50 protein-coding genes and 3 pseudogenes (2 of these 53 running past the window's edge) are annotated in these 57,671 nt (G+C 48.0%); 3 read left to right on the top strand and 50 right to left on the bottom strand.

Translation table 11 applies throughout. The features are described 5' to 3' along the window. A protein-coding gene (locus ACQ661_RS05360; RefSeq protein WP_431667850.1) for a hypothetical protein crosses the window boundary here: on the bottom strand, positions 1-326 show its 5' portion. 229 nt of this gene lie to the left of the window's left edge; only the first 326 of its 555 coding nucleotides appear in the window; it begins with the start codon at positions 324-326; its stop codon lies beyond the left edge, outside the window. Then, complete coding sequence (locus ACQ661_RS05355; protein WP_431667849.1) at positions 326-964, bottom strand: ComF family protein; 639 nt, start codon at positions 962-964, stop codon at positions 326-328. Before ACQ661_RS05355 ends, ACQ661_RS05360 begins: the two co-directional genes overlap by 1 nt. A gap of 257 nt (positions 965-1,221) precedes the next feature. Between ACQ661_RS05355 and ACQ661_RS05350 the strand changes: the two are divergent. After that, positions 1,222-1,725: pseudogene (locus ACQ661_RS05350) on the top strand (phage integrase N-terminal SAM-like domain-containing protein); the annotation flags it as partial. Between the two features lie 181 nt (positions 1,726-1,906). Here ACQ661_RS05350 and ACQ661_RS05345 read toward each other — a convergent pair. The 37 genes and pseudogenes from ACQ661_RS05345 to gspC all read right to left on the bottom strand — a co-directional run bounded on the left by ACQ661_RS05345 (position 1,907) and on the right by gspC (position 44,424). Beyond that, positions 1,907-3,126, bottom strand: a pseudogene (locus ACQ661_RS05345) (pyridoxal phosphate-dependent aminotransferase). A 105-nt stretch (positions 3,127-3,231) separates the two neighbouring features. After that, positions 3,232-5,127: a polysaccharide biosynthesis protein gene (locus ACQ661_RS05340; protein WP_431667847.1), complete on the bottom strand. Its 1,896-nt coding sequence runs from the start codon at positions 5,125-5,127 to the stop codon at positions 3,232-3,234. Positions 5,128-5,401: 274 nt separating this feature from the next. Next, complete coding sequence (locus tag ACQ661_RS05335) at positions 5,402-5,950, bottom strand: sugar transferase (RefSeq protein WP_431667846.1); 549 nt, start codon at positions 5,948-5,950, stop codon at positions 5,402-5,404. Then, on the bottom strand, positions 5,934-6,881 hold the full coding sequence (locus ACQ661_RS05330; protein WP_431667845.1) for a UDP-glucose 4-epimerase family protein: 948 nt from the start codon (positions 6,879-6,881) through the stop codon (positions 5,934-5,936). Before ACQ661_RS05330 ends, ACQ661_RS05335 begins: the two co-directional genes overlap by 17 nt. A 73-nt stretch (positions 6,882-6,954) precedes the next feature. Continuing rightward, positions 6,955-8,154 (bottom strand): glycosyltransferase family 4 protein, encoded by a 1,200-nt coding sequence (locus ACQ661_RS05325; protein ID WP_431667844.1) that lies wholly within the window; start codon positions 8,152-8,154, stop codon positions 6,955-6,957. Positions 8,155-8,157: 3 nt separating this feature from the next. Continuing rightward, positions 8,158-9,285, bottom strand: a complete 1,128-nt coding sequence (wecB, locus tag ACQ661_RS05320) for a non-hydrolyzing UDP-N-acetylglucosamine 2-epimerase (protein WP_431667842.1) — start codon at positions 9,283-9,285, stop codon at positions 8,158-8,160. Next, positions 9,282-10,160 carry a dTDP-4-dehydrorhamnose reductase family protein gene (locus ACQ661_RS05315; protein ID WP_431667840.1) on the bottom strand — a complete coding sequence of 293 codons (879 nt, stop codon included), beginning with the start codon at positions 10,158-10,160 and terminating at the stop codon, positions 9,282-9,284. Before ACQ661_RS05315 ends, wecB begins: the two co-directional genes overlap by 4 nt. Next, entirely contained in the window at positions 10,153-11,190 is a 1,038-nt protein-coding gene (locus ACQ661_RS05310; protein WP_431667839.1) for a polysaccharide biosynthesis protein, read from the bottom strand. Before ACQ661_RS05310 ends, ACQ661_RS05315 begins: the two co-directional genes overlap by 8 nt. Next, positions 11,180-12,349 (bottom strand): glycosyltransferase, encoded by a 1,170-nt coding sequence (locus ACQ661_RS05305; RefSeq protein WP_431667837.1) that lies wholly within the window; start codon positions 12,347-12,349, stop codon positions 11,180-11,182. The genes ACQ661_RS05310 and ACQ661_RS05305 overlap by 11 nt, the downstream gene beginning before the upstream one ends. 155 nt (positions 12,350-12,504) lie before the next feature. Beyond that, a pseudogene (locus ACQ661_RS05300) lies at positions 12,505-12,654 on the bottom strand (acyltransferase); the annotation flags it as partial. A gap of 403 nt (positions 12,655-13,057) precedes the next feature. Further along, on the bottom strand, positions 13,058-14,164 hold the full coding sequence (locus ACQ661_RS05295; RefSeq protein ID WP_431667836.1) for a glycosyltransferase family 4 protein: 1,107 nt from the start codon (positions 14,162-14,164) through the stop codon (positions 13,058-13,060). Between the two features lie 54 nt (positions 14,165-14,218). Further along, positions 14,219-15,205, bottom strand: coding sequence for a hypothetical protein (locus ACQ661_RS05290; protein WP_431667835.1), 987 nt, complete (start codon positions 15,203-15,205; stop codon positions 14,219-14,221). A 355-nt stretch (positions 15,206-15,560) separates the two neighbouring features. After that, positions 15,561-16,724 (bottom strand): hypothetical protein, encoded by a 1,164-nt coding sequence (locus ACQ661_RS05285; protein WP_431667834.1) that lies wholly within the window; start codon positions 16,722-16,724, stop codon positions 15,561-15,563. Between the two features lie 4 nt (positions 16,725-16,728). Next, positions 16,729-18,102, bottom strand: coding sequence for an oligosaccharide flippase family protein (locus tag ACQ661_RS05280; RefSeq protein ID WP_431667833.1), 1,374 nt, complete (start codon positions 18,100-18,102; stop codon positions 16,729-16,731). A gap of 99 nt (positions 18,103-18,201) precedes the next feature. Further along, complete coding sequence (locus ACQ661_RS05275; RefSeq protein WP_431667832.1) at positions 18,202-19,239, bottom strand: NAD-dependent epimerase/dehydratase family protein; 1,038 nt, start codon at positions 19,237-19,239, stop codon at positions 18,202-18,204. A gap of 65 nt (positions 19,240-19,304) precedes the next feature. After that, entirely contained in the window at positions 19,305-20,579 is a 1,275-nt protein-coding gene (tviB, locus tag ACQ661_RS05270) for a Vi polysaccharide biosynthesis UDP-N-acetylglucosamine C-6 dehydrogenase TviB (RefSeq protein WP_431667831.1), read from the bottom strand. A 79-nt stretch (positions 20,580-20,658) separates the two neighbouring features. Further along, positions 20,659-22,845, bottom strand: coding sequence for a polysaccharide biosynthesis tyrosine autokinase (locus tag ACQ661_RS05265; RefSeq protein ID WP_431667830.1), 2,187 nt, complete (start codon positions 22,843-22,845; stop codon positions 20,659-20,661). A gap of 92 nt (positions 22,846-22,937) precedes the next feature. Next, entirely contained in the window at positions 22,938-23,387 is a 450-nt protein-coding gene (locus ACQ661_RS05260) for a low molecular weight protein-tyrosine-phosphatase (protein WP_431667829.1), read from the bottom strand. Continuing rightward, complete coding sequence (locus ACQ661_RS05255; protein ID WP_431667828.1) at positions 23,387-24,520, bottom strand: polysaccharide export protein; 1,134 nt, start codon at positions 24,518-24,520, stop codon at positions 23,387-23,389. The genes ACQ661_RS05260 and ACQ661_RS05255 overlap by 1 nt, the downstream gene beginning before the upstream one ends. Before the next feature lie 34 nt (positions 24,521-24,554). Further along, positions 24,555-26,690: a YjbH domain-containing protein gene (locus ACQ661_RS05250; protein WP_431667827.1), complete on the bottom strand. Its 2,136-nt coding sequence runs from the start codon at positions 26,688-26,690 to the stop codon at positions 24,555-24,557. Further along, positions 26,690-28,525 (bottom strand): YjbF family lipoprotein, encoded by a 1,836-nt coding sequence (locus tag ACQ661_RS05245; RefSeq protein ID WP_431667826.1) that lies wholly within the window; start codon positions 28,523-28,525, stop codon positions 26,690-26,692. Before ACQ661_RS05245 ends, ACQ661_RS05250 begins: the two co-directional genes overlap by 1 nt. 67 nt (positions 28,526-28,592) lie before the next feature. After that, on the bottom strand, positions 28,593-28,895 hold the full coding sequence (locus ACQ661_RS05240; RefSeq protein WP_431667825.1) for a hypothetical protein: 303 nt from the start codon (positions 28,893-28,895) through the stop codon (positions 28,593-28,595). A gap of 540 nt (positions 28,896-29,435) precedes the next feature. After that, a complete protein-coding gene (gene rfaH, locus ACQ661_RS05235; protein WP_431667824.1) occupies positions 29,436-29,936 on the bottom strand; it encodes a transcription/translation regulatory transformer protein RfaH in 501 nt (166 codons plus the stop codon). A 36-nt stretch (positions 29,937-29,972) separates the two neighbouring features. Further along, positions 29,973-31,469, bottom strand: a complete 1,497-nt coding sequence (gene pgi / locus ACQ661_RS05230; protein ID WP_431667823.1) for a glucose-6-phosphate isomerase — start codon at positions 31,467-31,469, stop codon at positions 29,973-29,975. A gap of 103 nt (positions 31,470-31,572) precedes the next feature. After that, positions 31,573-32,391 carry a mechanosensitive ion channel domain-containing protein gene (locus tag ACQ661_RS05225; protein ID WP_431667822.1) on the bottom strand — a complete coding sequence of 273 codons (819 nt, stop codon included), beginning with the start codon at positions 32,389-32,391 and terminating at the stop codon, positions 31,573-31,575. Positions 32,392-32,445: 54 nt separating this feature from the next. Further along, positions 32,446-33,270 (bottom strand): type II secretion system protein N, encoded by an 825-nt coding sequence (gene gspN / locus ACQ661_RS05220; RefSeq protein WP_431667821.1) that lies wholly within the window; start codon positions 33,268-33,270, stop codon positions 32,446-32,448. A gap of 7 nt (positions 33,271-33,277) precedes the next feature. Then, positions 33,278-33,802: a type II secretion system protein GspM gene (gene gspM / locus ACQ661_RS05215; protein ID WP_431667820.1), complete on the bottom strand. Its 525-nt coding sequence runs from the start codon at positions 33,800-33,802 to the stop codon at positions 33,278-33,280. 19 nt (positions 33,803-33,821) lie between these two features. Beyond that, positions 33,822-35,099 carry a type II secretion system protein GspL gene (gspL, locus tag ACQ661_RS05210; protein WP_431667819.1) on the bottom strand — a complete coding sequence of 426 codons (1,278 nt, stop codon included), beginning with the start codon at positions 35,097-35,099 and terminating at the stop codon, positions 33,822-33,824. Continuing rightward, positions 35,099-36,232, bottom strand: a complete 1,134-nt coding sequence (gene gspK / locus ACQ661_RS05205) for a type II secretion system minor pseudopilin GspK (RefSeq protein WP_431667818.1) — start codon at positions 36,230-36,232, stop codon at positions 35,099-35,101. Before gspK ends, gspL begins: the two co-directional genes overlap by 1 nt. Continuing rightward, positions 36,225-36,902 (bottom strand): type II secretion system minor pseudopilin GspJ, encoded by a 678-nt coding sequence (gene gspJ / locus ACQ661_RS05200; RefSeq protein ID WP_431667817.1) that lies wholly within the window; start codon positions 36,900-36,902, stop codon positions 36,225-36,227. The genes gspK and gspJ overlap by 8 nt, the downstream gene beginning before the upstream one ends. After that, entirely contained in the window at positions 36,890-37,327 is a 438-nt protein-coding gene (gene gspI, locus ACQ661_RS05195) for a type II secretion system minor pseudopilin GspI (protein ID WP_110076526.1), read from the bottom strand. The genes gspJ and gspI overlap by 13 nt, the downstream gene beginning before the upstream one ends. Continuing rightward, entirely contained in the window at positions 37,320-37,994 is a 675-nt protein-coding gene (locus tag ACQ661_RS05190) for a pilus assembly FimT family protein (protein WP_110076525.1), read from the bottom strand. The genes gspI and ACQ661_RS05190 overlap by 8 nt, the downstream gene beginning before the upstream one ends. Before the next feature lie 16 nt (positions 37,995-38,010). Further along, positions 38,011-38,439, bottom strand: coding sequence for a type II secretion system major pseudopilin GspG (gene gspG, locus ACQ661_RS05185; protein WP_369744175.1), 429 nt, complete (start codon positions 38,437-38,439; stop codon positions 38,011-38,013). A gap of 18 nt (positions 38,440-38,457) precedes the next feature. Then, a complete protein-coding gene (gene gspF, locus ACQ661_RS05180) occupies positions 38,458-39,750 on the bottom strand; it encodes a type II secretion system inner membrane protein GspF (protein ID WP_431667816.1) in 1,293 nt (430 codons plus the stop codon). 3 nt (positions 39,751-39,753) lie between these two features. Then, on the bottom strand, positions 39,754-41,316 hold the full coding sequence (gene gspE, locus ACQ661_RS05175; protein WP_431667815.1) for a type II secretion system ATPase GspE: 1,563 nt from the start codon (positions 41,314-41,316) through the stop codon (positions 39,754-39,756). Continuing rightward, positions 41,309-43,474 carry a type II secretion system secretin GspD gene (gene gspD / locus ACQ661_RS05170; RefSeq protein ID WP_431667814.1) on the bottom strand — a complete coding sequence of 722 codons (2,166 nt, stop codon included), beginning with the start codon at positions 43,472-43,474 and terminating at the stop codon, positions 41,309-41,311. The genes gspE and gspD overlap by 8 nt, the downstream gene beginning before the upstream one ends. After that, the gene (gspC, locus tag ACQ661_RS05165; RefSeq protein WP_153826848.1) at positions 43,474-44,424 is read right to left on the bottom strand and encodes a type II secretion system protein GspC; all 951 of its coding nucleotides are present in this window, start codon (positions 44,422-44,424) and stop codon (positions 43,474-43,476) included. The genes gspD and gspC overlap by 1 nt, the downstream gene beginning before the upstream one ends. Positions 44,425-44,575: 151 nt before the next feature. Here gspC and hslO point away from each other — a divergent pair, with 151 nt between their 5' ends. Further along, positions 44,576-45,409, top strand: a complete 834-nt coding sequence (gene hslO / locus ACQ661_RS05160) for an Hsp33 family molecular chaperone HslO (RefSeq protein ID WP_431667813.1) — start codon at positions 44,576-44,578, stop codon at positions 45,407-45,409. A gap of 27 nt (positions 45,410-45,436) precedes the next feature. Here hslO and ACQ661_RS05155 read toward each other — a convergent pair whose 3' ends face one another. The 10 genes from ACQ661_RS05155 to ndk all read right to left on the bottom strand — a co-directional run bounded on the left by ACQ661_RS05155 (position 45,437) and on the right by ndk (position 55,821). After that, entirely contained in the window at positions 45,437-45,808 is a 372-nt protein-coding gene (locus ACQ661_RS05155; RefSeq protein WP_110076519.1) for an RNA-binding S4 domain-containing protein, read from the bottom strand. A gap of 9 nt (positions 45,809-45,817) precedes the next feature. Next, on the bottom strand, positions 45,818-47,413 hold the full coding sequence (gene der / locus ACQ661_RS05150; protein WP_431667812.1) for a ribosome biogenesis GTPase Der: 1,596 nt from the start codon (positions 47,411-47,413) through the stop codon (positions 45,818-45,820). A gap of 6 nt (positions 47,414-47,419) precedes the next feature. Continuing rightward, a complete protein-coding gene (gene bamB, locus ACQ661_RS05145; protein WP_431667811.1) occupies positions 47,420-48,613 on the bottom strand; it encodes an outer membrane protein assembly factor BamB in 1,194 nt (397 codons plus the stop codon). After that, positions 48,610-49,218 carry a YfgM family protein gene (locus ACQ661_RS05140; RefSeq protein WP_431667809.1) on the bottom strand — a complete coding sequence of 203 codons (609 nt, stop codon included), beginning with the start codon at positions 49,216-49,218 and terminating at the stop codon, positions 48,610-48,612. The genes bamB and ACQ661_RS05140 overlap by 4 nt, the downstream gene beginning before the upstream one ends. 2 nt (positions 49,219-49,220) lie before the next feature. Further along, the gene (gene hisS / locus ACQ661_RS05135; protein ID WP_431667808.1) at positions 49,221-50,492 is read right to left on the bottom strand and encodes a histidine--tRNA ligase; all 1,272 of its coding nucleotides are present in this window, start codon (positions 50,490-50,492) and stop codon (positions 49,221-49,223) included. Positions 50,493-50,551: 59 nt separating this feature from the next. Beyond that, positions 50,552-51,673 (bottom strand): flavodoxin-dependent (E)-4-hydroxy-3-methylbut-2-enyl-diphosphate synthase, encoded by a 1,122-nt coding sequence (gene ispG / locus ACQ661_RS05130; RefSeq protein WP_110076514.1) that lies wholly within the window; start codon positions 51,671-51,673, stop codon positions 50,552-50,554. 132 nt (positions 51,674-51,805) lie between these two features. After that, on the bottom strand, positions 51,806-53,239 hold the full coding sequence (locus ACQ661_RS05125) for a RodZ domain-containing protein (protein ID WP_431667807.1): 1,434 nt from the start codon (positions 53,237-53,239) through the stop codon (positions 51,806-51,808). Positions 53,240-53,248: 9 nt separating this feature from the next. Beyond that, positions 53,249-54,028 (bottom strand): type IV pilus biogenesis/stability protein PilW, encoded by a 780-nt coding sequence (gene pilW, locus ACQ661_RS05120; protein WP_431667806.1) that lies wholly within the window; start codon positions 54,026-54,028, stop codon positions 53,249-53,251. 78 nt (positions 54,029-54,106) lie between these two features. Beyond that, complete coding sequence (locus ACQ661_RS05115) at positions 54,107-55,240, bottom strand: bifunctional tRNA (adenosine(37)-C2)-methyltransferase TrmG/ribosomal RNA large subunit methyltransferase RlmN (RefSeq protein ID WP_431667805.1); 1,134 nt, start codon at positions 55,238-55,240, stop codon at positions 54,107-54,109. A gap of 149 nt (positions 55,241-55,389) precedes the next feature. Continuing rightward, the gene (ndk, locus tag ACQ661_RS05110) at positions 55,390-55,821 is read right to left on the bottom strand and encodes a nucleoside-diphosphate kinase (protein ID WP_153826856.1); all 432 of its coding nucleotides are present in this window, start codon (positions 55,819-55,821) and stop codon (positions 55,390-55,392) included. A 396-nt stretch (positions 55,822-56,217) separates the two neighbouring features. Between ndk and ACQ661_RS05105 the strand changes: the two genes are divergently transcribed. Continuing rightward, a complete protein-coding gene (locus ACQ661_RS05105; RefSeq protein WP_431667803.1) occupies positions 56,218-56,835 on the top strand; it encodes a hypothetical protein in 618 nt (205 codons plus the stop codon). A gap of 68 nt (positions 56,836-56,903) precedes the next feature. Here ACQ661_RS05105 and ACQ661_RS05100 read toward each other — a convergent pair whose 3' ends face one another. Then, positions 56,904-57,671: the 3' portion of an ATP-binding protein gene (locus ACQ661_RS05100; protein WP_431667802.1), read on the bottom strand. Its footprint extends 651 nt past the window's final position; 768 of the gene's 1,419 nt are visible here — the last part of the coding sequence; its start codon lies off the right edge, out of view — the gene reads right to left on this strand; its stop codon occupies positions 56,904-56,906.

Raw genomic sequence — 57,671 nt, 5'->3', positions numbered from 1 at the left:
TCCCAAACCATCAACCCATAATCACAATCTTCAGCCATCTTTAAGTCTTTAGCCGTAAAAAATGCTCTGGTTCCTGAAGGTGCATTAGTTTCAATCTTTGATACGGGCCAATGTCCGAGATTATTTCTTGGACTATCACCGGAACAGTACACAAGGACGTATTTCATATTCTTTGAAATCAAATATTCTTGAATAGAACTATCTACGCCGCTAGCGTCACCAACAATTACTTGATAACCAGATTCAACTATGTTGTTGATTCTATTTTGAACATTCTGATCTAGGTTCTTGATTCCCATAGAACCCGATATGAATACTTTATGCATTATCTTTTCCTAGTTACCGTGGCCACATAAATATTTCTTATTTTACTATAACCTCGCAATACAGTTGTAGCGGCCTCCAAAGAAGAGCCTGTATCAAATAGGTCATCAACGATCAGTACATCGAATAGGCCTTCACCTAATACATCGTATGCTTTGAATACTCCTACGAGTGTAGACACCTTTTCATCTCTCGCTTCGATATCTTTCATAGCTGGTGTACTACCAGTTTTAACAAGTAAGTTTTCAACGCAGGGGATACCCATGCGGTTAGCTAGATCTCTTGCTATCTCTGTGACTGGCTGCCTAGTTCTAACTTTCGAAGCTGGCATAGGTATTACTAAACTCGATGATGAAAAAGGCCCACCAAAAGAGTTGTATAATTGCTGACCTATGATTGGCACCTGTGAAAAATCAGATCGATATTTTAGCTGAAACAGAGCTTCGCCAGCTTCTGGGCGTTCTGTGTCAAACTGCATGTGTCCATATTCGTTATATCCAATCGGCGTACTACGAATAGTATGCTTATCCAACGAGTAACCTAAGGTCCAATTCCCTTCAATCTTCTTAATATTTACTTCCATTGCAATTTCTCTCAAATTACTCGAATCGCCTAACATTTGTGTAGTGTGCTGGCACATGTCGTAATCGTTCGTTTAAATTGGTAACTCACCAAAAACAATACAAAAACCATCTAAAAAGTCGCCTTTTACTGTCAGCAAAGTAAGCACGCACACTTTGCTGTTCGACTACGCCTGGTAACACTATTTTTGTTTAAATTATGTAATTGAAAATAGGGCATATTTATCCTACATGCAAGCTTTAAGTGTGCGACTTTGAGCCGTGAAGCGTGCCGATTGATCGATTATGCTTAACTCACGATTATCAAAAATCATGGATGTTAATGATGGCGAGCCCTTTTATTGAAAAACTTCGCGCTGATATGCGATTACGTGGCTATAGCTTAAAAACTGAGAAATCTTATTTAGGTTGGATACGGCAGTTTATCCATCTTCATAAAAAACGACATCCTATTGATATGGGAGCGGAAGAGGTGAAGGCCTTTTTAAGTTGGTTGGCGAATGAGCGCCATGTTGCTGTTAATACGCAAAAAGTTGCTCTAAATGCTTTGGTGTATCTTTATCACAAAGCGCTGAATCAAGAACTAGGTGATCTTAATTTTAGCCTTGCTACTAAACAGCGTCAGTTGCCTGTAGTGCTCACACCTGAGGAAGTTCAGCGCATTTTAAACCAGCTTAGTGGTCGAAATAAGCTGATTATTGAACTCCTATACGGTAGTGGTTTAAGAGTAAGTGAGGCGCTTCGTTTGCGGGTTAAAGATATCAATTCTAGTCATTCTGCACTTACGATTCGTGACGGTAAAGGCAAGAAAGATCGGCAACTTCATCGATAGATTTAGCTGACGCGCGTTCAATAATGATGCGCCGGTATACTGCTGTAAGGTGATAGCTTGGGTCAAAACTCAGCTCCAGAAACGACAAAAGCGGTATCCGGTTAAGATACCGCTTTTGCTGATGAAGCGCTAGCGCTTGAGGAACTTGCAGACCCACCTCCGGACCCTGCTACGTAGCTGGGGCCGCAAGTCTTTCTTTCAAAAACCGGGCAATCCTGCTGATAGCTTCATGTAGGTCATCAATTTGGGTAAGAACACCATGCGGAAGTATTGGTTGCTGGCAAGGTTAAAGCCGCTACCTGGCACTACCAAGACTTTTTCTTGTTGCAGTAATTGCATGACAAAGTCTTGATCGTTTTCTATGGGATAAAGTTCAGGATCTAAATGTACGAATAAGTACATGGCCCCTTGAGGGCTATTTACCGAGACTCCAGGAATCGCATTAAGATGCTCGACCGCAAAATTGCGTTGTTCATATAATCGCCCTTCTGGCGCACATAAAGCCTCTATCGACTGACTACCACCCAAAGCTGTTTGAACGGCAAGCTGCGCTGGAACATTGGCACACAGCCGCATACTTGAAAGCGTCTCTAACGCATTAAAAATGTAACCGGCATGATCTATCGCACCACTGATGATTAACCATCCAGACCGAAACCCGGCTGCTCGATAAGCTTTTGATAAGCCATTAAAGGTAAAACAAAGCACTCGCGGGTTAACTGCAGCTATCGAAACGTGCTCAGTTTCGTCAAATAATACTTTATCGTAAATCTCATCAGAGAACAGAAGTAACTGATGAGTTTCAGCAATGTCTGCGATGGCTGTTAGTAGAGCTTTACTGTAAACAGCACCCGTTGGGTTATTCGGGTTAATCACCAAAATAGCACGTGTCTTTGCCGTAACCTTGCTAGCAATGTCTTTAACGTTTGGGGCCCATTGATTTGCAGGGTCGCATTGATAGTAGACCGGCTTGCCACCAGCTAAGGTTACTGCCGCAGACCAGAGCGGATAGTCTGGCGATGGAATGAGCACTTCATCATCTGGATTCACAATAGCTTGAGTCACCAAACTTATAAGTTCAGAAACGCCATTCCCCATAAAGATATGCTCATGGGTCACCCCTTCAATGCCCTTACGTTGGGCTTCTTGCATGACCGCTTTACGAGCCTGAAATAGGCCCTTGGAATGGCTGTATCCCTGTGCATGAAATAGATTTTCTGCAATGTCGCTAACAATTTCTTGGGGGGCGTATAGCTCGTATGGCGCCAGATTACCAATGTTGAGACGAATAATCGGATGTCCTGCTTTTTCCAAACGTTCAGCTTCTTGCTGCACAGCTCCTCGAATATCGTAACGAATATTCTGCATTCTCGTTGCTGGAGTAACCATGTATCTATCCTTGTTCAGAGAAAAGTGAGGAACTTGCAGACCCACCTCCGGCCCCGGCTCCGTAGCTGGGGCCGCAAGTCTTTCAACTAAGTTTTTCAACTCAAACTAACGATGCAGCCACAACAAATCATTCACCTCACTTTCAGTAGGTGCGTACCCGCAAGGGGCGCTGAGTAGCAGCGCGCGCAGTTCATCAATTTTGAAGTTTTGGCAGGCGTCGTCCAACGCATCCAGCAACGTAGACATTTCATCCCAGGGTAAATAGGCTTCTTGGGCTTGGCAGATGCGTGGGTGGGCGCAGTCGATGACATTGTCGCCGATCAGCAGTTCTTCGTAGAGCTTCTCGCCAGGGCGCAGGCCACTAAAGGCTATCTCGATATCGCCATGGGGGTTACTCGAATCACGCACTTCAAGGCCGGATAAATGAATCATTTTACGAGCTAAATCGACTATTTTCACAGGATCGCCCATATCCAACACAAACACCGAACCGGATGTTCCCATGGTACCAGCTTGGATCACTAGTTGAGCGGCTTCAGGGATGGTCATAAAGTAACGAGTGATCTCTGGATGGGTGACGGTAACAGGGCCACCCTCGGCTATTTGCCGTTTAAATAGAGGTACTACGGAGCCAGAAGAACCTAACACGTTACCAAAGCGTACCATACAGAAGCGAGTCGCTACGTCAGAGCGTGACGCGAGGCCCTGCAAGACTAACTCTGACAAGCGTTTGGTGGTGCCCATCACATTGGTGGGGCGCACCGCTTTATCTGTAGAAATCAGCACAAACTGTTCAACGCCTGAGGCAATCGCTGCTTCCGCAGTATGCCAGGTGCCGAACACGTTATTACGTACGCCTTCTACCATGTTAAATTCAACCAGCGGCACATGTTTATAGGCCGCAGCATGGTAAACCGTTTGCACTTTAAAAGCGCGCATCACGGCTTCAACTCGGTTGCGGCGCTGTACCGTGCCTATCATCGGATAAATCGGTACTGATAAGCCCAAACGCGCGGACATCGCACGGAGTTCGTTATCGATGCTGTAAAGGCCGTACTCGCTAAGTTCGTAGAGTACTAATGCGGCTGGCTTTTGTTGCAAGATCTGACGACACAGCTCAGAACCAATCGAACCGCCGGCCCCCGTAACTAAAACCACTTTGCCACGAATGTGTTGCTGCATCAGCGCCGGCTCTGGGTCTACCGGATCGCGGCCCAATAAATCTTCGATGTGAACATCTTGCAAGGCATCGATGGCCAAATCGCCATTCACCATATCGGCCATACCCGGTACCGTTTGTACCAGGACGTTAAGCGATTCTAATGATTCTAAAATTTGTTTACGCACCGAACGTGGTGCAGACGGCAGCGCCAGTAGAATGCGTTGTACGTGTGAGCAGCGCACAGCTTCAGGCACTCGAGTCGGGTCGATAACAGGGATACCCAGAATCGTTGAGCGCTGCAGGGTTTTGTCATCATCGACAAACACTACCGGATGAAACTGCTCGCCATTGATCAATGCCTGTGCCAACTGGCGTCCGGCCGAGCCAGCACCATAAATCATCACGCGCGTTTTACGACGGCTCACCATGCGATGATACATTTCGCGCATGGCCAACCGGCTACCACCTATCAGCAGTAAACTCACCAAGCCAAAATTAACGACGGCCTCGAAAGGTAAACTGACACCAAACAGATGCACTAAAGCGTAAAGCCAGATGGTTGCTACCAGCACCCCGGCAAAAACCAAACCCAGAGCTCGGATACTGACATAGCGCACCACCGCACGATACAACCCTAACCTAGTAAAGACCGCCAACGAGCCAACCGCTAAGCCTACGTATACCCCGGCCCACTGCCATAAATGGCCCGGCATATTCAGGTTAAACGACAAACAGTAAGCAATCACTAACGCCAGCAGTAGCGCCGCAGAATCAGCAACTAAGCTAATCACTCGTTTCACCGAGCGTGGAAGTTGCAAAAGTTGACTAAGCAGGTTCACGTGCAATACATCCTAATTGTGCAGAAAGGTAGCTCCAACACCATAGGCAATCCGCTGCCTTGGTAGGTAAAACATTGGCGCAAGTATAGCTTTGTTAACGGGGTGTTACAAGGATTTGCAAAGTAAGAAAGGAGTTTGGGGGAAAGAGAAGGGGGAGCCGATTGAAATGAATGCCCATAACGACAAAAGCGTAGTCAAAACTAACTTTTACAAAATACACTATTTGACCATCCGTTGGGAGGCAATAGCCCCCTGTGTGTCAAGTTGCGAGAGTTCACCTTACTCGATCACCACTGCCGCGGCCAGCGACGGTCATGAAAATGTACTTGAAGTAGTCGCCCACGCTCAGAGAGGCTAGCATGCGGGCGTCGGTTTCGGCGAGCAGGACCGGAGTGGACATGTCGATTTCGTTGACTTGAGCCAAGCCGGTGATGCCAGGGCGAACGTCGAGCACGCCTCGAGTACGGCGCTCCTCGATGAGCTCTTCTTGATTAAACAGGCATGGCCGAGGCCCAACCAAGCTCATTTCGCCCTTCAAAACGTTCCACAGCTGCGGAAGCTCGTCGAGTTTGGTGCGGCGCAGGAAGTGTCCGAACCGCGTAATGGACGCGGAACTGGCGAGGTGAGAAGCGACTGAAGCGGTATCGACGCGCATAGTGCGAAACTTCACCAGAGTAAACGGACGACCATGACGCCCTACGCGTTCCTGACGAAAAAGCGGTGAACCTGTGTCAAACAAACCAACCACAAACAGAATGACTAACACGGGAAATCCCACAACTAACCCCACCAGCGAAAAAAAGAAATCAAACAACCGAATCAAGAGCCATCTCCTTGAGCACATCTTCAAGCTTTACGCGAGGCGTCCAGCCTAAAACCTGTTTAGTATGTTCTATATCGACTTGTAACGAGCCTAACAGCCGTTCTGCAACCACACTTTTGCCCAGCACTCTCGCACCCAGAGAAAGTGCAGACGGCGGACATGGTAACAATCGCGGACTCTTTCCATACGCACGGGTCATCGCCGACAACAATTCTGGTGTCGACACATCCGCGTCATCACTGACCATAAACGTCTGGTTTCCAGCATCCTTATGCGAAACGCAGGTCACAATTAAATCGACGAGGTTATCCAGCGCAACCATGCTTCGCTTATTGCGTACGGACGCTAACGGTAGTGGTAAGTTACGCCCAGCAAGGCGCATCATTGCGGCGAAGTTAGCCTTCACTCCGCGGCCATACACCAACGGCGGACGAATGATAGTGACTTCCATGCCTGTACGCGCCGCAATTTCACGAAGACCTTCTTCGGCGCGGGCTTTAGAAATGCCATAGTCATCTTCAGGAGCCAATGGCGAATCGTAAGCAAATGGCTCATCAATACGCGTTGATTCACCCAAAGCCTTCACCGAGCTCAAATAGATAAATCGTCGCACTCCAGCAGCGGCGGCTTGTGTAGCCAAACGCAGCGTCGACTCAGTATTGAATTGCAAATAAGCCGCCAACGGATCATCCAAGGTTTCATCCATGACATGCGCACGAGCAGCGCAATGGATTAAGCATTGAACCTCACACAACGTGTCCTGAATATCGAATCTATTCCTCAAGTCCAATTCAAAATTACGTGTAGCTGATACTGTTTGTCGCCCGAAACTAAGTGTCATATACCCGGCGGTATTTAATACAGATAATAGATTTGAACCCACAAAACCCGATGAGCCTGTTAGGGCGACTCTCGTATATAGCGTATGCATTAGATGCTAGAACTCCAAGGAACCAATATATCTAAAAAGGTAAGAAAACGAGTGATTACTATCAAAGAGAAATCTATAACTTCGATTGGTGAAAGATTTGTTTCACCGCAAACTCAACTGAAAAATACTTCTCAAGTAAGTGACGAGATTTAGCCCCCATGCCCATACGGAGCTCAGCAGATGCGAGTAGGGCTTTTGCCGCTTGCTGCAAAGCTTCGTCGTTTCCATTAACGAAAATAAGGCCAGCATTATTATCATTGACTAAATCTATTACATCATTCCCTTCGTTAACACTACCCAAAATAGGAAGAGATTCATTCATATAGCCTAATAGCTTACCGGGAAAGTTATGTGCTGTATGTCTGGCTGATAAAGAAATCAAACCGACGTCAACTTGTGTAAGCAACTCCCGATAGCTCGCCTGCGACACAGATGGCTTTATTGTCACATTACTTAATTGCCAATCGTCTTTTAATCGATGGATTAGCTCCACCTCATCTCCTTGACCAACAAATAAAAAGTGTGCGTTAAATTCCGACTTCATGGCTCTAGCAAGACGCATCAAGTTTGTCATATCCTGTGCGTGACCGATATTTCCCCCATAAAAAAATATTACCTTATCACCTAACTCCCAAGCATTTCTCCAGTTGGTGGACACGCTATCACGATCTAAAGGCTGTGTATCAGCCCAATTCATGAGAACATTTACGTTCGCATAACCTGGGTGCAATCTATGAAAAAGTTCACGATTAGCCTCAGACATTACTCCGATACAGTCTGCGGTCTTATAGTTAATGCGCTCAAAATATTTGAAATATCTTGCTATGATAGAAGTTTCTGTAATGATTCCCTGATCAATAATCCATTGAGGAAACATATCGCGCAGTATCAAATAAACACAGGCTCCATGAGCTTTCAACTTTTTTGTCAATGGCCCGAAAAAGATTGTGGGTGAATAATTTATACAAAAGTCGAAGGGATGACTTTTCACATTCTTCTTAATCGCTCGCCACGCATTGATTGATAAAAAGGATTCATTAATAGCGCGTTTAACTTTTCCTACTCCCCGAGTTTGCCCATTTCGAAAACGCCACACGTCGATGCCTTCAAATGAATCTTCGATCAACAATAAACTTTGATTCGGCCCCCCTGGCGTTATTACTACAACATCATGGCCAATTTTTTGAAGTTCAAGCGCCAATTCATGGAACATTTTTGCGTGAACCCTTGTTCCGCTGGGAAGATACTCATCGGGAAGTAAGGCAATTCTCACGACTTACTTTCTCCAAACCACATTATTTACATAGTCGGTGTAACTAATAATTGTACGCAACACCTTATCGGAAACATTTGGAGCAACATAGTCGCGCACCACATTAATAGAACGTTCGACGCCGCGCTTCTGGCAAGCCAAAATGTCAATACCTTGAAGAATGCGGTCGACATTCATTCCAGTAAACATTACCGCCCCCTCCTCTAATCCCTCTGGCCGTTCCTGCGCCTCGCGTATATTTAGCGCTGGAAAGTTAAGTATTGATGACTCTTCGGTAATGGTACCGCTATCACTTAATACTACCTTTGCTTCGGTTTGCAATCGAACATAATCAGAAAAGCCAAGAGGCTTTAACAATTCCACAAGTGGGTGGAATTCAAGTTTCAGTAAATCAATTTTCTTTCTAGTTCGAGGGTGGGTTGAGACAATAATTGGTAGCTCAAACCGAACAGCAATTTCATTCAGAGCCTTAACATATTTCCGAATATTAATGTCTGAATCGACATTTTCTTCTCTATGAACACTTACTAAGAAAAACTTCTGACTCGACAGCCTCAAACGATTCAGGACCGATGAATTTTTAATCTTTTGCCTGTAAAATTGCAATACTTCATCCATTGGACTGCCGGTTTTGACAATAAAATCTGGCTTCAAACCCTCACGTAACAAGTATTCACGAGCGATGTCACTATAAGGTAAATTTACATCTGAAATGTGATCGACGATCTTCCGATTAATTTCCTCTGGAACACGCAAGTCAAAACATCTATTTCCAGCTTCCATGTGAAAAATGGGTATTTTTCGACGTTTGGCGCTTATAGCCGCCATCGCACTATTGGTATCACCTAATATTAGTAGAGCGTCAGGCCGCCTTTCCTCGAAAATCTTGTCAGACTTAGCGATAACCTGAGCAATCGTCTCTGCAGCGGTTACTCCCGCGCATTCGAGAAATATATCAGGGCTACGAATACCTAGATCGTCAAAGAATATTTGGTTAAGCTCATAGTCATAATTCTGACCTGTGTGAACCAAGATATGTTCACAGAAAGTGTCTAGCTTTACGATAGTGCGGGATAGACGAATAATTTCCGGTCGCGTACCGACAATTGTCATAACCTTAAGCTTTTTCATGCATTAAAATCCCTTAAGTATTCATCATGCATCATCCGTATAAGCTCATTCCACGAGGGTGGAACGAAGCCTACCGAAGTGCGTAAACTTGTGGAGTCTAAACTACGGTCAATAAAAAATGTTTCGTTCTTATTGATATCGATACCTTTTTTATAAACATCCTTGATAAGCCCTAGAAGACTAAATTTATCGATTCTCTCAGCGCTCAAATGATAGACACCAGTTAGATTGGAATTTGGAACAACGTAGTCCTCAATGAATTTGGCAACGTAGACTGTTGGCATGCCGGAAAAAAAAGCTCTACTGTAGCCTTGTATCGCTGAGGATTGGCTCAAAAACCAATCAATAAGACTTACATTAGAGTTAAGTTCGTGACCAATAATTGAAGTCCTAAGAGTCAAATGAGGAGCATAATCAACCTCCCCAAGTAACTTGGAACGTCCGTAGAGATCGGTAGCGTCTGGAATATCACTTTCTTTATACATTCCACGGGTGCCAGCGAATACACAGTCAGTCGAAAAATGAACTAATCGTGCATCGTTGCGTAAACAAATATCCGCTAAAATATGAGGAAGCAACGCATTGATCTTTATCGATGGGACTGGTTTTTTCGCTGTATCTAATTGTTTTATGATGCCGATACAATTGAATACAAAATCTGGCCGAAACTCTGTAATTATTTCTTCTACTGATTGAACATCATCAACATCAACACCTGATATTATATTGTTAAATCCCAACTTGCTAATAATATCCCGATTGACATCTGATCTGACTGTACCCTTCACGTCGAAGTTAGATTTAAGAGAAAAGTAGCGATGAATACTTCCACCAAGCATACCGTTAGCGCCAAGAACTAAGATACGATTACTCATTGATTTGCGCTCTCTCGCCCGCAATAATTTGCCTAATAAAATTAAGCTTTAATAGTAAAGCTTTCATTTCCTCGACTGACAAGCGAGCGGTATTATGGGAATTATAATCGTCTATCTGACTTAACTCTCGACTACCTTCTTCAAAGAATTTGCTATAGTTTAGATCTCGGTTATCGGCTGGAATTCGATAATAGTCACCCTGCTCTTCAGCAATCAGCATCTCCTCTCGGCTACAAAGAACTTCAAATAGTTTTTCACCATGACGCGTTCCGATTACGTTTATCGGATGCTTTGGGCGATCCAACAAATCGAGCAGAGCTTCACACAATACCGAAATTGTCGAAGCCGGAGCTTTTTGAACGAATATATCACCATTAACACCATTCTCGAATGCGTGGATAACAAGGTCTACCGCATCATCAAGAGTCATCATAAAGCGCGTCATGTTGCTATCGGTAATGGTCAAAGCTTTGTTATTAATAACTTGCTCAACAAAAAGGGGGATCACCGAGCCACGAGATGCCATAACATTGCCGTAGCGAGTACCACAGATCACTGTTTTGGCAGGATCGACATTTCTTGACTTGGCGACCATGACCTTTTCCATCATAGCCTTTGATATGCCCATAGCATTGATAGGATAAACAGCCTTATCTGTACTCAAACAAACGACACGTTTGACACTGTTACAGATAGCTGCTTCGATAACATTCTCTGTACCAATTACATTAGTCTTGACCGCTTCAATGGGATAGAACTCGCACGAGGGGACTTGCTTCAAAGCTGCTGCGTGAAAAATGAAATCAACGTCTCGAGATGCATTTAAAATACTCTGATAATCACGAACATCGCCGATGTAAAACTTAAGTTTTTCATTATTAAATGCCTTCCGCATATCATCTTGCTTTTTTTCATCTCGGCTAAATATACGAATTTCTTTTAAGTCGGAATCCAAAAAACGACGTAGTACCGCGTTACCAAATGAACCCGTACCTCCTGTAATCAATAACGTCTTATTATTAAATATCATAATCTTCCTTTCCATTCTTCAAAGCGAACTCAAACATCTCTGCTGACTTCTTCCGGACTTCATCACCAGAGAAACGCATAACTGCCCAATCTAAAACAAACTTTCGTCGTTCGAACAATCTATTTCTAGGTTCATTCGCAACATTCTCGATAATTTCAACAAACTTCTCGGGACACGACAATGTGACGTCCCATCCTATCCCCATATTCTCTAATCCTCGCCATGGAGTACGGTCGGAGATCAATACAGGAAGACCAGACGATAACGCTTCGACGATAACATGACCGTAATTTTCTCCTAGCGTCGGTAAAAAGAATAAATTATACCTACTTAAAACATTAGACACTTCACTCGGTTTTATAAAACCTTTATATGAAACCAAAACATTCAGTGGAAGGTCCTTTATAATCGAGCAACAGCGCTCCCAATAGTCATTATCTTCTATGGGCCCAAAGATATCAAAAACCACCTCGCTCTTAACATATTTTAGGCAATTTAACGCATACTCCAGATTTTTCATCCTTGAAACACGCCCAAGAAAGACCATCTTGAAATATTTATCAGGGACATAACCGGAAATACTTGGAAATTTATTGGACGCTATATTTGGACAAATAAAAATATTGGCTCGCTCTCCAAATTGTACTCGAATATCGTGTTCTTCTTTAGGAGTGGATGCTTGGAAGACAACTCTCTTACTTAAGTTTAACCTTTTGAAAAGCCATAAATAACAGGCCTTCTTAATCCGACTAAACTTAAGAGCTTCTAATGAAAACTCTCCCCTTGGAGCAATTATAACTGAACGTCTACGCAACAACCCAACGAATAACGGAAGAATTGAAAATTTAAATGAAAAGAAACTATTCAAGTAAAATATAGTTGAGTTAACCGCAAATAAAACAGAAATAAAACGTAAGAAAGAAATGGCTCCGGACGATGAATAATATATAGTATAATTTTTAAAATAATTCCAATGATCTTTAGAAACTTCTTCATAAGGGGTCATATCACCAAGATCACGATCTCTTGTAATTACTTTAAAATGAAAAGATCTTGACTCCAGATGTTCAATCAAATTAACTAAAGTTTTAATCGGACCACCGGCTTTAAAACCTGGGATAAAATAGTCAACCACTGCTAATATTTCGATTTTTCGCATTAATTAACTCAACAGAAAGCTTGATAAAAATGGAGGTCTACAGAATCATCAAAATGAATGTGATCAATCACAAAACTAACCACTGCTACCTTTGCCTCCATAACAGTTGCACATCTACGCATACATGTAGGTTTAAGTTAGAGATTAACCATACCGATTATTCTTGCAGGATTTCCGGCTACTATCGAAAAATCTTCTACATCTTTGGTAACAACAGCGCCCGCACCTACTACTGCGCCATTGCCGATACGATTTACGTTCGGCAAAATTATAACTCTCGCACCGATCCAAACATCCGAACCGATAGAAAGTGGGCATTTTACAGGTTCACTTCTGGGATAGAGTCCGTGGGAATGAGTTTGAATATAAACCCCCTCTGAAATGGTAGTATTAGCTCCAATAAGGATTCCACCCGAAAAATCAATATCACAATTAAAATTTATATGTGTATTGTCGCCGATACTAATTGTTGAATCAGAAAACTCAGATGTGAGTACCACATTTCTACCTAAGGATACATTAGATCCGATAGAAACGTTACCGGGAAAACGAATGGTAACACCTTTATTAACGGAAACGTTGTTACCACATTTATCTATACCTAAACCAATAACCTTGGAGTTAATAAATATCGCAATTCTTCGAAAGAATATAGATAAACATATCGCAATACAATAGATTAGGCCAACTAAGCGGCGATTCCAAAGCTTACTTATTGCCCTGTTCATTTAGAATTCCTCTTGTTACAAGATCATAGTGTTCAGCTTTATGAGTATCCAAATATTCCTCCAGTGTCCGATAACCATTGTTACCAATAAGCTCTAGTTTATTACTGTCCATAAGAGCTTCTTGGACAATTCTTGCAGTTTCGATTGGATTACGCACAGGAATCCTCATGCAGTTATATTGATCCTCCATTAGTCCTGGAATACCACCTACGAATGTAGTAAAAATTGGTAATCTCATACTCATCGATTCATATAAAACTCGTGGAAATCCCTCATCATGAGAGGGAAATACAAACGCATCGGCGGCGTAGTATGAGTTCAACAGTTCATCCCTATTGGCTATCATACCTCTAATTGTGACTCTATTCTCTATACTATACTTTTGAACAATGTATCGAATATCTGAAATTGCACTTCCGCCACCAATAATTGTTAAACTAGCGTTGACCCCATGCTCTATCAAAATATTAAAAGCTTCTAAAAGGTCAAAAACGCCCTTCCGCACTTCGACCCTACCAACAAACAATAGCTTAATTTCATCGCCCGCGAATCGACTTTTTTCGTAATATTTTTTACTCCTTATATCGATATCAATCATCGGGCGAATTGTATCCACATTAGAGTTGAAATTCGCTAAACTATCTTTCAACGAATTTGATACAGTAAGCAAAAATTTTGCACGTTTTATAATAAGTTCATCAACAAATCCATTGGAATAGAATTGCCCCCTAACGTATAGGGCGTACTTTCGTCCAAACGCTAAAGCTAACAGTGCAGCAATTTTACTAACTGTACCTGGCCAGAATAAATATATAAACTCAGAAGAACGAACGGATTTTAGAATAATCCATAACTGACGTAGTTGAAAACCATTATCGGGTAATGATACATATTTAATATTAGAGCTACTAATTTGAAAGTTCTGCAAATCGCTATCATAACTGAGAAGCTTACTTTTCTGAAGAAAACTAATATCGAAATTATTAGATAGCTCATTTAAAAAGCTTCCAGTATTAGAGTTTACTAAAACTTCCCCACCGCTATCGATTCCGCTACAACCGTTGCCTATTACTAAAAGTTTTAACATAATACCTATATACGTTCCGAAATCGCCACCTAAAATTAATATATCTGGCTTTAATTAAAATTTAACCCGACCGTTAAGCATCCAAAGTGATAACAATAATATGAATGATACTTGAGATCCCATGAAACCTAAAACCTGGTTGTTGGCGGGGAGGTAAAAGAACATAATAATTAATTGCATCAACAAAGTAACTGATAAAATATCAAAATTATGGATTGACTTGTGCCAGACCGAACCCAACATTCTGCTTAAAAAAAACACAAGAAGTACAACACCAGGGAAAGACAAATCATTAGCAAACCAAACAAAAAACGTATGCCATTTTCCGTAATGCGAATAACCAAACTCTTGTTCTAAACGATGTTGATATGTACGGTAGGATATTGATGAATCACCTAAAACTTTTTCACCTACAGTAGTCGTGAAAAAAGAGTGGCCTAGCCCATAAGTCCATATGAATTCCATCTCTAAACTTAGCTCAAGGGCGTAATATCCTTGAGTAACGTAATTATCAAGAGACAAATAGGAGAATTTCAAAAAGCTAGGTATATATTCCATTACGCCGCTGTTTGGGTCGATAAAAACTCCCGTACTTGGTTCATAAAGCAAATAATGTTTCTTTCGATCCATATTGCCTGATGTGAAATAGGAAAATGATAAAACAATGAAAATTAATGCAACCAATGCTAATATATAGTTACCTTTAGGCATCACACCAGGGGCGCTAGGCAACTTTTTTCGGATAGACCGTTTTGTTCTATAAGCCTTAAGAAATATTAAAAATGGCAATACCAACACGTAGTCGAATATACCCTTGTTTGTGCCTATCGCAATATAAGATAGTATATCCACCGAGACAATTGCAGCAATAGATAACTTTTGCCAAGTCGCTAAATGCTTCCAAAATATCAGACCGATTGGGAAAGCAAACAACATCAATGGCTTACATAAAACATATGACAACATAAGTGGATCAGTAAGTGAATTAAATGGATTATCCGCCAAATGTTTTTCCAGATATGATAGAGCTGGATTTGTCAAACCGATGTAAACCTTTGATATAAATTCAAATAGTCCAACACTATCAGTTTTTAAAATAAATAGTGTTTTTGGATACAGGAATAAAAAATTAACAATAATAGATAGGTTTATTATCTTGCTATATGAATCAAATAGGTTGCTACGTCGAAATATTGACGAATTTCTTACGGACTTATTCCAACCCGATATATATCCGAAAACTATCGCAATGATGATCGATATAAAAAATATCGAAATTGCTGTTTTATTATCCGCTGGCCAGTTCCAAGGACTAATCAAGTACATAACAAACGTCAAAAACAGATACACGACGAATATTGCCATTGGCAAAGTACGTACCAAAATGCTTTTCACCTTAAACGCTACCCAATGCTTTAACTAAAGAATGCGCAATGTTTTCCTTCGATAGCTCACCACGTAAAATATTGCGTTCTTTTGACACTGCGGCATTTTGAGTCTGTTCATCAAGCATGTATTTATTAATTGCTTTTATTATAGAATTAGAATTATTATGTGCTCGATAAAACAATTCATTCAAAGAGACGGTAAGCCTACGACTAGGACTGTTATCAGTTGAAATTGATAAAATAGCTTTATCGGTAGCGAGATATTCCATTAACTTATTTGAGATAAAAACCTGCTCATCATTATCTGAATCAATATCTACTAACATATCAAGATTGTTCAACGTTTCAGCCAAGTCATTTTGGTATGAAATGAATTTTATAAAATAACGTGAAGTTTGTTGTATCCTTTTTAAAATATCTGTGCGTCTAGTTCCCACAAATAATAAATCAATTTTGTTGCCCTCAACATTTAGTCTATTCACAGCTTCGATAAGGGGTAGTGGATTTCGAACAGACCCAAGTTGACCAATAAATCCAATTGATAACCCTACGCTTCTACTTTTCATATCCCTGTTAAGCGAGATATATTCCGGAATTGGGTTCGGTAGAAGCAACGTTGTAGGGAATTCTTTTAAATCAAGTATTCTAAACTGGTACTCGAGCATTTCTTGAGTAACGAATGTAACTAATGATGACATTTTTATAACATTTGAAACTTCATTAATAAGTTTCTTACGTTCCTTTTTATTTGATTGCCATTCTTTAGTGGCCGGTATAGGGTCGGCAAAATGCAACCCTAGAGGGATCTTCCCTATTTTTGCTAAATCGCCGGCTGCGAGAAGCGCCCCAACAGGAGACCCCCTACCGTAAACAAAATCATAACCTGTCTCGCCCAGAAACTTCTTATAAAACCTTATTACTGAAACTCGCCAAAATAAATAATTTAAATCCCGCCCAATCAAGTTGCCCAGAAATTTAAACAATCGTGAAGGCCTACTTAATAGCTGCTTAATTTCGTAGACATTAACTCGACTGCTTGCCTGAATTGGAATGGAACGACTACAGATAACATCAACAAGCACACCTTGTTCAGCAAGAGCATTTACCACTTCAAATGTTGCTTTTCCAGATGATGTAATTCCATATGTGTGAGTAATAATTAGTAATTTCATTAATTTACGCCTTGGAAATCCTGAATAAAATGAAAGAAAGCATAATTATATAAAATGATAGTCTCTCAAAGATCGTGGATTCCATAGAGTTCAAGGATATAGCTGACAGAAATGAGAATAAAATTAATAACCCAAACTTTGACAAGCTTGCCTGCCAGCTTATCAACCTAATTCTATTGTAAATAAATAGTCCAAAAATCAGGTCAAGAGCATATGCTCCCATGAATGAGTAGGCCAGTTTCAAACTTAGGTCATTAATTGGTAAATTAAAGTAGAGTAGAAATAGACATAACGACCATACAATGTTACCCAGAACACCTAACCAAACCATTTCATCTGATATTATCTTCCGATTGATTGATTGCTTATAAAGAATTATATATGTCGAAAACATTGTTATCGAGATTATTTGCTCCAGTTTTCGTATTTCATATTCAGAGCCTTTAAAAACTAATGATCCAATTTCCGGGAGGATTACGAAAGGTAAAACTAATATCAAGGATAAAATCCAAGGGACTATAAAATTCAATTGTTCTGAATCACCACGATCGTCAATTTTTCTTGACAGCTTCGAAATTAATGGAGCGTTGAACTGTTGACAAAACTCAACGACAATATTCTGGAATATTCTGGCCGTTCCAAATATTCCCAATGCAATGTATCCGTCATTATTTTGAGACGCATTTGAGAATAGCCACAGCACGGAAAATGCACCGATAAAAGCGCTTACCAGCGCCGGTACACTAAAACCAAAAAAGCGCGACAATTCGACTCGCCAATGTATCGTTGACGTTAACTGATTATTATTGGCACTTAGAGCTTTCTTAAAAAAGTAGGAGAGTATACTCGATTGAATGAGATAGTAAAATCCATAGCCTACGACTAGCCCTAATAATCCGTAATAGTAAATCATTCCTGCAATTATCAGAGAACCTGACAAGGACGCAATAATATTAGATAAGGCTATATCTTTGTAATTTCCATATCCACTTAAACTTCCAGTTAGGAAGCTACTGAGCGAAATAAATATTAAAAATATTGCCGCAATAACTGTTTCTGTGCGTATATCTTTGTAGATATTATTAACGACAAATGTTTCGCTTGATATCAGAATCAAAATCCCACAAAGAATGAATCCCAAAAGTACTGACGTGATAAAGGAAAATGATATGACTTGGTTTAGCTCTTTCTTGTCACTTCTTAATGATGATATGTACTTTAAAGGAACTACTGCGACGGCAAATCCTAGCAAGACTGCAAAACTTGATATGTTGGTTCGTATGAATGTCCATTTTCCAAATTCTTCTGCACCTAAATGTCGTGCCGCAAAAATTGATATTAATAGTAATGATATTTTTGCAGATAATGAACCGATCACATTCCACCGTACAGCGAAGCCCAGTGAATCTCTATCAGTATTTAAAATGCGCCTTTCTAGGCCTTGTATGATCTTAATTATCCTGTTCATTATAAATTACTAGGAATATCGGTTTATATACCATGGGATTAATCTCATAATACCTTGGCGTATATTATGACTTGGCTCATATCCTAAAAAGTTTCTTGCCTTACTTATATCAGCTTGAGAATGACGAACATCGCCAGCCCTAAATCCGCAATGATTAGGCGCCAATTTGTATTGTATGCCATAAGCTAATAGAGCTTCACGAATTTCATTGAACAAATCCGCCAAATAGGTCCGCTCACCAACTGCCATATTATAAATACTATCCTTAGCTTTCTCATCACATGTCGCTGCTAGAATATTAAGCTGCACAGCATTCGCCACAAAAGAAAAGTCACGGCTGGTTTCACCATCACCATTAATAAACACGGGTTCACCTTTAATCATGGCCGCAGTCCATTTAGGAATAACTGCTGCGTATGCACCATCAGGGTTCTGACGCGGACCAAACACATTGAAGTAACGTAACCCAATGGTTTTAAAGCCGTAGACACGCGCAAATACACTGGCATAAAGCTCATTCACGTATTTAGTCACAGCGTAAGGTGACAACGGATTACCAATGTTCTCTTCGACTTTTGGCAGTGCTGGGTGATCGCCATAGGTCGAGCTACTTGCGGCATAGGTGAAACTATCCACTCCGGCATCTTTCGCTACCACTAGCATATTCAAAAAGCCGTCGATATTGCTTTTATTGGTATTAATGGGGTCATCGATGGAGCGAGGTACTGAACCTAGCGCAGCTTGGTGCAATACGTAATCAACATCACCCGCTGTGGCATGTTTCATCACCGACTTACAGGTATCTAGGTCGCAAATATCACCTTCAACAAACTGGAACCGCTGCCATTGAGCTTCAGTCACGCTTTCTTGGACTTCATTAAGGTTACGCTGAAAACCCGTGGAGAAGTTATCAAGACCTAGTACGTGCTGGTCAAGTTTTAACAAGGTTTCAAGTAAATTTGAACCAATGAAGCCTGCGACGCCGGTCACAAGCCATACTTTTGGAGACGACTTCAATTGACTTTGAATTTCTTCGTATTTGGTCATGTGAGCTTATATTTAAGGTTAATTGACTTTTTTGTGTCGAGCTAATGTGTTTTACCTAACTATTTCTAGAGACGAATATCCGCAACACCTGCATCAACAATGTATTTTAGGTCATATATGACATGTTCACTTTTCGCGAGTGCTTTCATGCCGTCAATACCCATCTGTTTGAACTGATGGTGTGCCACTGCAACAACAATGCCGTCATAGGCTGCCTTCGGAAGTTCAGTGACAGGAGTAACGCCGTATTCATGCTGTGCTTCTTCCGCATTAACCCAAGGATCATAGACATCGACGTTTACACCGTATTGCTTCAACTCATCCATAATATCAACGACTTTGGTGTTGCGAATGTCTGGGCAGTTCTCTTTAAAAGTAAGACCCATAATCAGCACACGTGCGCCTTTTACAGTAATGCCTTTCTGTAGCAAGGCTTTGATGAACTCTGAAGCCACATAACGGCTCATATTATCGTTAATACGACGTCCCGCAAGAATCATTTCAGGGTGATAGCCAATAGATTCTGCTTTATGGGTCAGGTAGTAAGGGTCCACGCCAATACAATGGCCACCGACAAGGCCCGGGCGGAACGGTAGGAAATTCCATTTAGTGCCCGCGGCTTTTAATACGGCCTCGGTATCAATGCCCATACGGTTAAAGATCATCGCCAGCTCGTTAATCAAGGCAATGTTTACGTCGCGTTGGGTGTTTTCGATGACTTTTGCCGCTTCGGCCACTTTAATGCTTTCGGCTTTATGAGTGCCCGCTATAATGATTGACGCATATAGGCTATCAACGAAATCGGCAACTTCTGGGGTTGAACCTGAAGTCACTTTTAAAATGGTAGTAACTCGGTGCTCTTTATCACCTGGGTTAATACGCTCTGGGCTATACCCCGCAAAGAAATCTTTATTGAACGTTAAGCCTGAAACGCGTTCGAGAACTGGAATACAGTCTTCTTCAGTGGCGCCTGGGTAAACCGTAGATTCATATATCACGATATCACCCTGCTTTAGAGTTTTACCAATGGTTTCCGAAGCTTTGATCAGTGGCGTTAAATCTGGTTGCTTAAACTTATTAATCGGCGTTGGTACGGTAACAATATAGATATTTGCTTGTTCGAGATCTTGAGTATTCGCACTGTAAGTTAACTGTGATGCCTGTTTGAGCTCTTCAGCGTCTACTTCTAGAGTAAAGTCATGACCTTGTTCAAGTTCAACCACGCGTTTTTGATTGATATCAAAACCAATCGTTGGATATTTTTTACCGAATTCGACGGCTAATGGTAATCCTACGTATCCTAAACCAATCACGGCGATTTTTATGTTATTCAAGTCCATTTATCACATGCTCTTTTGAATGTTTGAGATGGTTAGAAGAATGTTCCAAGTTAGGAATTCAGACAATTACTTCGGTGCGTTACTCACTCTTATAAGCATAACCATAATGATAGTTATACCCATATCCGTAATAAGAGCTCGCTTTACGCTCTACGCTGTTCAAGATGGCGCCTTTTACTTCTACACCGTTTTGTTCAAAACGTTTAACTGTGTGCACTAGCTCTTTAGCTGGGGTCATCCCGAAGCGGGCAATCAATAACGTGGTTCCTGCATAACGGCCGACAATGGCTGCGTCCGTTACTGCAAGAATCGGCGGTGTATCTATCAGTACGTAGTCGTAATCTTTCGCTGTTTGCTCCATCAGCTGTTCCATGCGGCTATGCATCAATAGCTCGGCTGGGTTCGGTGCTGACGTACCACGCGGCATAAAATCGAGGTTCTCTACGTAACCAGATTGGGTGTAGGCTTTGTAATTCAAATCACCGGTGGCATCTCGTGCGGCTAGTAAATCAGCTAGGCCCTTGTCATTCACGACGTTCATCATGTTATGTAAATAGCCACGACGAATGTCACCATCAATTAACAGCACTTTTGCACCTGTTTGAGCAAGTACAGCAGCAAGGTTACCCGTCACAAAGCTCTTACCCACACCTGGGCTAGGGCCTGAGATCATGATGATATTGTTACGAGCTTCTAACATGGCGAAGTGTAAGCTGGTACGTAAACCACGTAACGATTCTATCGCTAAATCCGTTGGGTCTTCTTTGGCTAACAAAGGCGCACGCACCGCATCGGTTTGCTTACGCTTGGCTAACTTGATCAGCTTCGCGTTCATGTTCTCTTGGGTATCGGATTTAGGAATTGAGGCATACACATTAATGCCTTCTTGTTCTAACTGCTCAGAACTCTCCACCCCGCGATTAAACATCGCCCGCACAAACACAATGCCTACTGCGAGCATGCCACCAAGCATAGTTGCTAATACCACAATGAGTGACTTCTTCGGAGCAACTGCTTCAGGTTTCACCACAGCCTCGTCTAAAATACGCACATTACCGACGGTACCGGCTTTGAGTACGTTCAGCTCTTGCATGCGGTTAAGTAGCTGCAAGTAAATTTCCTGGTTTACTTCAACATCACGGGTATAACGCAATACCTGTTGTTGGGTTTCTGGAAGCTCCTTTACCTGTTCTGCCAACCGATCACGATCAGCCTGTAATTCCGCTTTCTGTTCAATCAGCGCTTGGTAAGTAGGATGCTCGTTGGTATAAAGCCGACTAATCTCTGACTCTTTAAGAGTTAGTTCATTAATTCGCTTCTCAATTTCAACTAAGCGCTGCAATAATCCTTGAGTTTCTAAGCTTAAATCAACAGACTCGCTCTCTAATCGATACTGGTTAAGCTTATTCTCTGCTTCGTTCAAGTTATCTTTAATGGTCGGAATTTGACGCTCTAAAAACTCTAAACTGTTTTCTGCTTCTGCAGCATTACGACGAATGTTCTGCAGCATGTATTCACTGGCAACAGCGTTTAATACGTCTTGGGCGTACTTACCGTTCGCATTTTGAATACTGGCACTTAGAATACCGGTTTGCTTACCACGCTCACTTATAGCTAATGCCTGTTGTACACTATTGATAGCACTTAATCGGCTGCGCTTTACAACTATGAATTCATTGGTATTTGGTGTTGCAGCGTCTGCGATATGAATTTGCCAGTCACCTTGTTGAGCTAACGAACCAACTTTTCCATTCAGAACTTGGTCACCCTCAGTGTCATGAAGCTCAAAAGCTCCTTCATTGATTACCAAGGTAAGAGCTTGCCCTAATTGAGAATTAGGAACCTGCAATTTTTCGAGTAAAACGATATCATTTTCTTCGGCTCGACGCGCTAAAAAGTCACCAATAATGGGCGCATAATTCGGTCTAACAACATCCGTTAACTTCAGTTGGTCAACTACAGCTCCAATCACCATACGAGACTTCATAATCTCGATTTCAGTGGCTGCTTCGCTTTCTTGACCAAACATATCAGCCATATCACCGAGTGCTGGTAATCCTGAAGATTTCTTCTCCACCTGCAATAAAGCATCCGCTTGGTAAATCGGAGTCGAGAGCATGGCATACACTACCCCCAGCACCATAAAAGCACCGGTAATGCCGACGATCAGCCATTTATGATCTAACAACAGACCAAAAAAGCGGCCTAAATCGATTTCGTCGTCATCGTGGCGTTGCTGCTGTGCTGGAGATGGCGTGTTTTGCATGTGATAAAAACCTTAAATTCGTGATTCGTTGTTCGTGCGCTTCGCTGTTTGTCCGCGCTGCGCGCTGTTCGAAAAAATCAATGATAAATACGTTACAGCTTTTTTGTCCAGGCTTCGGTGGCTTGGTCGATTAGCTTGAGTACGTGTTCGTATACTTCGTCACTCTTTTTGTAGGGGTCTGGTATTTCTTTGCCGCCCTGCTCTAGCCATTGCCCTAGCAGCATGGTTTTGGCTTGGGCTTCGGGGTAGCGCTGGGCGATATGGTTGCGATGCGCTTGTTCCATCACCAACACCAAATCGTACTGGCTAATTAATTCGCGCGTTAGTTGCTGGGCTTGATGCTTTGGAAAGCTCAACCCTTGCTGTTCTGCAATAGCGCGCGCTGTTTTGTCCATGTCCCAACCCTTGCCGTCACTATGTTTCATGGCCGTAATGCCGGCACTGTGCACGGTTTTATGCGGTAGGCGCTGCTGCAACATAAACTGAGCTGTTGGGCTGCGGCAAATATTGCCCATACACACGACTAAAATCTTTGAAAACATTAGTTGCTGCTTATGTCGTCGCTGAAGCGGCCTAGGCTATACAAACCTGTGATAGACGGCAACAACTGGCTTATCACGCGGTTCCATCGTGCCACTGGGGCGGCGGTTACGTAGACGATGTCGCGCTGTTGTAATTGGAACTGTTCAGCAAGCACTAAGGCGGTCGCGTTTTTCGCATTCAACTGATACACCTCTGCGACACGCCCTGTCGCAGGGTCAGCTGCACGAATCACAAATACGCCTTCAGCATTAGCGGTCGCTTCAAACCAGCCACCGGCGTCTGCTAAGGCTTCAGCCAGGGTCATGCCACTGCGGCCCATCATGTAACTTTTAGGTTGGCGTACTTCGCCTAACACAAATACTTTGTTTTGGTCGTTACGGGCCACATGCAACACATCGTTGGGTTGTAACAAAATATTTTGGTCGGTGTTGCCTTGCTGGTACAGCTCACGCAAGTTAAAGGCGCGCTCTTGGCCGTTACGAGTCAGCGTGACTGTGGTCCAATCGGCTTCAGGGGTTAACCCACCTGAGGCACTTACCGCTTCAATTAGCGTCATGGGTACGTTGGTTACGGGTAACACGCCAGGCTTTTGAACTTCACCGGTTACGTACACACGTTGGCTTCTAAAACCGGCCACGGTAACGTCTACCTGTGGCTTCTCAATATACTTAGCCAAACGGGTTGCAATGGTTTCGCGTACTTCGCTAACGCGTTTACCTGCAACTTCAACTTTACCAATGTAGGGATAAAAAATAGTGCCGTCACTGTGAACCCAGTTGCCTGATTCTTGCGCGCTACGCATCGAGCCGGCAGGAATAGTTAACTCTGGGTGGTTGTACACGGTCACATTTAAGATATCACCCTTACCGATTCGATAATCGTAGCTATCACGCGCTTGGCTGAGCTCTTCGTTAAGCTGAGGTTTAGCCGCCTGCATGGCATTCAATTCCGCCAACAACATTGGCGAGATGGTATGGGTATTCACCAGCTTGCTGAGGTCAGCTTCGCTAAACTCGCTGTCGTTACTCTCAAACAACGAGCTGTTTTGATCAATATGACCGCCCGGCGCAAAAGCGCAGCTAGCAGTAAGCAAAGCTGAGAGGGATAAAACTGTTAATTTTAGTTTAGTCATTACAGTTGTCCGGCTTGTGTTTCTTTAAAAGAAATTACTTGTATAAATGCGGGCGGCCTAACATTTGGCCACCGTCACGCAGTATCGGCAACCAACCTAGGGTGCCGCGAGTTTTGGTGTTGCGTACAAAGAACAAATCAAACGGAATACTTAAATAAAAGCCTTTGGTGAAGCTACCTTCGCCATATTCTTCGTCACTCACATTCGTAAAGGCAGCAAAGGCTCCGGCAATCACGCCTGAGTCAAATTCATGCTGAAACTCTAAATGCACGCCTTCGTCTTTGGCTAAGAAGCGCCCGGCCCGAGCGATCACCGTGGTATTGGCTAGCCATGGGGTATCCCAATACACCGAGGCATGACCGGTTAACACATGGTAATCGTCAAAACCTAGGTCTTTATAAGGGTCACGTTGTTTGGCGTAGTTAATATCCACGCCATAGGCCCAATTGCTGTTGGGCGCTTGATGCAGCACTTCTGCGCCTAGCCCACCAAACATCCGCTCTAAGTAACCGGCGTATACTTGCCCGTAGAGGTTACGGCCTAAATGCTCGGTATAACGCGCACTAAAATTATCTAACCAGAGGTCTTGGTTAACGGCGTATTCTCGAATGCGAGTACGTACCCGTGGCAAGGTGGCGCCTTGGCTATCTAGCAAATAGTTAAACTTATCGTAACTGTTTGCAAGGTTAATACCTATCCGACCACCCAGGCTAAAAGCATCGTTAAACTGATAATCGGCGCTGGCTTTTAAGCTTAGCTGGTACATGTAGAAATCTTCAGCACCACCAAAGCTTTGATCAAGATCGGGCTCGATGGCCCAGCTGAACGTGTCTTGCTTGAAGCTAACGGGTTGTTGGCTTGGCGCAGTGCTGGTGGTTCTGATGGCGTTGTCTGTTACAGCTAACAGGCGCTCGCCTCGGTACGCGGCTTTGTAGGCATCGGCGTTGATCACGTGAGTCGCTTTGCCGAGATTACCTTCGTATTCCGTGATGCGGTATTCGCTTATCTGTTCAGGCAGGCTATCGGCCAAAACACGTGCGGCGCGGTCGATGGCTTCTTCGGTATCACGAAAACGCGTTTGCGTGGCTTTCAGTTCGACTGCTTTTGCTGTGGTGTTAGCACTAGTATTGGCGTTTGAACCTGTGTTTTCTGCGACTTTCCAGCCGGATTCGGTCAGCAAGTCGTTGGCGAGTTTTTGGTAATCGACATCGCTGATGCTCGCTGGCGTGACTGTGTCGCTGGTGGCGATGCGCTTGGCTGGCTCTACTTTAAGCTGATAAGCTTTGTTGAAGTTGTAGTTAAAGGTCACGCCAAAGGTGACTGTGTTACCGCGCTCGTAGCCTAATTTAAAGCTTACGTTATCGTTGTAAGCATAATGAGCGCCAAGGTTCCAAGGGGAATCAACGTCAATGTCACGCCCAGCGTTATCCAGTTGATAGTCGTTTGGATCGTACTCCGCCATCAGGCTTAGGCCATCGATAGGCGTGTAGTACTGCACACCACCAAAAACTGCAGCAGGGCCTCGGAACCATTTATCGACTTCAAATTTACCGCCCGTGCCCGAGAAGCCTTGGTCGCGCTCGCACATGCGATCAGCGACTTCGCAAAAGGGGTTACGGATATTATCGCGTCGGCCTAGGTAGCCCCAGCCCATGCCTAAGCTAATATCAAAGCTACCTAACTGGTTGGCACTGAAGCGTTTATTGGCAACCAAGTATTCACCAGCGAAAATCCCGGTACCGCCCACGTCTTGCAAACCTACTGCGAGTTGCGGCAGGTATTTGCTTTCATGAGCCAACAAGATTTTAGCGTCAAAGCCTTTATCTTTGAGGGTTTGGTCGCCACTGAAATTGGGGTCGCTGCTGTATTTTCTGTAGCGGATGTCGGTGTAACGCGCGGTAGCTGTTAACCAAGGCAACAGCTGCAAGCTGACTGCGGTACGACGGTATTCATCGGCATCGCTGTAATTGATGCTGAGTTCGCCGTAGGGGTTCATTCGCGCGGTGGGAGTTTGCAGCAAACCCACGCCACCAAAATCATTTTGTGCTAACGGGCCATCGATGGTATCCGCATGGGCTTGGCTGCTTGGTGCTAGTACCGCAGTGGCGGCCACTGCCGCAAGGGCAAGTGCCACCGCGGTGCTGAGGGGAGCGCGCTTTGCTATCAGCATCAAGGTGCGACCTCAGCGGCCGACCAATCCCAATGTTGTAAGAACATGGCCAGTTGATAATTCACGTCTCTGAAGCCTTTCGGTAAATCTTTATCAGCAATGCTGTGTAATACCAAGGCACCTGGCTGGGCCGCTAATAACCGTTGCTCGGCGGTGCTGTTGTAACTTTGCAGCGGCACTAAGCTCACTTGGCCAGCGGCATCGGTCACGTATACCTGCTCATGCTGGTTTAGGTCTGTAGCTAGGCCCACGTGAATGCTGCTAGCGTTCGGCGCCGCGTTAAAACTGATCTCGTAACTTGGAATGATGCTGTTATTAACTGCGGCGTCAGCTAAGTTCAGCGCTTTATTCTCTGCTAAGTTAAGGCGCGCATGGCCTAAAGACCACCCCTGCAAGTAAGTAGCACGTAACGGCCAGCTAGTAAAAGCTTGAGTAAGCTCGGCGGCCTGTGCAGCTAACTTAGTTTCGCCATCAGCCTTGTAGGTTTGTTCTAACATCCGCAATCGCATCAACATGCCAGCTTTACGCCCGGCAAACCATTGGTCTAGCTTAGGGCTGTGCAAACGCGTTAACGGCGCGTAGGGCACCTGCTCTAACCCTAACCGATGAAACTCAGTCACCACATCGTTGAGGCGCAGGCTACGCGGGTTGGCTTGGCCTGGTTGATTCGGTTGATTTGGGATAGTCCCGAAGAACAGGCCGTTGAATAGTTGCGTTGTTTTATTGGTGTCTGTCTGCTGCGTTACTTGCTGCTGCGTTGTTATCTGCTGCGCAGTTTTCTGCTGCGTAACCTTGATACGTAACTGACGGTATTGAGTGGGGTCGCTGCCGTCTTGGGTTTTGAGATCTTGAAAGCCTGATTGCGCAAGTAAGGCACTGTAACCCCAATTTTGCGTGGGTCCGCCCACGCCATTAAACGGCTGCACTTCGGTCATTTCAAAATAGCCCAGCTCTGGGCCTAACCATTGTTTGCTTTGTACGACACGACCACTCGCTAGATCACGGTAGAACTCGTTGGTGGCAATGGCCTGCGTGCTTGAGTTGTCGTTCTGGTCTGCTATTGGGTAGAGCTGTTCTTCGGTAACTAGTACGTTCAAGGTAGTGCCATTTGGCATTGCTAAAGATTGCTCACGCTGACTTTTCACCACGCGATAACTCTGGCGCACGGTGACAAAATGAGGCTTATGCTCGGTATGAAACGCCGAGGTTTGGCGCAAATCGTAGCTTAGTTGGTTACTTGTTTGCTTACTTGCTTGCTTGGCTTGGCTAGCTCGCATGCCCGAGCTTGGCGCCTGCGCAAGCCATATGGATTTCACCTTAGCATGCTTTAAATTCTCAAGACTTTGGACCCGGCCTTGCACGGTTTCAATGATTTCGTTGCTGGTGGTAAACCACTGCAGGCGCTGGGCATACACCGCATCGGGGTTGTGCCCTTGCACTAAATTATCAGCCTCGCCTAGCACCACCAACGAGCGGGGAGAATCACCAAGCTTCATGTAATTGGCAGCGTACGGCAAGGCTTGAGCCTGTGCTGGGGTGAGCGTGATGTCTTCTTTAGCACCGAAAGCGATATCGAGGCTCTCGCGTAAATTTTTACCGAACAGGCTATCTAATAGCGATTCTTGTTCTTGGTTTTGTTGCTGCTGTTGTGATGCGCTAGTCGTTTCGCTAGTTTGGGCCGCATGGGCTGTTTGCGCACCACTGAGCAGGCTTACACCTTGTAGAGATACAAGTGTAACGCAAGCAATAAAAAAGCCACTGAAACTCAGCGGCTTTTTGTTGTGCTTGTTACTTGGCTTCTTACTTGGCTTATTAAGCTTAATTTTGAATAACATGCGCGGTGGCTATGTAATTACTGGTTAAGCATTAATATAATCAGCTAAGTTTACTACTAACAACAACTTAGTTAGTTGCAGTAGTGGTAGTAGTTGGAGCTGGGTCGTCGTCTTCAGTTGCAACTGTAGCAACAACGCCAACGGCTACTGCGGTAGCTACTACTACTGGTACCGTTAAGCCAAGGCCTAAACCTAAACCACCGGCTGCAGCAGCGCCTGCTGCACCAGCACCGGCACCTGCGCCTGCACCAGCGCCAGCACCTGCTCCACCACCAGCGCCGCCAGCACCACCTGTGCCGCCAGACTGGGCGAACGCAGCTGGAGACAATGCTAATACTGCAGCAGCGATTAAAGCTGTTAATGTTTTCATAATAACTCCTTGGAAATATCCGAATTCGTATTTCTGCTTACAAATACTTAGTTCAAAGCATAGCAATACGTGATTATTTTGCAACCAGTTTTACATGGCTTTGTCATTAAACTTTTCTTGCTCAAGCATTTTTGAGACTTGCAAACACGCTACCGCCCTTAGGTTGCGGTTCCTAAATACCGATAGCGAGCTGTTTATTTTTCTCGGTAGGGTCGCTTGCACTTGGTCTTAAGGCTTAATTCTCTGGCCTGGTGTTGAAGCAATTTTAGGAAAGTTAGACCATCACTAGTAGGTAGGTGATTGGTACTTTCCATATACCGGTTCTTATTATTTATTATCTAGTTAGCGTTTTTATCTGGCATCAATGTATGTTTGTTGATGATGGATTTTACGCTGGTGAGGTTGATCGGTTAAATGTTAAACAAAATCGAATAACCCCACAGACCGCACTATTAAAGCACATTAGGAGATCTCCTACAACGTGCATTTAACAATTTTTACACTCGATGAATGTTATATTACAGCGCCAATATGACGCTTTTATGATCGACGAATTTGGCTAAATTCGTACTCGGCTTGTACTTCTTTTTGCAACCAATTTAACAGTACAATACAGCGGCTTTCACCATCCAAGCCGATAATCTGGGCCATAAAGCCTTTGAACGGGCCTTCGGTGATTTCTACCTGCTCACCAATTTGCGGCATGGCGGCGGCAGTGGCTTTCTGAATGGTGCTAGATTGCGCATTGAGCTGCTTCATCTCTTCAATCAGTGCGTCGGGCACTGTCGCAGGACGTTCACCAAAGGTTAACAGCTTGCTCACCCCAAAGGTGCTGCGCACTTTATGAAACTTGCCCGCGTAATCGTCAAGATCGGCAAACACATAACCGGGAAACAACGGCTCAGTAACCGGGGTGCGCTTGCCACGCCGGATCTTCTGCAAAGTGATCTCCGGTAAAAACGCAACGATGCCCTGATTCTCAAGATTCAGCTTAGCGCGCCCTTCTTGCCGAGGCTTAGTGCGTACAACGTACCAGGTCATGCAAATTCCTGTAAATTTATGAATCGATACTGCTGATTACATCCGACGAATAATATGATCCGTACTAGCATCAAAGGTGCCTTCAGGTTGGCCATCAATATCTATGTGATCAATTGCTGCCAAAATATCGACCGCAACTTTCTTACCTAATTCTACACCCGGTTGGTCAAAACTATTTATTTGCCACATTAGACCTTGAGTGAAAACCTTATGCTCGTATGCTGCAAGCAAGGCGCCAAAACTGGTTGGGGTTAGTTCGTCCATAAAAATCAAATTATTAGGACGTTGACCGCGGTAATGATGGCGAGGATCTTCTGGTTGTGCATCACCGAACCACATTAACCTGCGGTGAGCTAGACAATTCGCTACAGCTAATCGTTGCTGCTCACGCAAACTTGTTTGTACGCCAAAATCAAAGCCTGGTGCGTTGCGATGCAAAATAGCAATAAAATCCGCAGTAAATTCATCATAACCTTGGTGCAAATGCTGAAAAAAAGCATGCTGCCCATTGGGTCCAAAACCACCCCAGATAATTGGGCCAGTAGGATAGTCGATAGGTTCGTTGCGAAAATTAGTCTGCTTACCGTTACTTTCCATATCCAACTGTTGTAGATAACTCGGCATATAACGCAAGCGTCCATCGTAGGGCAAAATGGCTAGGTTATTAATCTGCCTGCTCTCTCTATTATAGGCTCCGATAACGGCCATTAACATGGGAATATTCTGCTCTAATGGTAAATAAGCGAAGTGCTCATCCATTTGTTGTGCACCATCAAGCATCCGGCCGAATTGATGGCTCCCAATCGTCAGAGCTATCGGCAAACCTATCGCTGACCAAATAGAATATCGTCCGCCAACGGTGTCTCCAAAACTTAGCTGTTGGGCTGGAGGAATACCAAAATCGGTCATCCCTTGGTTATTTGCACTTACTCCAATCACATGACGAGTAAGCCATTGATCTTCAGAGAGCGTATGCTCAATCCAACTCTTTACGGTATTAACGTTGGCAAAGGTATCAGTCGTTGTAAAGCTCTTACTAGCGATAATAAATAGTGTCGTTTCTGGATCAACAATTGGTAATACCGCATAAAGCTGGCCACCGTCCATAGAGCTGACAAAATGTACCTTCAAGTTGTGCAAACTGGCATCATCGGCGAACTCTTTCAGCGCAAACGATGACATCATAGAGCCAAGATCTGATCCACCAACGCCGATGTTTACCACATCGGTAATGGGCTTGCCCGTTGCACCTAGCCATTTACCACTTCTCAACAGTCTGACTATTTCGTTAAAGCGATTTTTGCCATTACCAGCGCGCACCACGGAATGAAAACTACGACACAAAGTATGAGTGACGCACTTGTTTTCCGTTTGGTTCACAAACTCGCCTTTGAGTAGTTGCAAACGAAGTTCATCAAAGTTATCTGGAAGCTTTTTAGCAGCAAAGGCTCTGATATCTTCTAAGGTGAGCCCCTGAAAGCTGTAATCAAGGTTTAAGTGCTGCGATTCCACTACTTGATTATTCTCAAGCATGCCAAACTCCCCTTTAATTCATTCGTTCTGCTGTTTCGTAATAATGCGGCCCCACCTAAAAAAATGGGGCCGCCAAAGATTTTACCTAACAAACCCCACCTAATCACTCGGGCTTGTGAAAATGCACATCCATTTGTGGGTATGGGATGCCGATGCCGTTGTTGTCGAGGGCAAGTTTAATTTCGCGCATTAGATCCCAGTACACGCCCCAGTAGTCGGTGCTTTTCACCCATGGGCGCACGATAAAGTCTACGGATGAGCTGTTTAGTGCATGTACTTGGATGTTCCAAGCGGGGTCTTTCAGCAGACGACTTTCAGCTGCCAACACGCTTTCTAGCACTTCTTTGGTTTTGTGCAAGTCGGCGTCGTAGCTTACGCCAATCAGCAAGTCTACGCGGCGGGTGTCTTCGCGGCTGTAGTTAGTGATTGGCTGGCTGGTGATTTGTGCGTTTGGCACAAACACCACTTTATTGTCTGGGGTTTTTAGCACGGTGTTGAAGATGTTTACTTCGTTTACGGTGCCTGATACGCCACCAGCGTCTACGTATTCACCGGCGCGGAACGGACGGAATAAAATAATCAACACGCCCGAGGCCATGTTCGACAGCGAGCCTTGTAGCGACAAGCCGATAGCTAAACCGGCGGCACCCAAGATGGCGATAAACGAGGTGGTTTCGACGCCTACTTGCGACAATGCCATTAAAATCGCGGCAATAAAAATCACCGATTTGACGATGGCGCTTAAGAAGCTGATCACGGCTTTGTCGGTGCCGCGCTTCTCCATGCCTTTGCCCATCATTTTTGCGACTGAGTTGGCAATCATTTTACCGACAATCAAAATGATGATGGCGACGATAAATTTCACGGTGTAGCTTAAAATCAGCTCTTGATTCTCGCTAATCCAAGTGACCACTTGATCCATGTATTACTCCTTGTTGCTGTTGTAAGGGCTGGTGTACGGTTTACGACGTACAGCTTACCAGTTAAACGGGATACGCCCTTGACTATCAGGTTGTCCGATAAAACTAACCATTTCTGCCACCGGCTGTGGCGCTTGTGTGGTGGGCTTGATGCTGCCTGCCACGGATAACTGGGGACGCCCCATCGAGCCCTGCACTTTGGCCTCGACGATAAGTCCTAACCAATTGTTATCCTTGATTGTAGCAGATATTGCCTGGTTAGCGGTACAGCCCAAGTGTAAGCGATAGTCGCCAAGGGCATGCCAAGCTTGATTCAGCCGAATTTCGCTGGAGGTCCAATCTAATGTCCCTTGCATGCTATCGCAGAAACGACCGCTAGTTAGGTTGCGATTACTGTAATCATCCAGCTGCAACTGCCACTCGCCCGCCACCGTCAACGGTACCGGCAAGCGCAACTGATTCACCGCCGCCTGCACATTGCCCGCCAGCTCACCGCTGAGTTGAAGGACTTGCAGACCCACCTCCGGACCCTGCTCCGTAGCTGGGGCTGCAAGTTCCTCATCGGCGCTAGCTGCAACGAGCTGCACTTGGCCCTCGAAAACGTTGCCGGCGGGGATGCTGAGTTGTAGGTCGAGTTTGCCCAGCAGCAGCGCCAGTGGGCTGAGCTGCCATTCTACTTGCTCGAGGTTGAGGCTGGCACCGGTGGGCAGTTGCGCCTGTAGGTTCATGGTGCCGCGCCACAAGGTACCTTGCAGTGGTGTGATGTGGGTGCCGGCTGGCAGCACGTCGTTCGCCAGGCTGAGCCAACGCGCTGGGGCAGTGGCGAGTAAAATAATCAGATACAGCGGCAGTAACCACCACCATAATTTAAATAACTTCATCTTGGGCTTAAGCTCCACTTACTTGCAAACGTCGCACTCGCACCACACCTGGCTCGTTCGCCGCCACCGCATCTACTTGTTCAACGGTTAGGCCGGCTTGACTTTGCAATTGCTCTATCAGGCGCAGCAGGGTGTTAAATTCGATGCTATCAATCACCACAATCAGGCTGTTGGATTGCGGCTGCATGCGGGTAATTTCGATTTGGTTGCGACTGGCCAATTGCGTAACTCGCTCGCTTAAACCGCCGCGGATGCTAGCGTTACTTACGGTGCTAGCTGTAGCGCTTGACCCTTGGCCCTTAGCGGCCAGATAGCGACCGGTGTTTTCACGTACCCATTGCAGCAGCTCTTGTTGCGCTTGAATCTGCAATTGCCGGTCGCGCTTGCCATCGACGATCGGTTTATAGGCCAGAAAATACAGCAGGGTGATAAGAAATAAGGTACCGCACACCACCACCAGCAGCCGCTCGCGCGAGTTCAGCTGGTGATAACGTTCTTGCCATGGCGCTAATGTCTTGTTGATAAAATCCATAGATGTTCCTGTGTTGCTCTTAGCCTGCACGTTTGATGGTGAGGTTGCCGTTGATTGCGCCATCTTGGTTACTGGTTGGCCCCTGCTCTACGCTTACCTGGCCGCCTTGGTTGGCTACTTTTCTAAAGTTTTCGAGGCTGTCAAAGCTTCCGGCACGTACTTGCAAGCGCAAGGTGTTGGCGTCGTAGCGCACCAACTCTAGTTTAATGTCTTGCTGTGCGTTAAAGGCGGGCTCGAGTGCTTGCAGCAAAGTAAGTGGTGACTCACTTGCGCCTTGACTACCGATACCACTGAGGTGTTGATTCAGCTGGCTGCGTACATTAACGATACGGGTTTCGTTCGGGAACACGCCTTTATAAGTGTCTTCAATGGCTTGTTGCAAGGCGGTGGATTGCTGCCCTAATTGCACGTATTCAATCACTTGGCTGGTATAACCTAGCACCACCAAAATGCCGGCGGCGATGGCGGCTGATTTGTATTTAAAACTGCCGCCGCTGCTCTTTTTGCGTACCGGCTTGTAGCTGTGTTGACGGAGGTTTATCGGAGCGATTTGGCGCTGAAAACGTACGCTGGCTTTCTTTTGATCAGCACTGGCATCAGTGCTGGCATCAGTATCGTTCAGTTGGTTATTGCAGGTCAGTGCCATCAATGAGAGCGGGTGCTCAAGGTTGGCTGTTGGATCAATCAACGTGGCTTGTTGCTCGCCTACTAGCTGGTCAAGCAACATCTGCGCGATGGCAGGCTCGGCACTAAAACCGCTGTATGGCCCGGTGCGCACCAGCTGCTCTTTGCCGAGTGGCCCTTCGATAATACAGGTGGTGATGATGGCTTCGGGCGTTGCTGCCACCGGCAGCATAAAGCTATCGGCGTACATGGCATCGACGCTTAAACCCTGTGCCTCAAACGCCGCCAACCATTGCTCCATTTTGTCGTGAGCAACCACGTTTACCGGTATCGGTCCTTGGTGCTTGCGCGCTAGGCTTGGCCAGCAAAAATGCAGATCAGCGATATCCTGAGCTAGTTCGTCTTCTAAGGTGTTGGGGATAACCTGCGCCAGCATGCGCATGGCCGAAGCCGGCAGCTCTACTTGCGTTTGCAGCACTTCAGTGCTGGGCACATAGGCAATCACGCGGCGGTTGCGGCCTTGTTCGGTTAATTGGCTTAGCTGGTCGTTGTGGCTGATTTCGCCGCTGGCAATCAGCTCGCTCTGGCTGGCGTTCCAGCATAACCACTGCGCGCCCAGCAGAGGCTCGGCACTGGGGGCGTTAGCGCTAAGGCGAATAAATAGCTGTTCCATTACGGCTCTCCTAACCCGCGATACAGTACTTGGGTCTGCTCGTTGGTAATTAATAACTGGCTATGCGCATCGATTTCAAGGTCGCCGACCCTAATGCGGCTATGGACCTCAAAATATTTGCTTTTTACATCAAAATCTTCCAGCGCCCCACCCAACTTCTCGTTGGTTACACTGGGGTCGCGTGGTCCGCCACCAAGGTTTGGCCGAATTTGCCCTTGGGCGGCGTTATTCAGTACGCCATTGCCCTTAGCGTCTTCCACCGATTCATAGCCGGCTTGCGGACGATTATTAATAAAGCTTTTCGCATCTTCAAGGCTGAGCGCGCCTAAGCTCACGGCATGCAGCAAGTTCGCTTGCTCTGACGATACCGTATTAAGATTAATCTTCAAGCTGTTATCCCGTGGGATAACGCATACGTACGGCTTGATTTTGTGGTACAGCGGTGCGGTTACCCCGCGCACTAATCTAAATTCACTGATATGGTTCAGCCATGTATTACCGGCATTGTGCGGAAACTGCTGACTCTGATAGTCACTGGTTTCGGCGCCATAGGTACCGCTACCACCGGTACCTATGTCATCATCAGGATCTAACCAATCGGCCAGTGAATCCACAATCACATCCACCGCGTAGGCTTCCATACTGTCGTCTATCGACATCAGCAACATGCGCAGTTGCGCTTTACGCCGTACTAAGCGCATTTTGGTGGCTTCATCTAGCGCGCTGCCGTCTATGCCGCCGGGGTTGTTATTATCATTACTAGTAACCATGCGTAAAGAATTCAGGTTAAAGCAGCTGTGTAAATCTTTAATGCGCCCGGCAATGCTGCCTCCCACCACGGGAAAGGCCACGCCGTTTTGGCTTTGCTGATACCACACTTGGTCTTGGCTGGCGATGCCTTCGCTATCGGCTAATTCGCGTTGTAATAATTCTCGTACCACTTCTTCGGCGCTTAAGCTGTACCAATAAGCTTGCTCTGCTTGTTGTAAATTGCCGGTGCGTAGAACGCTGGTTTGTAAGCGCCCACTTAAGCTAATAGCCAACACGCTCACTAAGGCGACTACTAATAGCACCATTAACAGCGCTACTCCGCGCTGGCGTGAAGGAAGCTGCGCCCTAACTGCCCTAACCATTGCCGTCACCTGGTTGTTGCTGCTGCTCGGCCTCGCGGCGCTGAGTTTCTTCTGCTTCGCTCATTGGCGTCAGTAACAACACCCGTTCGATCACGCCCCAGCTGTTGGTGTGCACGCGCAGCAGCAGTGCTGGCGGTAATTCGCCGCTGGCTCGTTGGCTTTGAATATTGCGGCTACTACCAAACTCGTTGGCCTGGTCATTGAGTTCTTTGCTGTAGCCTAAGAACTCGACTTCTAGCGCAGTGACGCCTTCCATCATCGGCCGTTTGGTAAAGGAGTCTTCGCCATCGGCTACATCCACAAAAATCGCTGATTGCCGCCACAAGGTATCCTCTTCAATGCTGTAGACAACCGGCTGCAATTCGCTGCGCGGAAAGATGCCAGCGGGGTTAAACCAACCGCTGCGGACAAAAGCTAACAGGTTTTCTTCGGCTAAGAGATAGAAATCGGTGCTGGTTTGGCGCGGTACTATGTGGCGGATATCTTGCTCAATCAGCAGCATGGTGTATTGCAGTTGTTCTAATTGGGCAATGGCTTGTTCGCTTTGCTCGCTGGTGCGCATCATAGCGTTCACCACGGCAGCGCTGGCTAGCCCGATTACCGCCATAATGGCAACGGTAACCAGCACTTCAACTAAGGTAAAACCAGCGCGGCGCATCAGTCGTCCCACTCGTTACTATTCACCGAGCGTTGATCGGTGGCAGATTGGGGGCCTAAAAAGCGTGCTAACTGATGCAACTCGCGGGCATCTGCAGACGGGCCACTAATCACAGAGCTTTCTTGGCGCGGCTCGTACACACTCACCACTACTTGATAGACGCCAGCAGTGGCGGTTTTGCTGACACTGGCGCGCCACGGCCAATACTGGTCAGCGATCAGCTCACTGCCGCTGTCACCATTCTCCGGTGGATAAGTTAGAGTCATGCGCGCTAACGCATTAGACGCGGCTAAGCGCGCCATAGTTTTTTCTTGCATGTAACTGAGGTTGCTCAGATGCTGACTAGAGGCCATCACCGCTGCCGTTGCTGCGAGCGCAAAGATGCTCAAGGCAATCATTACCTCCACCAAGGTGAAGCCGCGTGCTAACCTAGTCATCACGTACTCGCTCGAGGCTTAGCGCTAGGCCATCGCTGCTGTGAATGCGCCATGCGGTACCGGCGCGCAGCGCAAAATCATCCTGCAGCACTAGCTCAAAGGGCTGCATCTCGCCACTGCCAAAAATCATCAGTTGCGGCATTGGCTCGCTTTTGCGGCTTGCTCGCGCGCCTCGGCCCGCTTCATCGTCACCCGACTGTAATACATTGCCCCGAGCACTGCCATTGCTGGAATTACGATCCCCACTAGCAGTACTAGTAGATGAACTGGCGAAAGCGTCATCTTCAACTCCAAAAATATCCACTAAATCTATGTCTTCTTGCTCAAGTAGGGCAAGCTCGGTACTACTAATTTGCATCGAAAGCTGTTGATCTAACTGATGCGGACGTAACCCACGTTCGTTGATGTTCTGCCAAATGCCATCGCGGTACTGCACAAAGCGATAGCTGATGCCGTCATCAATACGTAGGCCTAAAATGGCATGACGCACCAGCGCATAGTCGCGGGCGTAATTTAACCTTTGATACAGCATCCGCGCTTGGTCTTCGACACTGGTATCACGCCGATCGGGCACCACAAAGCTGACGGTAAGGGCCAACATGGCAATAACCGCCAAAGTGACCATCACTTCAATTAAGGTAAAACCGCGGCGGCGCTGCATTCCCATCAGTTACTGGTATCCGCTACTGATCAAGGTTCCAGTTGCCGATATCGTCATCGGTACCAGGTTGACGATCTTCGCCGGCTGAAAAAATATCGATATCGCCATTCTCGCCTGGGCTAAGTAAGAGATAATCGCTGCCGTACGGGTCTTTCGGTAGGCGTTTAATGTAGCCACCACGGCGATAGTTACGCGGCGCTGGCTCGCTGGTTGGCTCGTTCACTAAAGCCTCTAAGCCTTGCTCAGTGGTAGGAAACAAACCGTTATCTAGGCGATACTGCGCTAAGGCATTCTCGAGCGAGATAATATCGGTTTTGGCTTTTTGGCGGTTGGCCTGTTCACCGGCACCTAACACGTTGGGCAAAATCAACGAGGCTAAAAGACCCAAGATGGCGATAACCACCATCACTTCGATAAGACTAAAACCTGTTTGTTTTTTCATCGGATTCACCTCTAATAACAAGAATAATTACAAGCCGACGCTTTGATTAAGCGCCAAAATCGGCTGAATAATAGCTAGTACAATTAATAAGACCACGCCGGCCATACCAACGATCAGTGCTGGCTCAAATATTTTTAGCGCAACGTTCATGGTGGTCTCAAAATCACGGTCTTGGTTATCCGCAGCCCGCCCGAGCAATTGCTCGAGTTCACCGGATTTTTCACCGGCCGCAATCATGTGCAGCATCATCGGCGGAAACAGTTTGCTCTGCGCCAAGGCGGCGCGCAAGCTACTGCCCTCGCGTACGCGGTCACAGGCTTCGTCGATGGCGATTTGCATAGCGCGGTTGGTCATCACCTTGCCAGTAATTTTCAGCGCATCTAACAAAGGCACCGCCGACGCCGCTAAGATACTAAGGGTGCGGGCAAAACGTGCGGTATTCACGGCCTTGATCACCCGCCCCACTAACGGCACTTTCAATACAAACGCATCAAATTTATCGCGCCGTTCAGGTTTGCGCAGCAATTGTCCGCCCACTGCTAACCCGAGCAAGATCATAATCAAGGCGATCAGCCCATAGGCTTGTAAGAATTCGCTGGCCGCCAGCAAGAACCGGGTGGTAGCTGGCAAGGCTTGGTCTAGGTCGCTGAATTGTTCCACGATTTGCGGCACCACGCTCACCAATAAGAAGATAACCACGCCTATCGCCACTAAGGTCATGATGGCGGGATAAACCAGCGCTTGCACCAACTGCCCTTTGAGGCGGTTGCGTTGCTCAGTGTAATCAGCTAGGCGATTAAGCACCTCGCCAAGATGGCCCGAGCGCTCGCCAGCGGCCACCATTGAGGTGAATAACTTATCAAACACATGCGGATATTCGGCCATGGCTTCGGCCAGCGAATAACCCTCAACCACTTTGGAGCGCACTGCCATCAAGAGTTTTTGCAGGCGGGCTTTGTCGGTTTGCTCAGACACCGCAAACAAGGCTTGCTCGATAGGTAACGCCGCCCCCACTAAGGTCGCTAACTGGCGCGTGATCAGCGCCAAATCGCCGGCACTCACCCCACGCGTCTGCAACCTGGTTAATAGCGAGGGACTTGCAGACCCAGCTCCGGACCCGGCTGCGGAGCGAGCTCCAGAGCTGGGGCTGACAGTTTCTCCACGGCTGCGGCTGCGCCCTTGCTCGGCGAGCTCAACACTGACCGGGATCAGTCCTTGTTCGCGCAGTTGCGAGCGCACTTGACGCTCGGTATCGGCTTCGATGACGCCTTTGGTTTTTCGGCCACTGGCATTCAGTGCCTGAAATGCATATGCTGCCACGCCTTACTCCTCGCGCGTTACCCGCAACACTTCTTCTAAAGTGGTGCGGCCTTGCAGCACCTTAGCTAAGCCGTCATCGCGGATGCTGGGAGCGTGTTTGCGGGCATATTTTTCGATAGCTTGTTCACCATGTCCGCTGTGGATAAGTTCACGGACTTTCTCGTCCACCACTAACAGCTCATGGATACCGGTACGGCCGCGATAGCCGGTGTGATTACACTTGTCGCAGCCCACGGCACGGTACAAGGTTGCGCCTTTTTTCTTTTTAATCTCAAAGGCATCAGCCACGTAGGCTAGTTCGTCTGGGCTGGCGTCGTAGGCTTCTTTGCAATCGTCGCACAGGGTACGTACCAAGCGCTGCGCCAGTACCGTCAGTAACGACGACGACAGCAAGAAGGGCTCCACGCCCATGTCTTCTAGCCGCGAAATGGCGCCGGCGGCGGTGTTGGTGTGCAACGTAGAGAGTACCAAGTGCCCGGTTAACGAGGCCTGTACGCCAATTTGCGCGGTTTCTACGTCGCGGATCTCACCCACCATCACCACGTCTGGGTCTTGCCGCAAGATAGCGCGCAAGCCACGGGCAAAGGTCATGTCGACTTTGGCGTTTACCTGCATTTGGCCGATGCCTTCGATGGAATATTCAATCGGGTCTTCAACGGTCAAAATATTACGGTCGCGCGAGTTAATTTCCATCAAGCCGGCGTACAAGGTGGTGGATTTACCCGAGCCGGTGGGCCCGGTCACCAAAATGATGCCGTGTGGTTTGTTGATCAACTGCGAAAAGACCTTGCGGTTGGCTTCGGTCATGCCCAGTTGTTCGAGGTTCAAACGCGCATTGTTTTTGTCGAGCAAGCGCAGTACCACCCGCTCACCATGGTTAGATGGCATGGTGGATACCCGCACATCTACGGCACGGCCGGCAATCAGCAAGCTAATACGGCCATCTTGTGGCACCCGCTTTTCTGCGATATCCAGCTGCGCCATGACCTTGATGCGTGACACCAACAGCGAGCTTAACTTGCGATTGGGACGAATGATTTCGCGCAGTACGCCGTCTATCCGAAAGCGCACCAACAGTTCTTTTTCAAAGGTTTCGATATGGATATCTGAAGCGCCTTCTTTGATCGCCTCAGACAACATGGCGTTGATAAGCTTGATGATGGGCGCATCGTCTTCGCTTTCTAATAAATCTTCGGTTTGCGGTAGCTCATCGGCTAACGAGAACAGGTTGCTTTCGTTACCTATGTCTTCCATCAGCTGTTTCGCTTCAGACGAATCGCGCTGATAGGCTTGGGTGAGGATGGCCTCAAACTCGTCGTTAGGGTGATACTCAATGGCAAAGCTACGCCCGAGCACCCGCCGTACTTCAAGCAAGGTGTGGGGGCTAACGCCCTGGCGCGCATGCACCACCGGCTTACTCGTGACCTCGGTGGATTCGTCGGCAGTTACATCAGTATTGTCAGGCGCGGACGCCGGCATGGCCACTATCACTCCGTGACGCTTCGCAAACGCAAACGGCAACCGCTTCGGTGCCACTTGCGCGGCAACATCAGCGATATCAGTCATTGTTGTTACCTTCTGTGGAGGAACTTGCGGACCCAGCTCCGGACCTGGCTCCAGAGGTGGGGCTGACCCCCTCCTCCAAACCCTGCTCCCAGTTCGGTGGCAAGATCAGCTCATTATTGTACTCTGGCAAGCGCGGCTGTGAGGTGAGTGGCATCAAGGCGATGCCCTCTTCGTCGCGCTGCAATTGCTGGGCCCGAATAAAGTTGTATTTACGGCTAGAGATCTGGCTTGCTACGCCACTATCGCGCACAATGCGGGGCCGTAAAAATACCATCAGGTTACGTTTTTGACGGGTGGTTGAGGTGCTCTTAAAGAGGTTGCCCAACCAAGGAATATCGCCGAGCAATGGCACTTTGGAGACGGACTCTTGCACGTCTTCGTCAATCAGGCCGCCCAGCACGATGGTTTCGCCGTCTTCGGCCATCACCACGGTGCTCAGCTCACGTTTGTTGACAATGATATCGACGCTGGTAGCCCCACTGATGCTGGACACTTCCTGCTCAATCACCAATTGTACGGCGTTACCTTCGTTGATTTGTGGGGTGACTTTAAGCTTAATACCTACGTCTTCACGCTCTACTGTCTGAAACGGATTGTCGTTATTAGAGCCGGTGGTTGAGCCGGTAATAGTAGGTACCGATTGGCCCACCAAAAACGAGGCTTCTTCGTTATCCAAGGTCATGATGCTGGGCGTGGCCAAGATGTTCGAGTTGGTATTGCTGCTCACCGCTTGAATGATGGCGCCCCAATCGTTACGCAATACGCCAACCATCATGCCGTTCACGTTACCTAACACCTGCGCTAACAACGAGGCATCGCCGGGAGTATCCGGCTGACTGGTGGTTAACGGGTTGCCGGCATTGTCTATCTGGGTGGTGGTGGTTCCTTCACGCTCGCGCGCCATGTAAGCACCCAAAGCGAGCTGACCGATAGGCGCTTGCCGACCGTTGTTGTACTGCACCATGCCGCCGTCTTCGCTAATCCATTGCAGGCCTAAATCGATACCATCGCCTTCCATGATTTCTACGATAATGGCTTCTACATGCACTTGGGCGCGGCGAATATCCAACTGCCGAATCACGCTTTCTAGGCTAGTCAGCAAATCAGGCGCAGCGGTAATGACCAACGAGTTGCTGGCTTCGTGAGCGCTGATACTGATTTCGGCGCTGCTGCCACCGGTGCGGCGCGCGGCGGCTGCCGGCACTGTGCCACCACCCGAGGCGGCTTTTTCTGCTTGTAAGCTTTGGCTAACGCCTTGCAGGACCTCTACTAAATCTGGTGCCTTAGCATATTTCAGGTAATAGACGCGGGTGTTACCTTCGGTTTTCAAATCTTGATCGAGCTGGTTGATGAGTTTGACTACCCGCTCGCGGGCGCGCGGCTCACCACTAACCACCACGCTGTTGGTACGTTCGTCGGCAACGATTTTAGGAATCAACAATGCAGGCGAACCATCGTTGGCTTTTTCAAACAAAGCCGAGGCAATCCGCACCACCTCTGAGGCCGACGCGTACTCGAGTTTAATCACTTCAACGTCTTGGTTACCGGCGCGGTCGACGCGCTCAACAATCTCCACAATACGCTGCACAGTCTCGCTGCGGCCAGTAATGATCAGTACGTTCGACGAATCGTAGTTGACCACGTTGCCGCCGCCGGCTTGGTCATTGAGCAACCGCAATAATGGCGCTAGCTCTCGTACGGCCACGTTTTGCACCGGCACCACACGGGTGATCAAGGTATCGCCACCTAACGAGTTATCGTCAACTACCGGAATGGCACCGTTGCGTGCGTCTTTGTCGCGCATCACTTTAATCACCCCAGACTCCATGGTGACCGTTGCAAAGCCGTGCACTTCTAAGATATTTAAAAAGAACTGCCAGTATTGCGATTCGGTCATCACATCGTAGCTACGCACATCAATGCGGCCGCGCACGTCAGGATCGATGATGATGGTTTTGCCGAGGTTACGGCCCACCACCTGAATAAACTCAGTGATTTCGGTGTTTTTAAAGCTGGCCGTATATTCCACCGGTTTATCTTGAGCCTGCCGTGCAGCTTGCGCGAAGGCTTGCTCAGGAGCGGTGTAGGCAGCGCCGAGCGCGAGGCCCAAGGCGATAGCGACCGAAAGTGAGGTTTTACGCATACGGGTTCCTTTCATTACTCTTCACCTTGCGGTAAATCATTGATATCTAATCGCAAGTCGATGTATTCAGTGCCGCGCACCACGGTGACAGTGGCAGCGGTCATGGTCGCCAACTCATTAGTTAGTTTGATGGCGGTGGCGATATTGGTTAAATCTTGGCCATTGATGGCCACGGCTAAATCGCCGCTTTTAAACCCGGCTTGGTTAAACAGCGCGGGGTTGGCTCCGGGCGATAGGCGATAGCCTTTTAAGCCGCTACCTTCGCGCACCGGCGCTATCCGAATAAAAGTAAGCAAGGCTTGCGCTTTGGCTTGGGCGGCGCCTTCAAGCTGTGGGCCTGGGTCGGTAGCGGGCACGCCGCGGTCGGTTGCCGTAGGCGGTAAGCCACCGGCAACGGGCCCGGCCGCAACGTTGGCGCCGGCTTGATTATTGTTACGCTGCATGTTCGCCATGGTCAGCGATAAGCCTTCGCTTAACTCACCTATGCCTTCTAGCTCTAAGGTTTCTAAGCGACCGTTGTTATCTAGGATCACGCGGTCGGCGTAAATTTCGTGAATACCCACCTGCGTGCCCGATAGTTTTTCGCCCACCACATAGACTTCTTGTTTACCGGTACGTTCAATGATGGCGGCCGAACGGGCTGGGTTGGAAGATGCCGACACCCCCAACAAGCGTACATTCAAGGTGGTTTTGGGAGCGTTCTGAGCGGCCACTTGTTGCTGTTGTTTCACCTCAGCGCTGCCAAATAATTGCAGCCGCACGAGGCCACTGATGCTTGGCGCAACGTTGCTATTGGCACTGGCTGGCTGGCGAATCGGGCCGGTTGGCACCTCCGCGCGAGGTGTGATCAGCTGCCAGGTGAGCTGGGCGGCAAACCACACGGCAACGACGGCACATACGGCGGTAATAAGGCTGTTGCCGTAACGCTGCAACAGGGCAACGGCTTGATTATTCTGTATCTGCATGGATGATTAATGCGCTTTCGTTATAATTTTGTGACATCTGCATGGTTAGGTCATTCTAGCTTGCTCTGCGCCAAGTGAACAGATCAAAATTGCGGAATCTGGTATAATGCCTACAACTTCTTACATTAATATTACTGTTGTGGATGAACCTATGAATTACCCAACCGATCAGCTGTTACGCTACACCTTTATTGACCAAGATGTGCGCGGCGAATTAGTGCAGCTTACCAGTAGCTACCAGCGGATGCTACAAGGACATGATTATGCGGCGCCAGTACAACGCCTGTTAGGCGAATTGATGGCGGCCACCTCGCTGTTAACGGCGACCTTGAAGTTTGAAGGCCATATTGCGTTGCAGCTGCAAGGCGATGGCCCGATTAACTTTTTGGCGGTGAATGGTTCGCATCATCAGCAACTACGCGGTATCGCCCGCGTGCGTGAAGCCATCAGCGATGAGCAGACCGGGCTGCGTGAGTTGTTGGGCAAAGCGGTGATGGTAATTACCCTAACCCCACTTGAGGGCGAGCGCTATCAAGGAGTAGTGAGCGGTGATGGCGATAGCATTGCAAAAATTATTGAAAACTATTTTATGCAATCCGAGCAGTTAAACACGCGCTTGTGGTTGCACGCCGATGGCGAGCATGCAGCGGGGATGCTATTGCAGGTGATGCCGGCGGCTGGCAAAGATTTGACTGGGTTTGAGCACTTGCAACATCTTACTGCCACCATGACCGCTGCCGAACTCTACAGTTTGCCTGGCACTGAAGTGCTGCACCGCTTGTATCATGAAGAACAAGTAGAAGTGTATCCGCCAATGCCGGTTAGTTTTGAGTGTGGTTGTTCGCGTGAGCGTACGCTAGAGGCGTTAGCCACGGTAGAGCCAAGCGAGCTGCATGAGATTTTAACGCAAGATGGCGAAATCGTGATGACCTGCGAATATTGCAACGCACAATATGTGTTTAGTGAAGCCGATTTAGTGGGCTAAGTGCCGCCGAACATAACAACGCCGCTGTTATTGCTGTTTGAACTTCAGCAATTGGCGGCGTTCTTTTTTGTCGGGTTTGTGGTCGGGGTGCGGATTATAAAGCGCATTCATTTTGCGCAGCTCGGCTTCTTTTTCGCGCCGCTCGATGCTGGCTGGGGTTTCTCGGTAAAGCTCTTGGGCCAGCGGAGCGCTGAGGCGGTTTTCGCTCAGACCTAACACTTCAACTTCAAATAGATCATGGCCGCGCGGAGCTTTGATCAGCTGCCCCACGTTGACCATTTTGGCTGGCTTACACTTCTGGCCATCTACCGATACTTTACCGGATTGCACCATTTGGCGTGCTAGCGAGCGGGTTTTGTAAAACCGCGCTGCCCATAACCATTTGTCGATGCGCACCATAGGCTACACCTACTTTCTCTTTTTAATAAACTTCATCAAGCGCTTACGTTTGCGCATTTGGGTCATGGTGAGTTTATTCTTGCGGCCGGCAAACGGGTTTACCGACTCTTTAAACTCCACCTTGATGGGGGTACCCATCACCGCTAAGCTCTTGCGGAAGTAGTTCATCAGATAACGCTTGTACGAGTTAGGCAGGTGATCCACTTGGTTGCCGTGTACGATTATACGCGGTGGGTTGTATCCACCGGCGTGGGCGTACTTGAGTTTCACCCGACGTCCGCTCACCAACGGCGGCTGATGGTCATCGACAGCGGCTTCTAGAATACGGGTAAGTTTTGCTGTACCTACGCGCGCTGACGCCGAGGCGTAAGCTTCTAGTACCGACTCAAACAAGTTGCCGACGCCGCTGCCATGCAGTGCTGAGATAAAATGCACTCGCGCAAAATCAACAAAGCCTAAACGACGGTCTAGCTCGCGTTTGATTTCTTCGCGCTGATCGTTCGAGAGGCCATCCCATTTGTTCACCGCAATCACGATCGAACGACCGGCATTTAAGGCAAAGCCAATCAGGTTCAGGTCTTGATCTGAAACGGTTTCGCGCGCATCCATCACCGCAATCACCACGTTGGCGTCTTCGATGGCTTGCAGGGTTTTGATGACCGAGAATTTTTCTACGGTTTCATCAATGCGGCCACGGCGACGTACACCGGCGGTATCAATCAAAATGTATTGGCGACCATCGCGCTCCATCGGAATATACACCGAATCGCGTGTGGTGCCTGGCATGTCATACACCACCACCCGTTCTTCACCAAGAATACGGTTGGTTAGGGTCGATTTACCCACGTTAGGCCGACCGACAATGGCAAGTTTTAGCGGCAGTGCGTCGTAATCGATTTCGTCGTGATCACGAGTACCCAGCTGGCCGATGATATTGCCTTCATGGTCAATAATATGGCCGTCGGCATCTACGATGTTGCCTTCCGGGTCATAAATATTGCCGTCTTCGTCGGGCTCAACCACGGCGCCTTCGGCATCAACTAGATTACCTTCAGCGTCGATATCTACCGCTTCGCCACTGGCAGCAACCGGAATTTTCACCTCGGGGTAAGCTTCTAATAACGGGTCAAAGCAGCCTTGTAGCAAGGCTTCTACGCCGCGGCCATGAGCCGCAGCAATGCCGTGCACTTCGCCTAGGCCTAGCTCGTAGAAATCCGCCCGCGCCGCGTTAGCGTCGATACCATCGATTTTATTAGCAACCACGTAGGCCTGTTTGCCAATGCGACGCAAGTGTGCGGCAATGCCCATATCGGCGGCTGTGATACCATCACGAGCATCCACCATAAATAGCACCACGTCGGCTTCGTCGATGGCCCGCAAGGATTGCGCCGCCATCTCCGCATCGATGCCTTCTTCGTCGCCGTGCACACCCGCGGTGTCCACCACAATAAATTGGTACCCGTCGTAGTTCGCCTGGCCGTATTTGCGATCACGCGTTAGCCCAGGAAAGTCCGCCACTAGCGCATCGCGCGTGCGGGTTAAACGATTAAACAGGGTTGATTTGCCCACATTGGGGCGCCCGACCAGGGCCACTACGGGTAACATATAGGTTTAAATCCTTACCGCGAGTAACGTGCCGTCGCGTAATTGTAAATACAAGGTATCGCCATCGGCTACCGGCGCCACATAAACGCCTTCGCCTACTTCTAAGCGGCCCACGGTGTCACCGCTTAAGATATCTAAAAAGTGCAGGTAACCTAAGCTGTCACCCACCACAATGTAATTGCCAAAGCGCACCGGTGCGGTTAAGCCACGGCCGGTATAATCGGTGTTCGACCAGATCTCTACGCCGCCATCAGTGTTCACCGAGCTGACGGTGTCTTCATGGTCAGTTAAGAATAACCGGCCACCCGCCATGATCAGGTTTTGAAACGACGAGTATTCGCGCGTCCATACGGTACGGCCGGTACGCAATTCGATGGCTGCTAATTGGCCGTTATAGGCTACGTTATACGCCAACCCACCCGATACCACTGCGGCCGAGTCTAAATCCACCATGCGCTGTAATTCGGTATTGCCTTTAGGTACCGCTAAGCGCGCTTCCCAGGCCGGTTGGCCGTTTTCAGCGATAATCACCATCAACTTACCGGTTGCGGTGCCAACAAACACCCCGCCTGCGGTCATAACTGGTGCCGCCGTGCCACGAAGACTTAAGGCTGGCGATTCAGTGACCATGTCCCACACTTGCTCGCCGGTTTCTGCATCAAGCGCAATCACTTCACCGGTAGCGCCTTTGACAACCACCAAACCGTCGCCCACGGCTGGATCGGCTAAGATTTCGCTTTGTACTTGGGCATGCCAAATCAGCTCGCCGTTATCGGCATTTAGCACCACCACATCGCCATTCTCACTGGCTAGGTACAAGCGCCCTTCGGCAAAGGTTAAGCCGCCGCTGATTCGAACTGGTTCGCCGCTGCTCCAAAAACCACCGCTTTCTAAACCTAACATATCCAGCAGGTTTACTTGCCAAATGGTTTGGCCGTTAGCTTTGTTTAATGCGGCTACGACGCCTTCGCGGTCGGCGGCAAAAATACGTTCAGCATCGGTCACTGGGTTTAGGTGCGAGAAGTACTCGCCCACGCCACTGCCTACCGACTCGTCCCACACTACCCGTGGCTGCACTTGCTGATCAAACGGCTGCAAGAACTTATAGGTAGGTTCTTCGTCGTCAAATATCGAGCACCCTGCTAGCACTAAACCAGCCAAGGCTACTGCGGTGAGTTTTGCTGTTACTGCTAATTTCATGATGCCGCCGGAATGCTTTTAAGTTTTAAATCAGCCAAGCTGTTCGGATTAGCCGCTACTGCTGCTTGATAGGCTGCACGCGCGCCGGCTAAATCGCCTTTGGCTTGCAACACATCCCCTTTAATTTCAGCTGCGATGGCCTGAAAACCTTCCATAGTTTCTGCGGCTTGCACGGCCGCTAAAGCTGCGTCATATTGCTCTTGGGCGAACAATAAGCGCGCCTGACGGATATCAGCAACCGCCTTCAAGGCACCTTTGGCTTGGTCGCGCACGCTTTGCAACGCGCTTACTGCGGTAGCTAAATCGCCTTGTTTAGCTGCGGCACCAGCTAGCTCTAACGCCGCCAAATGGGCGTAGGCGCTGCCGCTGTTGGCGCTCATAAATTCTTGTGCCGCTACCGAGGCTTGCTCATCTTCGGCGGTAAGCTTAGCAACGATTTGAGCATAGTCGCTCGATTGCTGCTCTTGCTTGGCGATGGTTTGCGCATCGTAATAGCGCCATCCGTAAAACAGTGCAAAACCAATCACTAAGCCAGCAACGATGCCTTTACCGTGATCTTTCCAAAACTGTTTGATTTGTTCGACTTGTTGTTCTTCAGTTTCCATGTTTAACCTCGTTGGTAGCTCTTTTGCATTTCACCCAATAACTCCGGGATGGCGGCGGCGGTGACCGGCTCGGCATCACGGTTACGCAAATGCTTTAATTCATAATCGTTATCGCGTACTACTAGCGCAAAGGTTGCTCCAGATTTGTCCGCTTTGGCTAACTTCTTCTTCATGTTCTGCGCGCCGCTGTGCAGTTGTACCATCAGTTGCGGCTGCAGGTTACGAATGGTTTCGGCAACGGCTGGGGCGTTAAGTTCCCCAGCTTCGGTGGCGCCCATCACGTACACATCAATGCTGGCAGCTGGTGGGATCTTACCTTGCGATTCCAGCAATAGCACCAAGCGCTCCATGCCCATCGCAAAGCCCACAGCTGGGGTTGCTTTACCACCAAGCTGTTCAACTAAGCCATCGTAGCGACCGCCGGCACACACGGTGCCTTGCGCGCCAAGTTCGGTGGTGACCCACTCAAACACGGTGCGGTTGTAGTAATCCAGCCCACGTACTAGGCGCTCGTTCAAGCTGTAGTTAATGCCGGCAGCATCTAAGCGCTGGCATAAACCGTCAAAGTGCGCGCGCGATTCGTCATCCCAGTACTCGGATAAGCTTGGCGCGTTGGCCAAAATAGCTTGGGTTTCTGGTGATTTAGAATCCAGTACCCGCAACACGTTGGTGTCCAAGCGACGCTTAGAATCTTCGTCGAGGTGCTCTTCGTGAGCGCGCAAAAATTCGCGCAAGGCGTCGCGGTAGCGAGCACGTGCTTCGTTGGAGGCTAATGAATTAAGTTGCAGCTCTACCTGGTCAGCAATGCCAAACAGTTGCCACAGACGGGCCGACAACAAGATGATTTCAGCATCAATGTCTGGGCCTTCCATGCCAAACGCTTCAATACCAAACTGGTGGAACTGGCGATAACGGCCTTTTTGCGGACGCTCATGCCGGAACATAGGGCCTAAGTACCACAGGCGCTGGGTTTGGTTGTAGAGCAAACCATGTTCGTTACCCGCACGGACACAGCTGGCCGTGCCTTCTGGCCGTAACGTCAGGCTATCGCCGTTGCGGTCATCGAAGGTGTACATTTCTTTTTCTACGATATCGGTAACTTCGCCAATTGAGCGCTTAAACAGGTCGGTACTTTCGAGTACCGGCATACGAATCTCTTGATACGAATACTGCGCCGCCACTTGTCGCAATACGCCTTCTACGTACTGCCAAGCAGGCGATTGGCTGGGCAAAATGTCGTTCATGCCCCGAATTGCTTGTATGTTTTTAGCCACGGTTATTCTTTCGCTTTCGTCGTAAACAGATAAAAAATGGCGCCTAGTATACCCTAGCTTTAGCCTTGCTTCACGGGAATCTGTTCGGCCGCCGCTCGTTTTTGCTGGCGTTCTACTTCAGACCGAATATGCTGCTCTAATCTGTCTACTAAGTTATTGTTATCTAAACGTTCTTTTTGGCGTTCGCCATTAAGGTAAAAACCACTCTTATTCTTGGCGCCGGCCAAGCCCACGTGCGAGATCAGCGCTTCGCCCGGCCCATTCACCACGCAGCCAATGATAGACACGTCCATTGGCGTGGTAATGTCTTCTAGCCGTTGCTCAAGGGCGTTCACCGTTGCTATCACGTCAAATTCCTGCCGTGAGCAGCTCGGGCATGCAATAAAATTAATGCCTCGGCTACGAATTCGCAGCGACTTCAAAATATCAAAGCCCACTTTCACTTCTTCTACGGGGTCTGCTGCTAAGCTGATCCGTAAGGTATCGCCGATACCCTCGGCGAGCAGCATGCCTAAGCCAATAGATGACTTTACCGAACCACTACGCAAGCCGCCCGCCTCGGTGATACCCAGGTGTAATGGCTGCTCGATTTGCTTGGCCAATAAGCGATAACTTTCTACCGCTAGGAACACGTCTGACGCTTTCACACTTACTTTAAAGTCTTGAAAGTTTAGCCGATCTAAAATGTCCACGTGGCGCATGGCTGATTCAACCAAAGCCGCAGGAGTAGGTTCACCGTATTTTTCTTGAATTTCTTTTTCCAGCGAGCCACCATTCACCCCAATGCGAATAGGAATGCCGCGGTCGCGCGCTGCATCAACCACTGCTCGAATACGCTCTTCGTTCCCTATGTTGCCTGGGTTAATGCGCAAACAATCGACACCGTACTCCGCTACTTTGAGCGCAATGCGGTAATCAAAATGGATATCTGCCACCAGTGGAATGGGGCTTTGTTGCTTGATTAACTTAAAGGCTTCAGCAGCATCCATGGTGGGCACACTAACCCGCACCAAATCAGCACCAGCATTGGCGATAGCCTGAATTTGCTTCACCGTTGCTGCCACATCGGTGGTCTCGGTGTTGGTCATGCTCTGAACCGCAATCGGGGCGCCGTCACCAATAGGCACGTTGCCAACGTAGATACGGCGTGATGGTCGACGTTTTATTGGATTGTGATGCATGGGTTACCTATTTGTGTTCAAAGTCGATAGTTAAATACAAGAGCGATGTTAGCTATTTAAATACCAGAGCGCTGTTAGCTATTGGATATTGGCTATTAGGGCTGCCGGCTCCTAGCTGATCGCTGTTGGTGGTTATTCGATGGTCATGGTAACGCTACGATTGCGGCGGTAGTTGCTTAGATCTACGGGCGCATCGTTATAGGTTATGGTGACCGCTTCGGGTTTACACAAAATCAAGTCAAACGGCGCATTGCCGGTAAGTGGCATGCGATAGCCGGGTTCTTTGACGCCGATGGCGATGTCGTTGCCGCCGGCTTCGGTTACTTTCACCCAACAGCGCTGGCTGAATTCTAAGACTAAGGAATCTTGGCCGGCGGTGGTGCTACCGGTGTTGCCGGAGCTGCCGGTATTGCTACCTGTGGTGCCTGTGCTGCTACCTGTGGTGCCGCTGGTGCTGTCGCTGTTACTACCGCTGGTGTTTCCAGCAGAGGTGCCAGTGGTGTTGCCACCTGTGTCACCACCCGTGTTGCCGCTAGTAGTATCGCTGTTGCTATCGCCAGTGCTTCCGCCGGTACTGCTAGCTGTGTTACCGCTAGTGCTTTCACCGTTGTTGCCGCTAGTAGTATCGCTGGTATTTCCGCCGTTGCTGTCGCTGTTACTACCGCTGGTATTTCCACCGCTGCTGCCGCTAGTAGTATCGCTGGCGTTTCCGCTGGTGCTTCCAACAGTGGTGCCGCCGGTGCTGCTACCTGCGTTGCCGCTAGTTTCGGTGTTTCCACCGCTGCTGCTGTTGCTGCCATCGGTGTTGTTGCCAGTGGTGGTGCCGTTGGCGGTGCTACCTGTGTCCAGCGGGACCGTGGTGGCGCGGCGGGCGTTGCCTTCGGGGCTGTTGGTTTCGGTGACTTCGCTGCGAGGCTCAACTTGGGCGTCGCTGTCGTTGTTTTGTGAATCTTGCCACCACCAAGCTACGGCCATGGCTATCACAAGACCGATGATGATGTAGCTGATGAGCATTAGGCGGCTGTCATTGCGCTCGCGGACTTTGCGGCGCGAGAAGCTTTGCATTTTCAGCTCAGCCGCGGGTGCTTCGCCAAAGCCTTGGGCTTGGTATGCGGCAAAGACTTTGGCGGAGTCGACGTCGAGGGCTTTGCTGATGGAGCGTAAATAGCCGCGTACGTAGGTGGCGGTGCCGAGTTTTTCAAAATCATCGGCTTCGATGGTTTTGACGACAATTAGGCGCAAGCGTAGGCTGTCGGCGACTTGTTGTTCGCTAAGGCCTTTGGCTTCGCGGGCGGCACGCAGGATTTGGCCGGCGGTTTCACCGCTGTAGGCTGCTTCGCTGTCGCTTTGAGACTCGGTTTCTTGGCCGGTTTCTTGGCTGTGCTTTTGCCCGGCTTCTTGGCCGGCTTCTTGCCCGGTTTCTTGCCCGGCTTCTTGGCCGCGTTCTTGAGCTGCTTTTTGGCCAGCGGCGGTGCTAGCGTCGGCGTTAGCATCCTTGTGCTCGTCGGCAAAGATGTCGTCGGTTTGTGGCTTGGAGTTATTTGATTTCGATTGCTTATTTGTCATGCGGTGCCACTACTTATTAAGTTGTTGATAATTGCGCGCTTGGTCCGATTGCGGAAAACGCGACAACAAGAGCGCGCCAAACTCATCGCGTTTGTTATGGTTTCTTTGAGCGTGAGCTAATTGCACTTCTAGCCATAAATAACTTGCTGAAAGCTGAGGAAAATCAGCGCGTTGCGCGATAACCTCGGCAGCTTTGGGGTAATTGCCCTGAGCTAATAAAAAGGTCGCATAGCTTTCTAACATGGCAACGCTGCCGCCACTGTGGTTCAGCGCTAATTGATAATATTGGTCGGCTAATTGCCACTGCCCAGCTAGATTAGCACAGCGCGCTAAGTTCTCATATGTTCCTGCGACTTTAACGTAGCCAGGCTGGTCGATAGCCCGCTGAAATTGCTGTTCAGCTTCGGCAAAGCGCCCTTGGTTACAGAGTAACACGCCTAGGTTGTTGTAATTATTACCATCGGTAGGTTGCAGTTTGAGTGCTTGGCGGTAATAGGATTCGGCTTGCTGGGGATCTCGCACCTGTTGGTAGTAGAACGCAAGGCCCGTATAAACATCTGGATTATCAGGGGTATAGCTAAGGGCGCGCTCTAAATTGGCTTTGGCTTGTTCAAAGTTGCCGCTGCGCAAATACTGCAGGCCAAGGGCCAAGCGCGTTTGTGCGGCTTCTTGCGCATCAAATTGTTGAGCCGGCTGCGATTTGCCGTCTAGGGTTCGCTGACTCACGCAACCACTGGCCAAGGCCAGGCTGACGATCGCGATAAGCAGTGTGTACAGCTGTGTGCGCATGTAAATTCCCCCGTAAAGACAGCTATCTTAACCCGATTACCTTTCAGGTCAAGCGACAGCGCACGGTCGTGGGCTTATTTACAGCGCCTTGACATCGATGCCATCGCCACCGCGTTGGGCTTGCTGTTTCTTCAGAATCCGTTTGGTGCGGTCAATCACATCGCCCACTAACTGGCCGCAAGCGGCATCAATATCATCGCCGCGAGTACGACGGACGACGACGATGTAGCCTTTTTCCATCAGCACTTTAGCAAAACGGTCAATGCGTGAGTTGCTGGAGCGCCCGTAATCAGAGCCCGGGAATGGGTTAAATGGGATCAGGTTGATCTTGCTCGGGGTATCTTTCAATAACTCGGCAAGTTCCGCGGCCTGTTCCATCGAATCGTTGATATGATCCAGCATTACGTATTCGATGGTGATGTTTTTATTGGCTTTAGAGCCTTCGATGTAATCGCGGCTAGCTTTTAAAAACTCTTGAATATTGTACTTTTTATTGATGGGTACGATTTCGTTACGTAGCTCATCGTTGGGCGCATGCAAAGAGATCGCAAGAGCCACGTCGATTTGTTCTTTGAGCTTATATAAAGCCGGCACCACGCCAGAGGTGCTTAGAGTGACGCGACGTTTGGACAAACCAAAAGCGTTGTCGTCGAGCATCAGATCCATGGCTGGCACCACATTGGTCAGGTTGAGCAAAGGCTCGCCCATGCCCATCATCACTACGTTCGTCACGGCTTTCACGCCGGTATCGCCAAAGGCACCTAGCAGTTTGTTCACCCGCCACACCTGGCCAATGATTTCGGCCACGCGCAAGTTCCGGTTGAACCCTTGCTGAGCCGTTGAGCAGAAGGTACATTCCAGCGCACAACCTACCTGCGAACTCACGCACAAAGTGGCGCGGTCACGATCTGGGATCCAAACCGTCTCCACGTCTTGGCCATCAAACAAGGTCATCGCGAACTTAATGGTGCCATCGGCGGACTGCTGCTGCAGCCGCACTTCCGGGGCACGCACCTCAGCAACTTGCTTAAGTTTTTCGCGCAACGCCTTGTTAAGGTTAGTCATTTGGTCAAAATCATCGATGCAGAAATGATACAACCACTTCATCACCTGATCAGCGCGAAATGGTTTTTCGCCCAATTCTTGAAAGAACTCACGCATTGCGGCGCGGTTCAAATCGAGCAAATTCACTTTTTTATCAACTGCATTCATTTAATTAAAACCTTAGTGCGATATTGGGTATTCGTAATTCGTGGTTCGTACGTTCACTGCGTTCACTGTTCGTCCGCTACGCTATTCGCGAACAGCGCAAAGCGCGGACGAACAGCGAAGCGTACGAACAACAGTTAACGCTCTTACTATTAACGAGTACGAGCGCAGATTTCTTCGTCGCTGAAGAAGTACGCGATTTCACGTGCTGCTGATTCTACTGCGTCAGAACCGTGTACTGCGTTCTCGTCGATAGATACAGCATAGTCTGCGCGCAAGGTACCTGCCAGTGCGTCAGCTGGGTTGGTAGCACCCATGATATCGCGGTGACGTTTAACCGCGTTGTCGCCTTCAAGTACTTGCACCATGATTGGGCCAGAGGTCATGAAGTCTACCAACGCGCGGAAGAAAGGACGCTCTTTGTGTTCAGCGTAGAAGCCTTCTGCTTGCTCAGTGCTCAGGTGCATCATTTTAGCTGCAACGATACGGAAACCAGCAGTTTCGAAACGGTTGTAGATAGCGCCGATGACGTTTTTGCCAACAGCGTCTGGCTTGATAATTGATAAAGTGCGCTCTAAAGCCATGATTTTCTCCAATCAAGTTTAAAAGTTAAAGGGTCAAAATTTTAGTCGCGCGGATTATACATGAACGCCGCTGGCGCGGCTAGTGCGGGAGGAACTTGCGGACCCAGCTCCGGAGCTGGGTCCGCAAGTCTTTCAAGAGGAGGTGGTAAAATAGCTGGTCGGTAATTCACGGCTGAGTGCAAAAAGCACGGCAGTGGCGGGATGCGGTTGCTGATAGAAATTGTTTGATGGTGGGTGAAGCTGAGTGATTGGCTGCTTGTTGCGGCTGAATTTACGGTACTGGGGCGCTTACGGTTGTAGGTGGTTTACGCCAATTACCGGCGCAGTTTAGCGGACATTATGGCGAGTTAGTCACTTACACCTGCACTTTTTATCATTAAAATAAGGATGTTATCTATGCATGGTTTAGGACGAGTTTTGGTGGTTGGAGCGCTGGCTTTGGCTTTGCAAGGGCTGGCCAGCGGCACTGCGCAAGCGCGTAGTTACGGTTATCGACCGGCGCCGCCGCCTGCTCCCTCGTTTGATTTTGTGAGTGCCGGTTTTGCTAGTGGTAAATGGGGCGATGACTGGGCCAACGGCGCTATTGTGGGCGCATCTTTTATGTTGACCGATGCTTGGTTTGGCTACCTGAATGCGGACCGCGAGAGTCTGGATGACGCCTCGATGACGACCCTTAATGCGGGCTTGGGATACGCCCACAGTTACCGTCAGAACACCGTGATTTATGGCGGCTTTGGCTTTATTCAGGGGCGGATTGATTGGGGTGACCAAGCCGATGCTATCGGGGCGGTGACCGAGTCTGGCTACGAACTCAATGTTGGCGTGCGACATCGGGTGAATCAGCAGTTAGAGCTTGATGCGCGCTTTGGCCATGTGGATCTCGGCGCCGGAGACCAAAATTTGCGTTTGCTTGGGCGCTACTATGTGAATCAACGCTGGGCGGTGGAGCTCGGCTACACCTTTGTTAATTCCGACAGTGCTTTGGCGCAAGTCGGTTTCAGCTATCATTTTTAATTGGGTTTGATGTTCTCTGCCGGTTGCGGTCGTCAGCACGACGGCCGCAGTTTTAAGTTTAAGCTCAGTTATAAGTTGAAACGCAACTGTACTCGTAGGCCACCGAGGTGGCTAGGTCCCAACTGCATTTCTACGCCATACAAATGCGCCAGCTCGGCCGCTACCGTTAAGCCAATTCCACTGCCCTGCACCGACATGTCATGACGTTTGCCTCTTGCTAAAGCTTGCTGGCACTGTTCGTCGGTCATGCCCGGGCCATCATCATCGATTTGTAGCAGCAGCGTTGGCGGTGCTGCCGTGGCATCAGCCGTGGCGCTGAAACTCAGTTGCTGCTGCGAATATTTCAAGGCATTTTCTAACAGGTTGCCGACAATTTCTTGTAAATCCGGTGCTGCTACGGGTACGGCGATGGCGGCTAGCTGCGGCTGGTCAAGCTGGCTGTAACTGAACTTGCGTTGGCGCTGTTTGGCCATGCTGGCGATGGCTGCGAGGATCGGCTGTAGCGCTGCTTGCAGATTCGCATGAGCCGCGAGCTGGTGAGTACCTACTGCGGCTGCGCGCGCTAAATGGTGCTGTACCACTTGGTCCATACGATGGATTTCTCGAGTGAATTCAGCAGCAAGCTGCGGCGGTAGTTCGGCTAGTTGGCTTTGCATCACAGCCAACGGCGTTTTGAGGCTATGGGCTAAATTCGCAGCTGCGGCACGGCTATGTTCAAGCAGCTTTTCATCGCGCTCAAGCACGTCGTTAAGTGCCTCAGCTAACGGTTTGAGCTCACTGCTTAGAGCGGCGCTATCGAGCCGCGATGAGGGACTTGCGGACCCAGCTCCGGAGCT

This window comes from Pseudidiomarina sp. WS423 (assembly GCF_050750165.1).
GTDB lineage: Bacteria > Pseudomonadota > Gammaproteobacteria > Enterobacterales > Alteromonadaceae > Pseudidiomarina > Pseudidiomarina fusca.
The sequence above is the reverse complement of the archived record's forward strand: the minus strand, read 5'-3'. Positions and strand labels throughout refer to the sequence as shown.

Bases quoted from the DNA above. Each gene is read 5' to 3' on its own strand.
- ACQ661_RS05355 (WP_431667849.1), bottom strand. From the start codon at position 964: ATGTGCCAGCACACTACACAAATGTTAGGCGATTCGAGTAATTTGAGA.
- ACQ661_RS05330 (WP_431667845.1), bottom strand. From the start codon at position 6,881: ATGCATACGCTATATACGAGAGTCGCCCTAACAGGCTCATCGGGTTTT.
- wecB (WP_431667842.1), bottom strand. From the start codon at position 9,285: ATGAAAAAGCTTAAGGTTATGACAATTGTCGGTACGCGACCGGAAATT.
- ACQ661_RS05315 (WP_431667840.1), bottom strand. From the start codon at position 10,160: ATGAGTAATCGTATCTTAGTTCTTGGCGCTAACGGTATGCTTGGTGGA.
- ACQ661_RS05310 (WP_431667839.1), bottom strand. From the start codon at position 11,190: ATGATATTTAATAATAAGACGTTATTGATTACAGGAGGTACGGGTTCA.
- ACQ661_RS05305 (WP_431667837.1), bottom strand. From the start codon at position 12,349: ATGCGAAAAATCGAAATATTAGCAGTGGTTGACTATTTTATCCCAGGT.
- ACQ661_RS05295 (WP_431667836.1), bottom strand. From the start codon at position 14,164: ATGTTAAAACTTTTAGTAATAGGCAACGGTTGTAGCGGAATCGATAGC.
- ACQ661_RS05285 (WP_431667834.1), bottom strand. From the start codon at position 16,724: ATGAAATTACTAATTATTACTCACACATATGGAATTACATCATCTGGA.
- ACQ661_RS05275 (WP_431667832.1), bottom strand. From the start codon at position 19,239: ATGACCAAATACGAAGAAATTCAAAGTCAATTGAAGTCGTCTCCAAAA.
- tviB (WP_431667831.1), bottom strand. From the start codon at position 20,579: ATGGACTTGAATAACATAAAAATCGCCGTGATTGGTTTAGGATACGTA.
- ACQ661_RS05265 (WP_431667830.1), bottom strand. From the start codon at position 22,845: ATGCAAAACACGCCATCTCCAGCACAGCAGCAACGCCACGATGACGAC.
- ACQ661_RS05260 (WP_431667829.1), bottom strand. From the start codon at position 23,387: ATGTTTTCAAAGATTTTAGTCGTGTGTATGGGCAATATTTGCCGCAGC.
- ACQ661_RS05255 (WP_431667828.1), bottom strand. From the start codon at position 24,520: ATGACTAAACTAAAATTAACAGTTTTATCCCTCTCAGCTTTGCTTACT.
- ACQ661_RS05250 (WP_431667827.1), bottom strand. From the start codon at position 26,690: ATGCTGATAGCAAAGCGCGCTCCCCTCAGCACCGCGGTGGCACTTGCC.
- ACQ661_RS05245 (WP_431667826.1), bottom strand. From the start codon at position 28,525: ATGTTATTCAAAATTAAGCTTAATAAGCCAAGTAAGAAGCCAAGTAAC.
- ACQ661_RS05240 (WP_431667825.1), bottom strand. From the start codon at position 28,895: ATGAAAACATTAACAGCTTTAATCGCTGCTGCAGTATTAGCATTGTCT.
- rfaH (WP_431667824.1), bottom strand. From the start codon at position 29,936: ATGACCTGGTACGTTGTACGCACTAAGCCTCGGCAAGAAGGGCGCGCT.
- pgi (WP_431667823.1), bottom strand. From the start codon at position 31,469: ATGCTTGAGAATAATCAAGTAGTGGAATCGCAGCACTTAAACCTTGAT.
- ACQ661_RS05225 (WP_431667822.1), bottom strand. From the start codon at position 32,391: ATGGATCAAGTGGTCACTTGGATTAGCGAGAATCAAGAGCTGATTTTA.
- gspN (WP_431667821.1), bottom strand. From the start codon at position 33,270: ATGAAGTTATTTAAATTATGGTGGTGGTTACTGCCGCTGTATCTGATT.
- gspM (WP_431667820.1), bottom strand. From the start codon at position 33,802: ATGGATTTTATCAACAAGACATTAGCGCCATGGCAAGAACGTTATCAC.
- gspL (WP_431667819.1), bottom strand. From the start codon at position 35,099: ATGGAACAGCTATTTATTCGCCTTAGCGCTAACGCCCCCAGTGCCGAG.
- gspK (WP_431667818.1), bottom strand. From the start codon at position 36,232: ATGGTTAGGGCAGTTAGGGCGCAGCTTCCTTCACGCCAGCGCGGAGTA.
- gspI (WP_110076526.1), bottom strand. From the start codon at position 37,327: ATGACTAGGTTAGCACGCGGCTTCACCTTGGTGGAGGTAATGATTGCC.
- ACQ661_RS05190 (WP_110076525.1), bottom strand. From the start codon at position 37,994: ATGGGAATGCAGCGCCGCCGCGGTTTTACCTTAATTGAAGTGATGGTC.
- gspE (WP_431667815.1), bottom strand. From the start codon at position 41,316: ATGACTGATATCGCTGATGTTGCCGCGCAAGTGGCACCGAAGCGGTTG.
- gspD (WP_431667814.1), bottom strand. From the start codon at position 43,474: ATGAAAGGAACCCGTATGCGTAAAACCTCACTTTCGGTCGCTATCGCC.
- gspC (WP_153826848.1), bottom strand. From the start codon at position 44,424: ATGCAGATACAGAATAATCAAGCCGTTGCCCTGTTGCAGCGTTACGGC.
- hslO (WP_431667813.1), top strand. From the start codon at position 44,576: ATGAATTACCCAACCGATCAGCTGTTACGCTACACCTTTATTGACCAA.
- ACQ661_RS05155 (WP_110076519.1), bottom strand. From the start codon at position 45,808: ATGGTGCGCATCGACAAATGGTTATGGGCAGCGCGGTTTTACAAAACC.
- der (WP_431667812.1), bottom strand. From the start codon at position 47,413: ATGTTACCCGTAGTGGCCCTGGTCGGGCGCCCCAATGTGGGCAAATCA.
- bamB (WP_431667811.1), bottom strand. From the start codon at position 48,613: ATGAAATTAGCAGTAACAGCAAAACTCACCGCAGTAGCCTTGGCTGGT.
- ACQ661_RS05140 (WP_431667809.1), bottom strand. From the start codon at position 49,218: ATGGAAACTGAAGAACAACAAGTCGAACAAATCAAACAGTTTTGGAAA.
- ispG (WP_110076514.1), bottom strand. From the start codon at position 51,673: ATGCATCACAATCCAATAAAACGTCGACCATCACGCCGTATCTACGTT.
- ACQ661_RS05125 (WP_431667807.1), bottom strand. From the start codon at position 53,239: ATGACAAATAAGCAATCGAAATCAAATAACTCCAAGCCACAAACCGAC.
- pilW (WP_431667806.1), bottom strand. From the start codon at position 54,028: ATGCGCACACAGCTGTACACACTGCTTATCGCGATCGTCAGCCTGGCC.
- ACQ661_RS05115 (WP_431667805.1), bottom strand. From the start codon at position 55,240: ATGAATGCAGTTGATAAAAAAGTGAATTTGCTCGATTTGAACCGCGCC.
- ndk (WP_153826856.1), bottom strand. From the start codon at position 55,821: ATGGCTTTAGAGCGCACTTTATCAATTATCAAGCCAGACGCTGTTGGC.
- ACQ661_RS05105 (WP_431667803.1), top strand. From the start codon at position 56,218: ATGCATGGTTTAGGACGAGTTTTGGTGGTTGGAGCGCTGGCTTTGGCT.